At 48.6% G+C, this 57280-nt stretch carries 59 protein-coding genes (1 of these 59 cut by a window edge); 36 read left to right on the top strand and 23 right to left on the bottom strand.

Translation table 11 applies throughout. The features are described 5' to 3' along the window. Both H8792_RS12735 and H8792_RS03960 read right to left on the bottom strand, forming a co-directional pair. Positions 1–693 carry the 5' portion of a TlpA family protein disulfide reductase gene (locus tag H8792_RS12735; RefSeq protein ID WP_185977639.1) on the bottom strand. Its footprint begins 585 nt before the window's first position, so 693 of the gene's 1278 nt are visible here — the first part of the coding sequence; the start codon lies at positions 691–693; its stop codon lies beyond the left edge, outside the window. A gap of 69 nt (positions 694–762) precedes the next feature. Further along, positions 763–1965: a malic enzyme-like NAD(P)-binding protein gene (locus H8792_RS03960; protein WP_185977638.1), complete on the bottom strand. Its 1203-nt coding sequence runs from the start codon at positions 1963–1965 to the stop codon at positions 763–765. Positions 1966–2222: 257 nt separating this feature from the next. On the opposite strand from H8792_RS03960, the gene H8792_RS03955 reads away from it, so the two are divergent. Continuing rightward, positions 2223–2978: a lipoprotein intramolecular transacylase Lit gene (locus tag H8792_RS03955; RefSeq protein ID WP_185977637.1), complete on the top strand. Its 756-nt coding sequence runs from the start codon at positions 2223–2225 to the stop codon at positions 2976–2978. A gap of 18 nt (positions 2979–2996) precedes the next feature. Here the strand turns inward: H8792_RS03955 and H8792_RS03950 are convergent, their stop codons facing one another. Both H8792_RS03950 and H8792_RS03945 read right to left on the bottom strand, forming a co-directional pair. After that, positions 2997–3506: an NUDIX hydrolase gene (locus H8792_RS03950; RefSeq protein ID WP_185977636.1), complete on the bottom strand. Its 510-nt coding sequence runs from the start codon at positions 3504–3506 to the stop codon at positions 2997–2999. After that, positions 3497–4777 (bottom strand): protein kinase domain-containing protein, encoded by a 1281-nt coding sequence (locus H8792_RS03945; RefSeq protein WP_185977635.1) that lies wholly within the window; start codon positions 4775–4777, stop codon positions 3497–3499. Before H8792_RS03945 ends, H8792_RS03950 begins: the two co-directional genes overlap by 10 nt. 256 nt (positions 4778–5033) lie before the next feature. Between H8792_RS03945 and hemG the strand changes: the two genes are divergently transcribed. Further along, positions 5034–5561, top strand: coding sequence for a menaquinone-dependent protoporphyrinogen IX dehydrogenase (gene hemG / locus H8792_RS03940; protein ID WP_185977634.1), 528 nt, complete (start codon positions 5034–5036; stop codon positions 5559–5561). A 92-nt stretch (positions 5562–5653) separates the two neighbouring features. Here the strand turns inward: hemG and H8792_RS03935 are convergent, their stop codons facing one another. Together H8792_RS03935 and H8792_RS03930 are read right to left on the bottom strand one after the other, a co-directional pair. Continuing rightward, on the bottom strand, positions 5654–6559 hold the full coding sequence (locus H8792_RS03935) for an AraC family transcriptional regulator (RefSeq protein WP_185977633.1): 906 nt from the start codon (positions 6557–6559) through the stop codon (positions 5654–5656). A gap of 18 nt (positions 6560–6577) precedes the next feature. After that, positions 6578–7330: an SDR family NAD(P)-dependent oxidoreductase gene (locus H8792_RS03930; RefSeq protein ID WP_185977632.1), complete on the bottom strand. Its 753-nt coding sequence runs from the start codon at positions 7328–7330 to the stop codon at positions 6578–6580. Positions 7331–7592: 262 nt separating this feature from the next. Between H8792_RS03930 and H8792_RS03925 the strand changes: the two genes are divergently transcribed. Further along, complete coding sequence (locus H8792_RS03925) at positions 7593–8660, top strand: acyl-CoA dehydrogenase family protein (protein ID WP_185977631.1); 1068 nt, start codon at positions 7593–7595, stop codon at positions 8658–8660. Between the two features lie 37 nt (positions 8661–8697). Here H8792_RS03925 and H8792_RS03920 read toward each other — a convergent pair whose 3' ends face one another. From H8792_RS03920 to H8792_RS03910, 3 genes are all read right to left on the bottom strand, one after another. Next, the gene (locus H8792_RS03920) at positions 8698–9261 is read right to left on the bottom strand and encodes a carboxymuconolactone decarboxylase family protein (RefSeq protein ID WP_228766928.1); all 564 of its coding nucleotides are present in this window, start codon (positions 9259–9261) and stop codon (positions 8698–8700) included. Positions 9262–9364: 103 nt separating this feature from the next. Then, positions 9365–9721, bottom strand: coding sequence for a MerR family transcriptional regulator (locus tag H8792_RS03915; protein WP_185977630.1), 357 nt, complete (start codon positions 9719–9721; stop codon positions 9365–9367). 128 nt (positions 9722–9849) lie between these two features. Continuing rightward, positions 9850–10881 (bottom strand): YeiH family protein, encoded by a 1032-nt coding sequence (locus H8792_RS03910; protein ID WP_185977629.1) that lies wholly within the window; start codon positions 10879–10881, stop codon positions 9850–9852. Positions 10882–10981: 100 nt separating this feature from the next. On the opposite strand from H8792_RS03910, the gene H8792_RS03905 reads away from it, so the two are divergent. Further along, positions 10982–11848, top strand: coding sequence for a LysR substrate-binding domain-containing protein (locus tag H8792_RS03905; RefSeq protein ID WP_185977628.1), 867 nt, complete (start codon positions 10982–10984; stop codon positions 11846–11848). A gap of 7 nt (positions 11849–11855) precedes the next feature. On the opposite strand, the gene H8792_RS03900 is transcribed toward H8792_RS03905, so the two are convergent. After that, positions 11856–12071 carry a YjfB family protein gene (locus H8792_RS03900; RefSeq protein WP_185977627.1) on the bottom strand — a complete coding sequence of 72 codons (216 nt, stop codon included), beginning with the start codon at positions 12069–12071 and terminating at the stop codon, positions 11856–11858. Between the two features lie 179 nt (positions 12072–12250). Here H8792_RS03900 and H8792_RS03895 point away from each other — a divergent pair, with 179 nt between their 5' ends. The 11 genes from H8792_RS03895 (at position 12251) to H8792_RS03845 (ending at position 21643) form a co-directional block, all read left to right on the top strand. Then, positions 12251–12424 carry a hypothetical protein gene (locus H8792_RS03895; RefSeq protein WP_185977626.1) on the top strand — a complete coding sequence of 58 codons (174 nt, stop codon included), beginning with the start codon at positions 12251–12253 and terminating at the stop codon, positions 12422–12424. Between the two features lie 75 nt (positions 12425–12499). Continuing rightward, the gene (locus H8792_RS03890; RefSeq protein ID WP_185977625.1) at positions 12500–13693 is read left to right on the top strand and encodes a hypothetical protein; all 1194 of its coding nucleotides are present in this window, start codon (positions 12500–12502) and stop codon (positions 13691–13693) included. Positions 13694–14053: 360 nt separating this feature from the next. Further along, positions 14054–14455, top strand: coding sequence for an SCP2 sterol-binding domain-containing protein (locus tag H8792_RS03885; RefSeq protein ID WP_185977624.1), 402 nt, complete (start codon positions 14054–14056; stop codon positions 14453–14455). Positions 14456–14681: 226 nt separating this feature from the next. Then, on the top strand, positions 14682–15170 hold the full coding sequence (locus H8792_RS03880; RefSeq protein ID WP_185977623.1) for a YeeE/YedE family protein: 489 nt from the start codon (positions 14682–14684) through the stop codon (positions 15168–15170). 5 nt (positions 15171–15175) lie between these two features. Then, complete coding sequence (locus tag H8792_RS03875) at positions 15176–15709, top strand: YeeE/YedE thiosulfate transporter family protein (RefSeq protein WP_185977622.1); 534 nt, start codon at positions 15176–15178, stop codon at positions 15707–15709. 256 nt (positions 15710–15965) lie between these two features. Next, positions 15966–17783 carry a translational GTPase TypA gene (typA, locus tag H8792_RS03870; RefSeq protein ID WP_185977621.1) on the top strand — a complete coding sequence of 606 codons (1818 nt, stop codon included), beginning with the start codon at positions 15966–15968 and terminating at the stop codon, positions 17781–17783. Between the two features lie 142 nt (positions 17784–17925). Continuing rightward, positions 17926–18891, top strand: a complete 966-nt coding sequence (pip, locus tag H8792_RS03865) for a prolyl aminopeptidase (RefSeq protein WP_185977620.1) — start codon at positions 17926–17928, stop codon at positions 18889–18891. After that, entirely contained in the window at positions 18888–19325 is a 438-nt protein-coding gene (gene dtd, locus H8792_RS03860) for a D-aminoacyl-tRNA deacylase (protein WP_185977619.1), read from the top strand. Before pip ends, dtd begins: the two co-directional genes overlap by 4 nt. Before the next feature lie 145 nt (positions 19326–19470). Then, positions 19471–20064, top strand: coding sequence for a hypothetical protein (locus H8792_RS03855; RefSeq protein ID WP_185977618.1), 594 nt, complete (start codon positions 19471–19473; stop codon positions 20062–20064). Beyond that, positions 20064–20702, top strand: a complete 639-nt coding sequence (locus H8792_RS03850; protein ID WP_185977617.1) for a hypothetical protein — start codon at positions 20064–20066, stop codon at positions 20700–20702. Before H8792_RS03855 ends, H8792_RS03850 begins: the two co-directional genes overlap by 1 nt. A gap of 17 nt (positions 20703–20719) precedes the next feature. Then, on the top strand, positions 20720–21643 hold the full coding sequence (locus tag H8792_RS03845; protein ID WP_319558171.1) for a patatin-like phospholipase family protein: 924 nt from the start codon (positions 20720–20722) through the stop codon (positions 21641–21643). 3 nt (positions 21644–21646) lie between these two features. Here the strand turns inward: H8792_RS03845 and ccoS are convergent, their stop codons facing one another. From ccoS to ccoN, 9 genes are all read right to left on the bottom strand, one after another. Beyond that, the gene (ccoS, locus tag H8792_RS03840) at positions 21647–21883 is read right to left on the bottom strand and encodes a cbb3-type cytochrome oxidase assembly protein CcoS (protein ID WP_185977615.1); all 237 of its coding nucleotides are present in this window, start codon (positions 21881–21883) and stop codon (positions 21647–21649) included. Between the two features lie 33 nt (positions 21884–21916). Further along, positions 21917–24397, bottom strand: coding sequence for a heavy metal translocating P-type ATPase (locus H8792_RS03835; protein ID WP_185977614.1), 2481 nt, complete (start codon positions 24395–24397; stop codon positions 21917–21919). Between the two features lie 2 nt (positions 24398–24399). Further along, positions 24400–24936 (bottom strand): FixH family protein, encoded by a 537-nt coding sequence (locus H8792_RS03830; protein WP_185977613.1) that lies wholly within the window; start codon positions 24934–24936, stop codon positions 24400–24402. A gap of 203 nt (positions 24937–25139) precedes the next feature. Then, complete coding sequence (ccoG, locus tag H8792_RS03825) at positions 25140–26609, bottom strand: cytochrome c oxidase accessory protein CcoG (RefSeq protein WP_185977612.1); 1470 nt, start codon at positions 26607–26609, stop codon at positions 25140–25142. A gap of 193 nt (positions 26610–26802) precedes the next feature. Continuing rightward, on the bottom strand, positions 26803–26940 hold the full coding sequence (locus tag H8792_RS03820) for a hypothetical protein (RefSeq protein ID WP_185977611.1): 138 nt from the start codon (positions 26938–26940) through the stop codon (positions 26803–26805). A 105-nt stretch (positions 26941–27045) separates the two neighbouring features. Then, positions 27046–27954 carry a cytochrome-c oxidase, cbb3-type subunit III gene (ccoP, locus tag H8792_RS03815; RefSeq protein ID WP_185977610.1) on the bottom strand — a complete coding sequence of 303 codons (909 nt, stop codon included), beginning with the start codon at positions 27952–27954 and terminating at the stop codon, positions 27046–27048. 21 nt (positions 27955–27975) lie between these two features. Then, complete coding sequence (locus H8792_RS03810) at positions 27976–28158, bottom strand: cbb3-type cytochrome c oxidase subunit 3 (protein ID WP_228766927.1); 183 nt, start codon at positions 28156–28158, stop codon at positions 27976–27978. 3 nt (positions 28159–28161) lie between these two features. Further along, positions 28162–28995 carry a cytochrome-c oxidase, cbb3-type subunit II gene (gene ccoO / locus H8792_RS03805; protein ID WP_185977609.1) on the bottom strand — a complete coding sequence of 278 codons (834 nt, stop codon included), beginning with the start codon at positions 28993–28995 and terminating at the stop codon, positions 28162–28164. 71 nt (positions 28996–29066) lie between these two features. Next, positions 29067–30497, bottom strand: coding sequence for a cytochrome-c oxidase, cbb3-type subunit I (gene ccoN, locus H8792_RS03800; RefSeq protein ID WP_185977608.1), 1431 nt, complete (start codon positions 30495–30497; stop codon positions 29067–29069). Positions 30498–31033: 536 nt separating this feature from the next. Between ccoN and hisB the strand changes: the two genes are divergently transcribed. From hisB to H8792_RS03745, 11 genes are all read left to right on the top strand, one after another. Beyond that, on the top strand, positions 31034–31621 hold the full coding sequence (hisB, locus tag H8792_RS03795; protein WP_185977607.1) for an imidazoleglycerol-phosphate dehydratase HisB: 588 nt from the start codon (positions 31034–31036) through the stop codon (positions 31619–31621). Beyond that, the gene (hisH, locus tag H8792_RS03790) at positions 31622–32260 is read left to right on the top strand and encodes an imidazole glycerol phosphate synthase subunit HisH (protein WP_185977606.1); all 639 of its coding nucleotides are present in this window, start codon (positions 31622–31624) and stop codon (positions 32258–32260) included. It begins immediately after the preceding gene. Positions 32261–32285: 25 nt separating this feature from the next. Next, positions 32286–33029 (top strand): 1-(5-phosphoribosyl)-5-[(5-phosphoribosylamino)methylideneamino]imidazole-4-carboxamide isomerase, encoded by a 744-nt coding sequence (gene hisA / locus H8792_RS03785; RefSeq protein ID WP_185977605.1) that lies wholly within the window; start codon positions 32286–32288, stop codon positions 33027–33029. Between the two features lie 4 nt (positions 33030–33033). Then, positions 33034–33807, top strand: a complete 774-nt coding sequence (gene hisF / locus H8792_RS03780) for an imidazole glycerol phosphate synthase subunit HisF (RefSeq protein ID WP_185977604.1) — start codon at positions 33034–33036, stop codon at positions 33805–33807. Further along, positions 33804–34151, top strand: coding sequence for a phosphoribosyl-ATP diphosphatase (locus H8792_RS03775; protein ID WP_185977603.1), 348 nt, complete (start codon positions 33804–33806; stop codon positions 34149–34151). The genes hisF and H8792_RS03775 overlap by 4 nt, the downstream gene beginning before the upstream one ends. A gap of 52 nt (positions 34152–34203) precedes the next feature. Continuing rightward, positions 34204–34524, top strand: a complete 321-nt coding sequence (locus H8792_RS03770) for a histidine triad nucleotide-binding protein (RefSeq protein WP_185977602.1) — start codon at positions 34204–34206, stop codon at positions 34522–34524. Between the two features lie 193 nt (positions 34525–34717). Further along, complete coding sequence (gene tatA, locus H8792_RS03765; RefSeq protein WP_185977601.1) at positions 34718–34957, top strand: Sec-independent protein translocase subunit TatA; 240 nt, start codon at positions 34718–34720, stop codon at positions 34955–34957. Between the two features lie 29 nt (positions 34958–34986). After that, a complete protein-coding gene (gene tatB, locus H8792_RS03760) occupies positions 34987–35472 on the top strand; it encodes a Sec-independent protein translocase protein TatB (protein WP_185977600.1) in 486 nt (161 codons plus the stop codon). 6 nt (positions 35473–35478) lie between these two features. Further along, positions 35479–36519, top strand: coding sequence for a twin-arginine translocase subunit TatC (gene tatC, locus H8792_RS03755; protein WP_185977599.1), 1041 nt, complete (start codon positions 35479–35481; stop codon positions 36517–36519). Then, positions 36470–38317 (top strand): thioredoxin domain-containing protein, encoded by a 1848-nt coding sequence (locus tag H8792_RS03750; RefSeq protein WP_324187591.1) that lies wholly within the window; start codon positions 36470–36472, stop codon positions 38315–38317. The genes tatC and H8792_RS03750 overlap by 50 nt, the downstream gene beginning before the upstream one ends. Before the next feature lie 32 nt (positions 38318–38349). Continuing rightward, positions 38350–39036: a zinc metallopeptidase gene (locus H8792_RS03745; protein ID WP_185977597.1), complete on the top strand. Its 687-nt coding sequence runs from the start codon at positions 38350–38352 to the stop codon at positions 39034–39036. A gap of 16 nt (positions 39037–39052) precedes the next feature. Here H8792_RS03745 and H8792_RS03740 read toward each other — a convergent pair whose 3' ends face one another. Beyond that, positions 39053–39949, bottom strand: coding sequence for a cation diffusion facilitator family transporter (locus H8792_RS03740; RefSeq protein WP_185977596.1), 897 nt, complete (start codon positions 39947–39949; stop codon positions 39053–39055). A gap of 61 nt (positions 39950–40010) precedes the next feature. Continuing rightward, entirely contained in the window at positions 40011–40706 is a 696-nt protein-coding gene (locus tag H8792_RS03735; RefSeq protein WP_185977595.1) for a ComF family protein, read from the bottom strand. Positions 40707–40834: 128 nt separating this feature from the next. On the opposite strand from H8792_RS03735, the gene bioB reads away from it, so the two are divergent. The 5 genes from bioB to bioC all read left to right on the top strand — a co-directional run bounded on the left by bioB (position 40835) and on the right by bioC (position 48016). Continuing rightward, entirely contained in the window at positions 40835–41845 is a 1011-nt protein-coding gene (gene bioB / locus H8792_RS03730) for a biotin synthase BioB (protein ID WP_185977720.1), read from the top strand. Between the two features lie 20 nt (positions 41846–41865). Continuing rightward, positions 41866–43062 carry an 8-amino-7-oxononanoate synthase gene (gene bioF / locus H8792_RS03725; RefSeq protein ID WP_185977594.1) on the top strand — a complete coding sequence of 399 codons (1197 nt, stop codon included), beginning with the start codon at positions 41866–41868 and terminating at the stop codon, positions 43060–43062. 15 nt (positions 43063–43077) lie between these two features. Beyond that, on the top strand, positions 43078–46095 hold the full coding sequence (locus H8792_RS03720; RefSeq protein ID WP_185977593.1) for a DUF748 domain-containing protein: 3018 nt from the start codon (positions 43078–43080) through the stop codon (positions 46093–46095). Between the two features lie 76 nt (positions 46096–46171). Then, positions 46172–46969 carry a pimeloyl-ACP methyl ester esterase BioH gene (bioH, locus tag H8792_RS03715; protein WP_185977592.1) on the top strand — a complete coding sequence of 266 codons (798 nt, stop codon included), beginning with the start codon at positions 46172–46174 and terminating at the stop codon, positions 46967–46969. A 69-nt stretch (positions 46970–47038) separates the two neighbouring features. Then, the gene (bioC, locus tag H8792_RS03710) at positions 47039–48016 is read left to right on the top strand and encodes a malonyl-ACP O-methyltransferase BioC (RefSeq protein ID WP_185977591.1); all 978 of its coding nucleotides are present in this window, start codon (positions 47039–47041) and stop codon (positions 48014–48016) included. Positions 48017–48083: 67 nt separating this feature from the next. Here bioC and H8792_RS03705 read toward each other — a convergent pair whose 3' ends face one another. Then, on the bottom strand, positions 48084–50327 hold the full coding sequence (locus tag H8792_RS03705; protein ID WP_185977590.1) for a primosomal protein N': 2244 nt from the start codon (positions 50325–50327) through the stop codon (positions 48084–48086). Between the two features lie 217 nt (positions 50328–50544). Between H8792_RS03705 and H8792_RS03700 the strand changes: the two genes are divergently transcribed. The 5 genes from H8792_RS03700 to H8792_RS03680 all read left to right on the top strand — a co-directional run bounded on the left by H8792_RS03700 (position 50545) and on the right by H8792_RS03680 (position 56472). Then, positions 50545–51102 carry a hypothetical protein gene (locus H8792_RS03700; protein ID WP_185977589.1) on the top strand — a complete coding sequence of 186 codons (558 nt, stop codon included), beginning with the start codon at positions 50545–50547 and terminating at the stop codon, positions 51100–51102. A 128-nt stretch (positions 51103–51230) separates the two neighbouring features. Then, complete coding sequence (locus H8792_RS03695) at positions 51231–51782, top strand: TRAP transporter small permease subunit (RefSeq protein ID WP_185977588.1); 552 nt, start codon at positions 51231–51233, stop codon at positions 51780–51782. After that, the gene (locus H8792_RS03690; RefSeq protein ID WP_185977587.1) at positions 51782–53155 is read left to right on the top strand and encodes a TRAP transporter large permease; all 1374 of its coding nucleotides are present in this window, start codon (positions 51782–51784) and stop codon (positions 53153–53155) included. Before H8792_RS03695 ends, H8792_RS03690 begins: the two co-directional genes overlap by 1 nt. 385 nt (positions 53156–53540) lie before the next feature. Continuing rightward, positions 53541–55289 (top strand): DEAD/DEAH box helicase, encoded by a 1749-nt coding sequence (locus H8792_RS03685; RefSeq protein ID WP_185977586.1) that lies wholly within the window; start codon positions 53541–53543, stop codon positions 55287–55289. 331 nt (positions 55290–55620) lie between these two features. Then, positions 55621–56472: a sulfurtransferase gene (locus tag H8792_RS03680; protein ID WP_185977585.1), complete on the top strand. Its 852-nt coding sequence runs from the start codon at positions 55621–55623 to the stop codon at positions 56470–56472. Positions 56473–56558: 86 nt separating this feature from the next. Here H8792_RS03680 and H8792_RS03675 read toward each other — a convergent pair whose 3' ends face one another. Beyond that, positions 56559–57158: a rhodanese-like domain-containing protein gene (locus H8792_RS03675; RefSeq protein WP_185977584.1), complete on the bottom strand. Its 600-nt coding sequence runs from the start codon at positions 57156–57158 to the stop codon at positions 56559–56561. Positions 57159–57280: the final 122 nt, after the last annotated feature.

The raw sequence follows: 57280 nt of genomic DNA, 5'->3' as shown, positions 1-57280 counted from the left end.
AGCCTGACGACGTAAAAAATACCAATCGCGCACTTTCGGTACTCCGGCGATCGTGACTTGGCTATGATGAGTTTCTAGCGCTTGTTGCAAGTCGGCGGTTTTCCATTTATAGGTTCCCTCCCCCGGCTGAACCAGAGTCACTGGCAAGCTGCTGGCAGAAACAATCGGGAACAGTTGCGGCGCATCCCCGGCTTTTTCGGCCGCATCGTACAGATTCGGGAAGAAGAGCACAACTTGCTGCAAGCCACCATAGCCTTTCTCCGGCCGATCCGCCAACTGCCATAAACGCGCGCCGCGCAGAAGTATCAGACTCATGCGCCCGGTACTGATCGGCACAAAAGGCTGTCCGTTTTCTTGCGCGTGCTGTAACACCGCCGCAATGCCTTCACCGGAAAGCCGTCTAACATTCGAAGGTGTACGTTCCAGGAAATAGGACTCCAGCAAATCCACTTGCCACAGCGAATAGCCCTCGTCGTTTAATTGAGTGATGAGATGCTTGAAAGAACTTCTATCGGCATAGCCTTCGGTAAACCAGACCAGCAGAGGCTTGTTCGCATCGGGAAAAGTCGCCGGAAAAACATGAACGGTCAGCTCTTCATTCGATTCGGTACTGAGATTGAAGTCTTCGGCAGCTTCGGCAAAAGCGCCGGAAAACCACGACAATAAAATCAGCGAGAAAATCCAGATTCGCACAAGCCCCTCCAATACAAAGTCTGTACTTGATTTTGCATAGAATACTCTAAAGGCCGCGATTCAGAAAACTTAAGCTGCACCGCTGTCTTTCGCCGCTTGAATAATCGCCGGAGGCAGTTTTTCGAGCAAGCGAGGGTCGGTTGGTTTCGGAAGGATATAGTCTTTGCCAAAACTCAACTCTGCCAGCCCGTAGGCTTTCAGAACCGTTTCGGTGACCGGCTCTTTCGCCAAGGCTCTTAAGGCCTCGACACAGGCTAGTTTCATTTCGGTATTAATGACCTTGGCGCGGCAATCCAGCGCGGCTCGGAAGATATATGGAAACCCAAGAACATTGTTGACCTGGTTTGGGTAGTCACTGCGGCCGGTTCCCATCACGATGTCACCACGCAGCGCGTGCGCTTGTTCCGGAAGAATCTCCGGATAAGGATTTGCCATCGCTAGAATGACCGGTTTTTCGGCCATCGAAAGCACCATCTCGTCGGATAGCAGATCGCCTACCGATAAACCGAGAAAGACATCCGCACCTTGCATTGCATCCGCCAGCGTTCGCTTGTCGGTTTCAACCGCAAAAGGTCGCTTGTATTGATTAAGATCTTCACGCTGGCTATGGATGACGCCCTTTGAATCCAGCAGCAGAATATTCTCTTTTTGGGCACCGCTTTCCAGCAACAGATTCAGAATGGCAATCCCGGCAGCACCGGCACCAACACAGACGATTTTAGCGTCGGCAAGCGATTTTTCCTGAATTTCCAAAGCGTTCAATAAACCGGCGACACTGATAATTGCCGTACCATGCTGATCATCGTGAAACACCGGAATATCCAGAGCTTCAATCAATCGACGCTCGATCTCGAAACAGGCCGGCGCGGCGATATCCTCCAAATTAATACCGCCGAAGGTCGGTGAAATCTTGCGGATGATTTCCACAAAACGGTCGACGTCGGTTTCATCCACTTCAATATCGAAACTGTCGATATTGGAAAAGCGCTTGAACAGCAGTGCCTTGCCTTCCATCACCGGTTTGGACGCCAGAGCACCGGTTTTTCCCAACCCCAAAGTCGCAGTACCGTTAGTGACGACCGCCACCAGATTTCCTTTGATGGTGTACTCGTAGGCTCGCTCAGGATCGGCCATAATTTCTTGCACGGGAAAGGCAACCCCCGGACTGTAGGCCAGACTTAAATCTTTCTGGGTATCCGCCGGTTTGCAGATTTCAACCGATAACTTACCGGGCTTTCCGCTCCGGTGATACTCAAGCGCTTCTTCTTTCATATTGATTTCCGTTTGCTTCCGTTACAGTTTCGTATTTTTTACAAACAGTGTATAAGAATTACACCAGCTAATGGAAAAGGTTAAACCTGCCAAGACGGAATAAATTTAAACTTCCTTTAAAGTTTTGAGTATGGCGAAAGCAGGAGCAAAGCAGCGGATTTGTTTTTCTTTTGACTACGGCTAAATGCAGGGATAGACTCTAAACAACAATCCACAGCCTCCAGTCGGCTAATGCGAACTCTGAGATTAAGTTTCCCATGCGTCCATTCTCTCCAAACATGATCGGTTTGTACCGTTTTTTATGGGTCTGGCTGACTCTGCTGCTGGCATTGTGGTTTGGCTGGCACCTGCTCGCACAGTTTGATTTTCTCTATCCCGTTTGGCATGACTATGCCGGCATTAGCCAGAATATCGATAAATACGCCCCCTTGAACCATTATCGACACGATTTCGAACTGACCGACAGGGAAACTCGTTTCGCTCTTTTTCACGGCATCGTAGAAGCGATACACAATCATGGACAAGGTCTAAAAGAACTGGTCTACCAAACCAGAAACGGCACCGTCAGTTTGCTGAGGCATTCTGAAATCGTTCATCTGCAGGACGTCGCCAACTTAATCGATTTTGTTAATCACCTGGCGCTTGTCCTCGGCACGGTGTGGCTGGTCATCACCCTGTTAATCTGGTCAAAATTAAGTGCCATGAAGCGTGAAAAGAGGATAAAGCAATCTTTCACCCGTCGCAAAGACAGCCTGCTTAATCTAACGATTGGGCTGGCGTTATCAATCGGTGGGATTCTTTTGATCGGTGCGCAGAAAGTATTTTACCAACTGCATATATGGGTTTTCCCGGCCAATCATCAGTGGTTTTTCTATTACGAACACTCATTGATGTCGACGATGATGAAAGCGCCAGATCTCTTTGCAATGATCGCGATCACTTTGCTCATTCTCGGACTGGCATTTTTCGTGATTATTCAGCTGGCGATCAATGCACTTCTCTCAACCAGATAAGCCGCACCACGACTAATTCTATCCTTGAGATTCCAGCCATGCTTTCAGTCCGCGTTTTACGGATTCAAAAGCGATCCGTGAAAAATCGAGTTGCTGTTTTTTAACCCACAAAGCCTCAGCCACATCATCACGCGCTAAAACCAGCGGTTTGTTCGCGACTTCTGCCAGGAAAAATGCATCCTGAGTGTGATAAAGCACTTCGGCATACAGATACTGATTGGGAAAAGAGAAGAGATACTGCCAGTCCAGTTGCGCCACACCGAGCTCTTCTTCGCATTCGCGAGCCATCGCCTGCTCCAAAGATTCACCGTAATCGACAAACCCGCCCGGCAGATCGAGCATTCCTTTGCCCGGCTCGAATTTACGTTTAGTCAGCAGAATTTCGTCACCGAAAACAATGATCCCCGCCACCGCCGACGCCATATTGTGAAAATACTGAAACCCGCAATTCTGGCAGCGCCAGTGCTTTTCATTCTTTACCGAAAAAGCTTTATCACCACACGATGGACAGAACTGAATCAGTCCCATAGTGTATTTTCCATTTGATCGAGCAACTCTTCCAGGGAAATAGCATCCTGCAACAAAGCATCGTGCCAAGCCCTTAACGGCTCTTCCACCTCCTGCGGAATTTCCGACTGCTGCCAGAGATCTTCAATAAAGTGAGCAAGAGCACGTTTTTCCATACGAACCAGAGCTGCACACGACTCTTGATCCAAACCATCGAAATGGGAAGCTGCGCCAAAGTCTCCCAACAGGATATGCGCCTGATCGTTAATCAAAACATTGTGCGCATAAAAGTCGCCATGCATCAGACCCTGTTCATGCAGATGCATTAACGCCGAAGTCGCTTGACGCAATATTTTCAATAACTGGTGAGCATCCAAAGAGAACCCGTCTTCAAAGCAATCCCGCGTACAGGATTCAAAACTCGGAGGCAAACCAAGATTCACATAATCCTCAGGGATCAGCTTCATGACCAGCCCGGGAGATTCAACGCCGATTTTCGCCTCGACCACTACCAGATTCGGATGTTCTCCGGCGGTAATGCAAGCCCGCATCTCATCCTGTGGATAACCGTCGCTGGTGACGCCGCCTTTAAACAGTTTGACCGCTTTCGACTGGCCGGAAGACTTTTCCTGCGCCAAATGAATTCTGCCGGAAGCCCCTTGCCCTAACAACTCCTGCAACTCATAAGCTGAAAGATCCGCATGAGCTAATGATTCGGAATGTTCGATTGCTTCGCAAAAAGGATTGCCGGAAAAAGCGCACCAGGCAAGGTTCGGGATGCGAGTAATCACCTGTGGAAACTCGGTCAATTCGTTGGCGGAGATACGAAGCAACTGAAGATTTTTGCAGATTTCCAGAGAATCCGGCAGTTCCTTCAGGCGATTGCCGGCCAACATCAATTTTTGCATACGCGGAAGACGCTCAAAGCAATCGGGAAGTTGCTCGATTTGATTATCGGTCAAGATCAACCAACGCAGTTTCGGAGGTAGCGCTTCGGATGAAATCTGCTTGATACGATTGGCTTTAAAACCGATCATCTCCAAGTTAGCACATTGTCCTAACACGCTTGGCAATTGCTCAAATTCATTATCGGAAAGAAACACGATTCTTAACTTTTGCAGTTTGGCGAAATCTTCCGGCAAGTCGTTGAAACGGTTACCCGATAAATCGAGAATTTCAAGCGTGTCAGCCAACTCATACAGTGTGGTGGGAAACTCGGTTAAATCCTCGGCGATTTTGACTCTTTTAGCCCCTTTCAATTCGCCGGAATTTAGTGTTTGCAAGGTTTGCACTCTTACCTCCTTATGATTTAAAACCATCATAACTTATCCGTTTTATCTCGGTTTGCTAATTTCAGCACCCAGTTTCTTGGCTGTAAAACGCCATTCACAATGGTTTGTTATTTCCAGTAACCGATCAAACAAAAGTAAAAAATTGATAAGGCTTAGCTTTACCGCTTAAAGACCTCGAAACCACTTGCCATAAGCGTCAATAAGTCCCAAAGTAAGCATAAGAATTTTCTTATTTAGAATTCTGGAGGAAAACGATATGGCAAACATCCTCATAACCTACTCGACCGTCGACGGTCATACCCAAAAAATCTGCGAACGTTTACAAGAGATCGCCGAAGGCGAAAAACAGCAAGTTACTCTTGTACCGCTGGCTGACGCCATCAATCTGGACGTAGCATCTTTTGATAAGATCGTGATTGGCTCAAGTATTCGTTATGGTAATTACCGGCCTGAGTTATTTGCGTTTATATCTAAAAATCTGGACTTGCTGAACAGCAAACCGAGCGCTTTTTTCTCGGTCAATATGGTGGCCAGAAAACCACAGAAAAACCGCCCTGAAACCAATCCCTATCTGCAAAAATTTCTAAGAAAGAGTCCTTGGAAACCCAAAGTACTGGAAGTCTTTGCAGGGCAAATCGATTATCCGAGATACGGTTTCTTCGACCGGGTGATGATCCAGTTTATTATGAAAATCACCAACGGCCCGACCGACCGTTATGGCTCATTTGAATTTACCGATTGGGATCGTGTTGAAGCGTTTTCCGCAACTATTTCGCGAATGTAGCCACACTCGAAGAGAACCCGATTTTTGCCGGTTGCAGAGCGGTCTGAACTTCCCTTGTCGGCACGGTTTCGGTGTCGGTGAAAACCTGAAGATTACAGGAACGTCGCAACAGAATGCGCCGAATAATGTTTCGCATCGTCTCTCGGATTAACGCCAAAATAATCGGAATAATCCCGGCTGAACTGCGAAGCGCTCTGGTAACCCACTTTGAACGAAGCCGATGAAACATTCATTTTATTCAACAACATGAATTTCCGGGCGCTTTGCAGGCGTTGTATTTTGATGTATTTCAACGGACTGACCCGAGTCATGTTTTTAAAATGCTTGTGAAACGTCGATGTCCCCATATTGGCGCGCCGGGCAAGTTCTTCAACATTCAAATCTTCAAACAGATGATCGTTGATATAAGCGATGGTTTTGGAAATTCGATAGGCGTTACCTTCGCTGTAAGCATACTGAAGCAAGGCATCATTGCGGTTGGAGGCCAGCAGACGATAAAGAATTTCATTCAAATAGAGGTTTTCCAAAACCGGGATATCATCCGGTTTCTGCCGAAGCCGTGTCAAACGAACCACCGCTTCCAAAAGCTCTTCGGTAATGTGATTTGAATCCATCGCCAGATCGGTACGGCTGTTCTGCCCGATCTGCAAAGCGTATTCCTGCACCGCTTCCAAAATTTTAGACACCGGAAACACAATTTGCAGTGATAAGAACGGTGCCTCAGGCGAGGCTTGGAGAATTTGCCCGGTTACCGGTAGAAAAGAGGTCGATAACAGATATTTTTGCGGACTGTATTCAAAGTCGCGTTGCTCAAGACGAACCGCTTTCACGCCCTGAATAATGACAAACAACGCCGGTTCATATACGCTGTGAAGCGGCCTGGTCACGCTGGAAGATTTAAACACCCTGACGGAAGGCACTGCCGTCTGATTCAGACCTTCGCTTAAGGCATCATCCGAAACCAGCCCCTTCAATTGTGCTAACAAGTCTGCAGTCATAACCAAATCATAAACGCTTTACAGAAACATACCGCCGGACAGTTCGATTCTCTGCCCGTTCAGCCATTTGCATTCATCGGAAACCAGATTCGCCAATGCCGCACCAATATCATCTGCCTTTCCGGCTCTGCCCAATGCGGTTTTCGAGGCAATCAACGCATTTGCATCCCGGTTATCTCTGACCAGACCGCCGCCGAAATCCGTCTCGATTGCACCGGGAGCAATCGTATTTACCGTAATTTGACGACTGCCCAACTCTGCCGCCAGATAACGTGTCATCACTTCCACCGCTCCCTTCATCATGGCATAAGCGCCAAAACCCGGCAAAGAAAAACGAGCCAACCCGGAAGAAATATTAATAATGCTTCCGCCGTCCTTCAGGCTTGCCAGCAACTTCTGAGTCAGAAAAAAAGGCGTTTTAACGTGGATGTTCATCAACTCATCAAACTGAGCCTCCGTCGTGTCCGCCATGGAAACATGGATTCCAATACCTGCATTGTTGACCAATAAATCCAATTGCTCCGTTTGCCAGCATGACCGCAGACTGGAGGAAACTTTTTCTGCGAAGGCATCCAGAGAGGCCGGGTCTGAAGCATCCAGTTGCAAAGCAGTCGCCTGCCGACCAAGCACTTCGATTTCTTTAACCGTCTCGAGAGCCTGGGCTTCGGACTGTTTATAAGTCACAATCAGATGATACCCCTTCTGCGCAAGATGCACAGCCATATTCTTGCCAAGACCTCTACTTCCGCCGGTCACCAGTGCCACTTTCATATCTTAAACTCCTTTGAAAATTTCGAAAGACTTGATGAAACCGCATTCCATCCGCCTGAAGAAAATGCTAAAAGAAGCTGAAAAAGAATCCTATAGCAATCATCCGCAATACTTGCCGGATTCTCTACCAATGAGAGATTCGGTAATAAATCTTGAGTTCAAGACTTCACGATACAACGGATAATCCGGTCTCAAGAGGAAAACGTGACGGCGCTGTGGTAAAGTGCCTGCATCTTAAGCCAGTCCGCAAACAGAGCATGCCATGACCATTCCACCCACCCAACACCCCCTGATCGAGAAAGTCAGAAACCTTCTTCCACTGATCGAACAGACCTCTTCCGAAGCCGAACGTTTGGGTCACTTACCTGACCGGGTGTTGAATGCCTTGTTTGAGTTGCGTTTGTTTCGCCTGTTTATTCCAGAGGAATACAATGGTGAACCGACGGATTTGCCGACTGCTCTGAGAATATTCGAATTAATTGCCTCAGCAGACGGGGCAACCGGTTGGCTGGTGATGATCGGCGCCGGCGGCGGATTGTTTTCCGGGTTTATCGAAGAGTGGGCAGCGCGCGAGATATTTGCGCCGGAAAGAGCGGTGATTGCCGGTTCCGGTTCGCCGTCCGGATTGGCAATAACGAAAGAGAATGGTTTTGAAGCATCCGGGCGTTGGGCCTATGCAAGTGGTGCCTATCACGCGACCTGGTTTACCGCCAACTGCAAAATCGACGGCAACGATGAGCAAATTATTTCGATTGCGGTGCCTGCCGAACAAGTCGAAATTCACGACACCTGGCATGTATTCGGTATGCAGGCCACCGGCAGCCATGATTTCAGTGTCGAACCGGTTCTCGTTCCTGAAAACTTTACCTTCTCTCTTGCCGATAAGCCGCTTTTGAAAGATCCGATTTTCCACTGTCCGCTGGAAACGCTCGCCAGCTTAACCTTTGCCAGTGTCGCCGTCGGCATAGCTCAACATGCGCTTGATGAATTCCAGCGTTTTATTGAAAGTAAACCCCTTGCCGGTGATATTGATATTCAGCAAAGAATCGAGCAGGCAAATGCATTGATCAGCCACGGAAGATGGCAACTGTACCAGTTGGCTGAAGCCGTTTGGAGCGAAGCTGAAAGATCTAAAGCTCCACGTGAAACGCTTCGGAGGCAGGTTGATAATGACTGTAGAGAGATCGTTCACAACAGTGTTACCGCCGCCGATCTTTTGAAAGCCCGTGCAGGCATGCTGGCTGCATTTACCGACTCGGCCTTCGGCAGAGCCTGGCGAGATCTACATACTTTAAGCCAGCATATCATTGTGTCGCCCGCCTCAGCTTAAAACTCCCAGTGCGCTTTATTCCAATCGAGCCGGGTGCCTAGCTTTTGGATGTCGGCTTTTCAATCAGCCCTCGTTCTAAAAATACCTCTTCCGCAGTAAAAGCTCCGTTCAATGCTGCCGGAAACCCGGCATACACGGACATTTGAATAATGACCTCCATGATCTCGGTAACACTGCATCCCACATTCAACGCTGCATTAATATGTACTTTGAGTTGAGGTGCCGCATGTCCCATTGCCGTTAATGCCGCGACCGTGGCGATTTCCCGGAATTTCAAGTCCAACCCCGGACGACTATAAACATCCCCAAACGGGTACTCAATCGTATAGCGCGCCAAACCCGGTGCAAAATGCTTCAGCGATTGAATCACGTTCTCCCCTGCCTGGCCGTCGATTTCTTTCAGTTTCTTGAGCCCTCGCTGAAAGCGCTCGGTATCGTTTGATGTCATGGCTTTACCCTCTTGATATGTTGAAACAATGGATGAAACATGCCCGGAAGAATCAGATACAGAGCAGGACAAACCGCAGCCCAATAGAGGCAACTGAATAAAATTGCGGCGACTGAATATATAAGCTCGAGTGAAATGACTGGCTGGCATCATGAAACTCCTTGCGTAAGATTCGCCTGCAGTCTACAACTTAGAGCAAACTCTAAGTCAAGGAAAAAAACAGCATCATTAAAATTCAACGAAGAAATCGGGGCATTTAATCCACAAGGTTTTGCCTGTATAAATCAATTTTGTCATTGAGTTTTTGCAAATGAGAATGGAGCTGCACAATGCTTTGTTCGAGGGTTTGAGCATGCTCTTCGAGCAAAGTCTGACGCTGCAATAAAGTCTCTTTACCCTGTGATCTCAATTTTGCGTAGAGACGGATTTTATCCAAGGGCATTCCTGTGTGCTTGAGGCGCAGCACAAACTCCATCCAGCTCACATCCTTATCAGTGAACCATCGATGGCCGTTTGCCAACCTCTGTACAGACCCGAGTACACCGTTTTTTTCGTAAAACCTTATGGTATGAGGGCTGATCCCCGTACGCTGGGAAAATTCTTTGATGTTCATGGACTTATGCCCCCAGTAAAAAGTCGGCTATTGCGACCTTTCGGTGTTCTATATTCAGGATCGCTGCTATTTAAATAGCTTAGTCTATTCATTTCACCTGAATCCCCCTTTTTTCACGAATTCATCTATTAAATTCCCAATAATTTCACCAGAAAATAACCACCAACCATCAAAATCAGGAACAAGATTCCAGCAAGAATAAACGCGCTGGAACCGACCTGTTTCATTTTATTGACCTGAGTTTCCATTCCCAAAGCAACCATTGCCATGGTTAAGAGGAAAGTATCAATCTGATGAATCGAGGCAACCATTTCCTGAGGCAAAAGATCGAAAGAATTAAATGCCGCTACCGCCAGAAAACCGACCGCAAACCAAGGAATTGAAGCCGTTAAACTCCCTTTACCGGCTTCGGAAGATGAAACCCGACGCGCCATAAACCAACCGACAACCAGAATGGCCGGCACAATCATCAATACGCGGGTCATTTTCTCAATAACCGCATATTCCTGGGCTTGTGCCGAGAGTGCGCTGGACGCGCCTACAACCTGTGCGACTTCGTGAATAGTGCTACCGAAATACAGCCCTTTGGCTTCGGCGCTCAATTGGAAGAAGTGCATGCCATCCAAAAGCGGATAAAGAAACATCGCCAAGGTTCCAAATACGACCACCGTGGCTACCGCCACCGCCGTTTGATGGCTTTGTGCTTTGGTAACCGGCTCCATCGCCAGAACGGCTGCGGCACCGCAAATACCGCTGCCGGCGGAGGTCAGCAAAGCGGTTTCCGGTTCCATTTTCAACCATTTGGTACCGATATAGAAACCAACCGTTAAAATTGCTGCCACTACCGCTGCTGCCAGAACAATTCCCTGCCAGCCGATCGAAGCAATCTCCTGAACGGTAATCGAAAAACCGTACAGCACGATGGCCACGCGTAAAATTCTGCGTGCCGAAAAGTGAATCCCGGCATGCCATTCAATCGGAATATGCTGATGTAAGGTATTACCGTAAATCGCCCCCATAAGAATCCCGATAATCAACGGGCTCAAGCCTAAACCGGAGATCAATCCGGTTTGTGAAATCGTGTGGGCGGCAATGGCAAACAGTGCCACCAGTAAAATGCCGTTTAGAGTATGTCCTCTTTGAGCTGTTGCAGCAAACATAGTAATTCTCCTTAATTAAAATAGAACGTCTGAGAATCATTTTAGCTTCTGCTATTTATAGTAAAATCTTATTTACTTATCCTAAATATCGGTTTTTCTGATGATTAAAGCCAGCTATCTGCTCACCTTCGCCAAGGTAGCGGAATTGAAAAACATCACCCTTGCCGCCGAAGCTTTGCACCGTTCGCAACCGGCCATTTCTGGCCAGCTGAAAGCTCTACAGGAAGCCTTTTCGCAATCTTTGTATGTGCGCAAAGGCATGGGAATCGAACTGACGGAGCTGGGACAATCATTACTACCCTATGCGCAGCGTCAGGCGAAACTTTTAATCGATGCAGAAACCTTCCGCATGCAGATGGAATATGATCAGGAAGTCTCCCTGAAAATCGGTGCTTCGACGACGATTGCTAATTACGCCTTGCCGACCCTGATCGCCCGTTTTCATCAGAACTACCCGCTGATTAAGGTGGATGTGCAGATTGGAAATACCCAGAAAATTCTAAACAGCCTGACAACGTTGGACGCCGCATTTGTGGAAGGCCGGGTACAGGGTATCCGCAATACCGGCTACTATCCGACAACCTGGCAACAAGACGAGCTGATTGCGATTATGCCGGAACATCATCCGCTTGTAGCACAAGACAAGATTACTCTGCAATCGGTCAGCGAATATCCGCTGATTTTGCGTGAACAGGGTTCAGGAACCAGAGAGATGATTGAACTGGCGTTTAAACGCCTGGATCTGGAAATTGAACCGGTCATTGAACTGTACAGCACCGAGTCGATCAAGGAAGCGGTCCGTGTCGGACTGGGAATCGCTCTGGTTTCAAAGATGGCGGTGGAAACCCTACCTCCGAGCATTCGTTGGAAAAGCTTGATGGAAGAGCAGCAAATCATCCGTCCACTATCGCTACTGTTACCCGAATTAGGCCATAACACACACTGGATTCGGGCTTTTATACGCTAGATTGTGATTAGGCAGTGGTGTTGATGTTATTGCCTAGATTTGGCGGCAGACCCTGGGTTGATGAAGCCTGCGGAATCGACTGAATCAGAGTTAACGCATTTTGCGATTGCATATCGAGCGACTTTTTAAGCATGGAGACACCTGCCTGCTCCTGCGTATACACCTGCTGTTGGGCTAATACCGCACTGACCGCTCCTGCTGCCGAAACACCTGAAATATCCATAAAACCTTCTCAACACTGTTTTGCTTAACATCTAAGATAATTAATCGGCCGCCCAACCGATTTCTTGAGAAGTAAATCAGTTATTACCTCCCGATTTACTCCTTTCAGGCGCTTTCTCCATTGAAAGAATAAGACTTAAAATAGTCGAAAGTTTCAAAACATTGTGAGGAATAAATCAGGTGATCACTTATTTATTGCTAATCATCAGCATCTCCAGTATTTTCATCTGCTACCAGATTGCCAAAGTGCGAGGCGGAAACCGCAAGTTGTGGATTATTATGGCAGCGATTTTAGGCCCTTTGGCGATTCCTCTAGCTTATTATGCAACCCGAAAACCTTCCCGAAACGACTAAAGAGCATTCACTCTCGCAGAGACAAGATAGTACAATCATAAACTCTCAATTCTCGTTTTAGATTTGCGGCGGCCTATGCAAACCGATTTGAACCCTCAGTCTCTCGCCCTCAAATTCCGCGGGTATTTACAGGAGATTCCATTATCAGTCGTCGCCCTGTTTGCTTTGCTTATCGTAGTTTCACTGGCGCCTTGGCTGGATAGCAAAGCCGAGGAATATATCGACACCGCACTCTTTAACAGCGGAGCCATTTACGCAACCGCCCGCGGAATCAATGCTCTGGTCTCAGTTCTGCAGACCACGCAGGTTTCGGTTTTCTTTGTTTCTCTGGACATCGGCGAGGTGCTCGACCCGGTCAACGATCTGATCGAACGTTTTTCCGACGTGATCAGTATCGCCCTGGCTTCTCTGGCATTACAGAAGATTCTACTTTTAATCTCTTCACACGGAATTTTTAAGGTTTTGCTACTACTGTCGGCAATACTTTTCATGGCTGCAAGCGCATTTAAAAAGATCCTGCTGAGAGACTTGAGTTTTAAAGTTTTAATCAGCCTCATCTTTATCCGCTTGGCTTTTGCCTTGGTCATTATCGCCAATACCGGTGTCGACCAGCTGTTTCTCCATCAGCAGAGCGAACACAGCTATCAAGGCATGCAAACCTATCAAAAGCAACTTAACAACGTAGCAAACCTGGTTAAAGACGGCAATGAAGCGAATCAGCAACAGCAGCAGGACTTGCAGCAGCAGATTGAAACCATTTCCCAACAACGGGCCAGACTCAACAGCCGACAAGCCAGCCTGCAAACCCGGATCGAACTGCAGAATCAGAAAATCCGTGACCGACGAAATCAACTTGGTACCATTTCACGCTTCTATAGCGAGGATGCCGAACTTAACGCCCTATATCAGGACATGAACGCTTTGCAAATCCAGGAGGCAGAACTCAAAAGTCAGACAAATCGCCTGGATTCCCATCTGGGCGAAACCGAAGAACAGTTGCAGTGTCTACAGAAAAAAGCCCGTGGCGAATCTTGTGGTGTCGGCGACTGGTTCGGTAGCGCCACTAGCGGTCTCGATCTAAAACAGAAAGTAATCGCACTAAGCGAAAACATCGAACAATTTGTCGACAGCACGTTGCAATTATTGACTTTACTGCTACTCAAATCGATTCTTTTACCGCTACTCTTTTGGTGGATGCTCTACCGGATCTTCAAATCGATCTGGGGTCTGGAGCTTCCAACTTTTAAAGAAACCGCAAAAAAACCGTAAATTCACACCAAATAAGTTTAAAACGCTATACAGTTATAAAAATATTCAATAACTACTCATCATATTTTCATGGGGGAATCACCCCCTTTCCGATAAAACAAAAAATACCAATTAATCAATACAATTCAATAATTTAAATAGTTGCAAACCCCAAGCAACCCGCTAAAAAAATGAACTATAGATAAACAAATCCTATTATTCAGCGGCCTGCCAACCCATTACCATCGTCGGCGTTCGACTCAAAAGAGAGGATGCTCTGAGCTATCGGCAAAAAATCATTAATAGCCGACAGCCTTTAAATATCGACTCGATCAAAAAGCTAAGTCAAAAATCAATAATAAAACTTGGGAGACAGACAAAATGACTGAACTTTTTTCCGATAACTGGATGAATGGATTAAAAGATCAATGGAATGCTGAACCGGAAGTAAAAAACAAACTTGCGGAAATCAACTTCAGCTCTACCATTACCTGTGGATTCAAAAACGAAGTGAACCCAACCGGTGTTTTCGTAGTTGAAAACGGTGAATGCGTGCGCGCCGGCAGCTGGAACGGTGAGGAAGCCGATTGGGACATGCGTGCCGATGCCGACAACTGGGGAAAATGGGTAAAAAAACCGTTGGGTATGACTTCCATGGGTATGGCGGTTGCCACCGGTAAACTAAAATTCAATAAAGGCGACTTCGGTGCCATGATTAAAAACCCGAGCATGGCTGGTCCATTTATCAAAAGCTTCGCCTTAATGACTAAAATCGACGTTTAAACGATTTTCCGCATCGAAAACCGCTGAAACCGGTTTTCGTAAACGGGCCTTTCCCTCCAAAATCCGCTCTGAAACGCGTAAACGCGCCCTGATAGTTAATAACTATCAATATAGATAAGCATTTCTTATCAGCCCAGTAAAATACCTGTTTTGACTCACCTGAGAAAAGCTTTGAAAATAGCCAATCTGACGTAATTCTACGCATTGGTTTTCAAGGGAAATAATTATGGAAATACAGGTCTGGTCAGGCTGGCTGGCAGGACTGGCGATCGGCTTATTTGTGGTCTTACACTTCTGGCTGATTGGTAAGCCGGCAGGCTGTTCTACGGGATACGGCAACGTTTGTGGTCTATTGTGCCGCCGAGTGCGCTATTACCACGAAGGCGAATACAGCAATAAAAACAATATCAAACTATGGTTTTTGATCGGCATTCCAATCGGCGGTTTCCTGAGCGCAATGCACTCGCCTGACGCCTGGCACATCAGTTTCGACATGGGAATGTACGATGAGATTCTGCCGCAGTCAGCGGCAGCCAAAGCGATCTGGCTGATCTTCGGCGGCATGCTACTCGGTTTCGGCGCTCGACTTGCCGGAGCCTGCACAACCGGACACGCCCTCGTCGGCGGCGCCATGCTTAATCCACCAAGCCTGTTGGCCGGTTTGGTCTTTTTTGCCAGCGCCTTTTTTGCGACACGACTACTATTTGGAACCTGACAAGCATGAGCAAGCAAGAAGAGAAAAACCCGCAACATCGCTATTCTTGGTTGACCAGCATCCGCCTGACGATCATTTCCTTTGGTTATGCCTATAGAGCGAATATTCTCAGCCTGTTTATGGGCATCCTGTTCGGTTATTTAATGAGTCATGCTGGCGCAACTACCTTCGATTATCACGCCGAAATGTTTCTGCTAACTGACCTGCAGTTGATGAAAGTCATTGGAACAGCGGTTGTCGTCGCCATGATCGGCGTCTCTTTATTGAAAAAGTTCCATATCAATTCAATTACCACTGGTACCGAGGTGGATTTCGTTAAGAAGCCATACCAGCAGGGTCTGATTGCCGGCGCATTCCTGTTCGGAATCGGCTGGGCGATGACTGCATCCTGCCCGGGAACCGTGCCTGCCATGCTCGGCGAAGGGAAAATTAGTGCGCTGTTCACCTTGATCGGGCTGCTTCTCGGCACCATGGCTTACGGCGTGTTGCAGACCTTTATCGCCAGCCAGGGGCGTTACGGCGATGTCTTGAAAGATTAACAAAAATTCGTTTCGCCTGAATTTTGCGGCCGATTCTCCCCGGTCGCAGCCTTTCGCTTAGTTTTTGATTTATTTCCTATTTAATTTTCTTTCGGGCTTTCTTTACCCAAAATCCGTCGATAAATCTATAAATCTGCAAAGATTTCATTATAATACCCTTCTTTTTCAATTTCTTAGCGCGGAAACCGATTCTTCGACAAGCTCTTTTTGCCGGTGGATGCCCTAAATCGTATTTCATAGAGAGCAAAATCATCCCATGACAACGCAAAACATTCGCAATATCGCCATTATTGCCCACGTTGACCACGGTAAAACCACCTTAGTTGACCAACTTCTAAAACAGTCAGGCACTCTGGACGAACGTAAGGATCTAGGCGAACGCGTCATGGACTCTAACGACTTGGAGAAAGAGCGTGGTATTACCATCCTGTCGAAAAACACCGCGATCAAATGGAACGACTACCGCATCAATATCGTGGACACTCCGGGCCACGCCGACTTCGGTGGAGAAGTAGAACGTATCCTGTCGATGGTTGATTCGGTACTGCTACTGGTCGACTCGGTTGAAGGGCCTATGCCACAGACCCGCTTCGTAACCGAAAAAGCGTTGCAACAAGGTTTGAAACCAATCGTCGTTATCAACAAAATCGACCGCCCTGGTGCACGTCCTGACTGGGTACTGGACCAGACTTTCGACCTGTTCGACCGTTTGGGCGCAACCGATGAGCAAATGGATTTCGACGTACTTTACGCTTCAGGCTTGAACGGTTTTGCCGGTTTTGACGAAGACGTGCGCGAAGGCGACATGACTGCTGTATTCGAAACCATTATCGAAAAAGTTCCTGCTCCTGAAGTTGATCTGGAAGGACCTTTCCAATTGCAATGTATCTCTTTGGATTACGACACCTATAAAGGGGTTATCGGAACCGGTCGTATCAAACGCGGTACCGCTAAAGTGGGCATGCAGGTCACCATCATCGATGCACAAGGCAAAACCCGTAAAGGTAAGTTCGGTGAAATTTTCGGTTACCACGGTCTGGACCGAGTCAATGTCGACGCGGCTCACGCAGGTGACATCATCGCTTTCTCCGGCTTTGATCCTCTGAACATCTCCGACACTCTGTGCGATCCGGAAAATGTAGAAGCGCTTGATCCTTTGAAAGTTGACGAGCCGACCGTTAGCATGACTTTCCAGGTTAACGATTCTCCGTTCGTCGGACAGGAAGGTAAACTGTTGACCTCTCGTCAAATCCGTGAGCGTCTGGATAAAGAATTGCTAACCAACGTTGCTTTGCGTGTAGAAGACACTGAAGACGCTAACAAATTCCGTGTTTCCGGCCGTGGTGAACTTCACCTGTCGGTATTGATTGAAACCATGCGTCGTGAAGGCTTTGAAATGGGAATCTCCCGTCCGGAAGTTATCTTCCGTGAAATCGACGGTGAAATCCAGGAACCTTACGAAACCCTGACCGTTGATGTACCGGAAGAAACTCAAGGTACCATCATGGAAAAACTGGGGATGCGTAAAGCGGAAATGCAAGACATGGTTCCGGACGGACACGGTCGTGTACGTGTCGACTTCATTATCCCTTCACGCGGTTTGATCGGTTTCCGTACCGAATTCATGACTGCAACCCAGGGTAACGGTTTGATCTTCTCGAGCTTCTCGCACTACGGCCCTAAATTCTCCGGTTCGGTCGGTGAGCGTAACAACGGTGTTCTGATCTCGATCGATAAGGGTAAAGCTTTGGCTTACGCGCTATTCAACCTACAGGATCGTGGACGTCTATACATCGGTCACGGTGAAGAAGTCTACGAAGGGATGGTCATCGGTCTGCACAGCCGTGCGAACGACCTGACGGTCAACCCTTTAAAAGGGAAGCAATTGACTAACATCCGTGCCGCCGGTACCGATGAAGCTCTGAACCTGGTTCCACCAATCCGCTTCTCACTTGAACAAGCGTTGGAATTCATCGATGACGATGAACTGGTCGAAGTAACTCCTGTAAGCATCCGTTTGCGTAAGAAACTTCTGACCGAGAACGAACGTAAGCGTGCGTCTCGCAGCAAGTAATAAATTATTGCGAATCGATCACAAAAAAGCCGGTGCCAATCACCGGCTTTTTTGTGTCCGGAACCCGCTGTTTTCGGGTAAACTGGTGAAAAAAGACGCCGTTTATTCGGCCAATTAAGACATCTTTTTAACGGAGACATGCATGAACGTTCAATCCAGCCTTTATCCGCCGATCGAACCCTATGTTCAGCACAGTTTGCAAGTCGATAGCACCCATCAGTTACATGTTGAAGAGTGCGGCAACCCTTTAGGCATTCCGGTGGTATTTATTCACGGCGGGCCCGGCGCCGGTTACAACTCGTCTCATCGGCGCTTTTTCGATCCTGACGCCTATCGAATCATTCTTTTCGACCAACGCGGTTGCGGCCGTTCCCGTCCGCATGCTTCATTGCGCAAGAATACAACGGCGCATCTGATCGAAGATATGGAGAAGATTCGCCGTCACCTGAACATTGATAAATGGCTGCTGTTCGGTGGCTCTTGGGGTTCGACTTTATCTCTACTGTATGCGGAAAGCTATCCGGAAAGAGTTTACGGTTTGATTTTACGCGGAATCTTTTTGTGCCGCGACGAAGACATCGCCTGGTTCTATCAAGCCGGTGCCGACCGTTTTTATCCGGATTTCTGGCAAGACTTTATTGCCCCTATCGCCCCTAAAAAACGCCACAATATGGTTTCAGCCTACTACGAAACCCTGACAGGAGAAGACGAAGTCGCCCGAATGCGTGCCGCCGAAGCCTGGTCGGTGTGGGAAGGACGCACCTGCAATCTGGAAACCGACGAAGACACCGTCAACTATTTCGGCGACCCGTTTAATGCCTTGGCGATCGCGCGTATCGAATGCCACTATTTCCATCACCAGGCCTTTATCGAAAAAAACCAGATTCTCGACGACATCGACGCCATCAAACACCTGCCGATCCATATTATCCACGGCCGCTACGACATGGTGTGCCCGATCAATCAGGCATTCGATCTGCACGAGAAACTCCCGAACGCCAGATTGCAAATCTGCAACCATTCCGGACATTCGGCGATGGAACCGGAAATCACTCAGGCTCTGGTCGATGCAACCGACCAGTTCAAGGAATTGATCGAAGCGCTATGATCTGTTTAATTCAACGCTCGCTCAACGGAAAAGTAGACATTGCCGGAAAAACCGTCGGAGCAATCGAAAAAGGCATGGTCGTTCTGGTCGGCTTCCAGCCGCAAGATAACCCGGCCGTTCTGGAGAAGATGGCGCATAAGCTCCTGCACTATCGTCTGTTTGCCGATGAAAACCAAAAAATGAATCTGAATGTGCAGCAGGTGAACGGCGGTATTCTGCTGGTGCCGCAATTTACCCTTGCCGCAGATACTCAATCCGGCTTACGCCCAAGCTTCTCCAGCTGCGCCCCTCCGGCGGAAGCCGAACAACTCTTCCGACAATTCATGGAATTGATAACCAGCCGATACGACTTGGTTGCCAGCGGCATCTTCGGTGCCGATATGCAAGTCAGCCTGACCAATGACGGCCCGGTGACTTTCTGGTTACAAACCTAGAACAATCTGGCGGCTTGATTTCTCTCAAGCTCTTAAAAGCACTGGCTGGTATAATGCACCGATCCGTAATTGTCCGCTATGCTGTTTTAGCAAATGTTTCATCAAAATGCGGACCGGCAATGGTATTCGACAATGGAGACGCCCTATGCACTATCAGGTCACTGAAGAGGAAACTCGCGCCGCAAAAAACCCGCACCATATTTTTAATATCAATATCATCATCACTCATCTGTTTCTATCGATGATCGTATTGGAAATCGGCGACACCATCGCATTGCTGCTGGTACCGCTTATTTCAAGTCTGGTGATCTATTACCTCTACTGGCGCAAGCAAAAGGCCCTGAAACAAGACTCCTGGTTTGTCGCTGCCCACTGGACCATGGCTTGGCGCCGCGGGCGCATTCTCTTGATCAGTTATGGCGTCGCTCTGGCCATGGTATTGATCTATCTGCTTATCGATGCCATTTTTCCCGGCGGTTTCAGCATGAACGACTTCTCGACCGAAGGAAATCAAACCCAGTTGGGCGAGATTATCACCATCCGCTTTGCGGCAGTGGTTATTTTCGTTGCGGTACTAATCACCTTTATGCAAACCGGGATTTCGGTGTATGACGCCGGTAAAGGGATACTGGACCCGAAAATCGAGCGCCTTGTACCTCGTGGCCCCGACGCCAATGCCGAACTGGGCGAAGGCAGCGATGAAGTACAGCATGCAAACAGCAAGAAAATGGACTCCTGATGAGCAAACAACCCAAAAAGCTGCCGGTATTCTGGATTGTTATTCTTGGCTCGGTGATTATTTTTCCACTGATGCTGCTTATTCAACCTCAGCGTGATGCGGTCGATGAACAACAACTGCCATGGAATGCCGCTTTCGACAACAACGGAAATCTGCACGCTCTCGGATTGGTAATCGGCAAATCCTCTTTGAAAGAAGCCATGCTGCTGTACGGCAAGGATGTCGAAGTCAAACTCTTCACCGACAAGCATGAAGGCAATAAAAGCCTGGAAGCTTTCTTTCCGGTAGCCTATATCGGTTCGATTAAGGCCGGTCTGGCACTAAAACTGCAGGTAACACCTGAAGAGTTAAACGCACTTTATCTAAAGGGCAAAAAAATCTCTCCAACCACTTCCGGCGGACGCGAGATCGAGTTATATAACTCCGATATCGTCGACTATATGGATCGCCCGATTCAAAGCCTGACTCTGGTACCGCGTAAACAGTTGACCGAACGAGCCATCAGCATGCGCTTCGGCGAACCGGAACACAAAGAGACCCAGTCGGACGGCTTGGAACACTGGTTCTTCCCTCGTAAAGGCCTGGAGATGATTATCGATCCGGAAGGGCCGGAGGCTCTGCAATATACCGTTAAATAACAGGATGTGGGATGGGCGTGAAAAACAAAAACATTCATCTGATACTCGGCTCCGGAGGAGCTAGAGGCCTAAGTCATATCGGCGTCATCCGCTACCTTCAGGAGCAGGGGATGAACATCACGCGAATCACCGGTTGTTCGATGGGCGCACTTGTAGGCGGTCTGTATGCGGCCGGTAAATTGGATGAGTATCAGTCTTGGGTAACACAAATCAATCGTTTGGATGTCCTGCGCTTTCTGGATCTGTCTCTAAACTCCAGCAACGGCTTTGTGAAAGGCGACAAGATCATGGACAAGTTACGCGATTGGGTCGGCGACATCGATATCGAGTCTCTGGAAATTCCTTTCAGCGCAGTCTCTTCAGACATACTTAGCCAAAAAGAAGTTTGGATCAATCAAGGCGATCTGATTGATGCCATCCGTGCATCGATTTCCGTGCCTGGAATTTTCACCCCACTGGTCAAAAACGGCATGGTTCTGGTCGATGGCGGCATTCTAAACCCGTTGCCTATTCCGCCAAAGTCGATGCAAGGCAATGAAATCACCGTGGCAGTGAGTTTATCCGGTAGAGCAATCAAGCAGCCTTTTGGAGAAGAACGTCCTCATATCGTCGCAGAATCAACCCTAAACGTGCAGCAAAACTCAACGGTCAACCGTTTCTTGCAGAACCTTCAGGATATTTTCAGCTCGGAACATAAAGAAGTCGAAAAAAGGAATCCGACCGATATGTCCTTGTCGGACATTATGATTGGGATGTTCAATGCTATGCAGGATACTTTGGCACGCTATCAACTGGCGGGATCGCCGCCGGATATTCTGATCGAGATTCCGGCTAATATCTGCAGTTCTCACGACTTCCATAAAGCCAAACAGCTGATTCCGGCAGGTTACTATTGGGCAGAGAAATCGATTCGTCAGCAACTCGATTTCTTATCTGATTGACGATTATTTAGCTGCATCCGCTTTTTCGACCGAATCGCTTTTATCTACCAATTCATCACCACTATCGTGCTTGCTTCTCTGTGATGTCGTCGGTTCAAAATCGTCGTCGTCCATTAAGATTCGACTCGCCTGGCCATCCATATCATCAAAATAGCCTTTTTTCGCCATCCAGATAAAAACCACCACCACCAGGAAACCGAAAAACAGCATCATTGGGATCAAGCCATAGATTACATCCATTATCGTCTCCTTAATTGCCGGAAAATTAACTGCTTACGAGTTTACTCGTCTTTGACGAACCGAACGATCGCTGAAAAAACTGCGAATGCGCGCCGCATTACCGATTACCACCAAACTGCTTAAAGGCATGGTGATCGCCGCAATTAACGGAGTCAGTACTCCGGTCATCGCCAGAGGTACCATAATCAAATTATAGGTAATCGAACTGGCAATATTCTGTTTAATGGTGCGCAGGGTCCGTTCGGATAAAGCCACTGCGGTATCGACCGCCAGCAGCTCGTTATTCATCAGAACAATGTCCGCGCTATCCATAGAAACATCGGTTCCGGAACCAAGTGCAATCCCGACATTGGCTCGCACCAGTGCCGGAGCATCATTGACACCGTCTCCGACCATCGCCACCTGGCTGCGGGAAGCTTGCAGATCACGGATCACCGTATTCTTGTCTTGCGGCAGAACTTCGGCAATCACTTCCATACCGCCGAGCTTTTCCGCCACTCGGTCGGCAACCACCTGCAAGTCTCCGCTCAGCAGAGTGACGCGCTTTCCGCGCGCTTTTAAACGTTCAATCAACTCTTTGGCATCCGCTCGAATCTGATCTTCAAGGAACAAGACGCCTACCACTTCGTCATTACAGGCAATCCATACCGCAGTCTGACCTTTCTCGGCATGCTGCTGCGCTTTTTCAAACAGCTTAACCGGTAATTCGATCCCCTCTTCCCGCAACCAGCGCGCCGTACCCAACGCATATTTGCGTCCGGAAATATCGGCTTCCACCCCTTTTCCGGAAACCGCTTTGAAATTTTCCACTTTCAGCCAGTCGGCATTTTTGTATTCGTATCTGGCTGCAATCGATTCACTGACCGCTTGACCGATACTATGCTCGGAAAGATGCTCGATCGAACCGACTTCAAGCAATAATTGCTTCTCGTCGATACCTTCCTTCCATTCCGAAGCGATCCACTGCATGCGCCCTTCGGTCAAAGTGCCGGTCTTGTCGAATACGAAATGATCGATCTGATGCAAGGTTTCCAGCACCGCACCGTTCTTAACCAGAATACCGTTTCGCGCCGACACCCCGGAAGCAACCGCAATCGCCATCGGCGTTGCCAAACCGAAGGCGCACGGACAGGTGATAATCAAAACCGCGGTCGCGGTCATAATCGCGTATTCGATGCCGGTATTGAAAAACCAGAACACAAAACTGGCGACCGCCAGACTGATGGTCGTCGAAACAAACCACGGCATAATTTTGTCTGCGGTACATTGAATCGGCGCTTTTGATCCCTGTGCCTCTTCAACCATAGAGACAATCTTACCAAGTTGCGTGTCCTGAAGAATGGAGTCAACCTGAACCTGTAGCGTACCGTCGATATTTACCGTTCCGGCAGCCACTTTAGAACCGACCGATTTATGAATTTCACGCGATTCGCCGCTTAGCATCGATTCATTGACCATCGCCTGGCCATCAATCACTCTTCCATCTACCGGAAACTTTTCTCCCGGCTTGACCTGAATCTGCATGCCGCGTGTCAAGGTGCGTACCGGAACGATTTGACTGCCCTCTTCGGTCACCTTCCGTGCCACCTTAGGTTGCAAATCCATCAGGCGTCTGGAAGCATCGACCGCTTTGTTTTTTGAAATCGCCTCCAAATAGCGTCCGATCAGCAACAGGAACATAAAATCGATCAAGGTATCGAAATAGACTTCACCGACATTTTCCGGATGCAGTGTCACCCAGCAGGAATATAGATAGGTCGTCAGCATGCCCAGACTGATCGAGACATCCATTCCGACACTGCGGCCTTTCAACGAAGTCCAAGCCCCTTTAAAGAACGGTTGTCCGGAGTAACCAAGGGTAACGGTGGCAATAATCAGTTCCAACCAATGGAAGTAGTTACGATATTCAGGATCGGTACTGGCTCCGGTATAGAGTGCGACCGAGAACCACATGACATTCATCATCGCGAAACCGGCAAAGCCCAGACGATATAAAAGATCGCGATTGGCTTTACGGAATGCTTCCTCACTGGCTGAGGCATCGTACGGAGTGGCATCGTAACCGATGCTGTTGAGTTTCTTGATAATCTCGGACAACTTCAAGCGACTGTTGTCCCAACGGATTTTGATCTGCTTATTGGTGAAATTGACGCGGGCCATTAAGACCGCATCCATTTTCGCCAGTGTGTGTTCAATCAACCAGACGCAGGCAGCGCAGTGGATCGCCTCCGACATCAGGGTGATTTCACGCTGATCACCCAAATTACTGACGTATTGCGATTGAACTTCGTCGTAATCGAAGAATTCGATATCTTTATTCGGCGCAGGAGGCGGGGAAAGCAACTCGCCATCCGGCGTTCTTTGATAGAAGCTCTCCATACCGGCTTCGTAAATCACCTCACAAACGGAGGCGCAGCCGTGGCAGCAGAAAGTACGTTCCTGACCTTTAATCGGTTTTAAAACCAGATCACCTTCAGGAATCGCCTGACCGCAGTGAAAGCAAGTTTCAGCCATGATTATTCAGGATCTTGAACCATAATGGAACGGCCGACATTGAAACGAGTTTCACCGCGGTTTACTTCCATAATCAAGTCCCATTTTCCTTTCTTAGGCAGACTGAATTCGGTTTCGAAAATGCCTGTTTCACCGGCCGATGTCAGTTCGGTTTTGCCGTCCAGATGGCGGTCCGACGGACGGTAGTAGAAAAGCGTCGCCTTATCGACAGCCAGTGGCTGGCCATCCTTATCGAGAACTTTCAGAGTGACATGCTCGGATTTCCCTTCACTCAAGATAGGCAAATCGATCTGTAATTGCCAGCCCAGTTGATCCATGCGCTTCTGCTCGGCAAGAATTTTATCCATGTTCTTACCTTGCTCATAAAAGTCTTCGACCACCAGCCCCGGGTTGGTAACGATTGCCATACTGACCATAAAGAAATTAACCGTCAATACGATCGATAAGATCACTACCCAGGCAATCACGAAAGGGTTTTTCCAGGCAACGCTCCAATCGCGCTGATCTTGCTTCTGGTCTTGTTTTAGCGGTTGAGCCACATCAGTCTCCCAACTTGAGAGATCACTGTAAACAGAGGTATAAAACCAGCTCCGTTCAGCAATCCTTAAAAATAAAAAAAGCCCTGATCTAAGAAGCAAATACTGAAATAAAACACAGTACGCTACTTATAAAAGGGCTCTATTATAACTGTAACTATCTGGATCGACTCAAAAAACGAATAATCTATCCATTAACGCAATTTTTAACGCGGCTTAGGTCCGATAAAGACGCTTTGATAATCTTCCCTGATCGCCGGGTTATTCAAATCCACCACTTTGATGGTAACAGGCACATTCGTATCGGTCAGCTGCTTGCGGGGAATTTTCACCAGAAGCGTGGTAGAACCAACGTTACCCGGCTGGATATGCACGATTTTATCTGCTTGATAAGTCAAACCTTCCGGACCGACCACGGAAATTTGCGCTTCCATCGGTTCTGCACCTTTGTTGACGATCTTAACCGTCCACTTATTCTGGATATTGCCATCACTCATCTGCACAAACAAAGGAGAACGTTCATGCAACGCCTTCACATCGATCGGTGACATGGTGGCCAAACCGTAAATCATTGCCGCAGCAGCAAACGCCATAATGCCACCATAGACGATCACGCGTGGACGCTTCCATACCGGCGGTAGTTTTTTACCGGCAAACTCTGCCAGCGAAGCGTAGCGAACCAAACCTTTCGGCTTTTTGATTTTCTCCATTACCGAGTCGCAAGCATCGATACACAGACCACAGGTAATACAACCGAATTGTTGGCCAAGGCGAATATCCACCCCGGTAGGACATACTGCCACACAAAGGTTGCAGTCGATACAATCACCCAGCTGCGGCGCTTCTTCCCCCGGTTTGACACGCTTCATTCGCCCGCGAGGTTCTCCGCGCTCCTGATCGTAGGTTGGAACAACCGTCTGAGTGTCGATCATCGCACCCTGAATACGTGCATAAGGGCAGAAACCGATACAGGTCTGCTCGCGTAACCAACCGGCAAAGAAATAGGTCGCAACACCAAGAGCAAGAATAATCGTCGTCTCGACACCACCCCACTCCAATTTGAACAGGCGACCCCACAAATCATAGGCATCGGTGAAATAAGCAACGAAGCTGAAGGACGTCAACAAGCCGATTGCCAGCCAGATTAAATGCTTCGGAATCTTAATTTTCAGCTTCTCAAGGCTAACCGGAGCTTCATCCAGTTTAATACGCTTGTTCGGTTGCCCTTCGAGTTTTTCTTCAATCCAGGTAAATACATCCGTCCACACGGTATGAAAGCAGAAATAACCACACCACAGGCGACCGGCTACCGCTGTCGATGCCGCCAGTAACAGGGCAAAGAAAAGCAGAATCATTGCCAGAATCCAGATATCCTGCGGCAAAATCGTCAAGCCAAAAATATGGAACTGGCGGTTAGCCAAATCCCAAAGAATTGCCTGATGGCCGTCCCAGCGCAGATAAGGCCCTAGAAAAAGCGACAACCAGAAAGCGGCAATAATCCACTTGACCGTTCGGAATTTACCGTCGATTCTTTTGGCATGCACTGTTCCACTGGTATGCACCGGCAGAATCTCCACACCGATGTTTTCCAAATTCTTATTGGAGGAATCAAACTCGTGCAGCACCGAACCGGTTTGACCGTTGTCCCGGTAAAGTTCCTTTTTATTTTCAGACATAAGACAATCCTTGCTTATTTAAGCGCATGGTTTTTCCGCCGAAAAACCTTATTAATATTGTGAATTCTATATAAAGCCAGTTAATAAATGAAAACGGTTTTTTCTATTCCAATTCATAAACAAAAATAGGCCTCGGGCTCGCAGGTAGTTCACCCCTAACCCCAGACCTACTTCAATTTAGGAACTGTACAACTTATTTGTCCGCGTCGTCTTTTTCCAAACCTTCGATTCCGCGAGCAGCTTTCCAGGCAAATCCGATCAAAGCTACTAAGGTTAAAACCACAGCGCCGATAGATCCCCAAAGTACCCAGTCATTATTTAAATCACCCATTCCAAACTCCTTTACTTGATCTAAATCAAGTTTTTCTCAGGCTAAAAACGAAAAAGGAGAACAATTTGTTCTCCTTTTTATCACTCAAACTTCAGGCTAACCACCTTACTGTCCACCACCCAATTCGTGAACATAAACCGCTAGACGTTTAATATTCACTTCTGGGTTAGGAAGTCTTTCTTTAAAGGCCGGCATAATCGCTTGACGAGTACCTTTAATGTATTCGCCGTTTTTCTTAACGTTAACACCGTAAGTAATTACGTTCTTAATCTCTTCGCGATCAGAACTGAAACGCCATACCTGGTCAGTCAAGTTTGCTGCACCGGCAGGAGCCAGAGGCTTACCTGTAGGTCCGTGGCAAGCCAGACACATACCTTTAGCAAATACCGCCTTACCGGCTGCGTATTGAGCGTCATTACCTTTTCCTTCAGAAAGCGCAACAACGTAATCGGTAACATGATCGATATCTTCGTCAGTCAGGTTACCCATCATGCCGCGAGCAGGCATATTACCTACGCGACCGTTAGTGATCGAAGCTTGGATTTGGTTCGCTTTACCGCCCCACAGCCAATCGTCGTCAGCCAAAACAGGGAAGTTAGGGTTACCAGCACCACCGGCACCGTGACAAGCCGCACAGTAATCACCGAATAGCATCTTAGAGGTTGCAACAGCGTAAGACTTCAATTCGTCGTCCTTAAGAATGTCAGCAACAGACATGGAAGCCAACTTTTCTTCTTTATCGGCGAACTTAGCTACACGCCAATCCTTTAACACCTTATAGTCGTCGTTGTACTCATTGATCTGAGTCCAATCGGTCAAACCTTTGGTGAAACCGCCCATCTTGTCGGTCAACGGAATAACCGGATAGTACAAAGTGTAGAAAATAATCATGATGAAACCGGCATAGAAGGATAGCATCCACCAAAGCGGTGGCGGGTTATCCAACTCACGGATATCCTCATCCCAAATATGCCCAGTGTTCCCTTCATCTGGCCATGGATTATGATGTGCCATATTCAATTCTCCTCAGAATGTTTAATCATCTTTCAGTATTTTATATTTTTCTTCTTCCAGCTCTTTACGCTTGCTAGGACGCAGTGCCATGGCAAAGGTAATCAGCATCCCGAAGAAAACGACTACTGTGATGATTAGACCAGCCCAGTCCTGGGACGTCATCGACGCCCAGTCCGTGCTGAAATAGTGTTCAAGTCTGCTCATTGCTTACTGACGATAGACTTTGCTGTCATCCAGCTTAACCATCGTTCCCAATACCTGCAGGTAAGCGACGATTGCATCCATTTCGGTGTAACCTTCAATCGCTTTATCCGCATTTGCGATTTCTTCATCCGTGTAAGGTACGCCAAGAGTACGCATTACCGACAAACGCTTTTGCATATCGCGTTTAGTACCGAAGAAATCTTCAGAAACCATGTTTTCAGCCAACCAAGGGTAAGCAGGCATAACCGACTCAGGCACTACGTCCTGTGGACGAAGCAAGTGCATAACATGCCATTCATCGGAATATTTACCGCCAAGGCGAGCCAGGTCAGGACCTGTACGCTTTGAACCCCATTGCATCGGGTGGTCATACATCGATTCCGTTGCCAATGAGTAGTGACCATAACGTTCACGCTCATCACGGAAAGGACGAATCATTTGAGAGTGGCAAATATAGCAACCTTCACGAAGGTAGATATCACGCCCGGCTAGCTCAAGTGGAGTATAAGGTCGAACACCGTCGCCTTTTTTCCAATCAGCTAGAGTCCACTTACCGTTTTTGTCTTGCTTGTACAAGGCTTTGTCGGCAACCAGTTTCCCGTTCGCATCTTCAGTGAAAGTTCTTTCCCATACCAACTCAGGGAATTTTTCGTTTTTAACGTTACCGTATTTATCGGTTGTCTCGGTGTAATCAACCGCTGATTTTAAATAGAACAGAGGTACGATTTCAACGATACCGGCGATAGATACCGCTAAAGCTGTCGCGACGAATAGGGCGAAAATATTACGCTCTAAACCGTCTTGAATATTTTTTGGTTTGTCGTGTTGATCTGACATGAGTTTGTGCTCCTCAACTCAATAGCTTCAATCCTAGCGACGAAGAACGTCGCTAAAAATGATTTCTCAAATTAGGCGTGAGCCTCTACCTTTTGCGACGCTTTAGCGTTCGCCATACGGATTGTCATCACTACGTTATATAGCATTACAACCGCACCGGAGAAGAACAGTAGTCCACCGAAAGCACGCATCGCGTAGTATGGGTGCATCGCAGATACTGACTCAGCGAAGGTATAAGCCAATGTGCCGTATTCGTCATACGCACGCCACATCAGACCTTGCATGATACCGGATACCCACATCGCAACGATGTAGAACACAGTACCAATTGTCGCCAACCAGAAGTGGAAGTTAATCAACTGCATAGAGTACATTTCTGTTTTCCACAGCTTCATAACCATGTGATACAAGGCACCGATCGAAACCATTGCAACCCAACCCAAAGCACCAGAGTGAACGTGACCAACCGTCCAGTCAGTGTAGTGAGAAAGCGCGTTTACGGTTTTCGCAGCCATTACCGGACCTTCGAAAGTCGACATAGCATAGAAAGCAAGAGAGATGATTAGGAAACGAAGGATATAGTCTGTACGTAGACGGTCCCAAGCACCAGATAGTGTCAACATACCGTTAAGAGCACCACCCCATGAAGGAATGATCATCGCCAGAGAGATTACCGCACCTAGAGAACCCGTCCAGTCTGGAAGAGCTGTATATTGCAAGTGGTGAGCACCCAACCAAACATAACCAAACATCAATGCCCAGAAGTGGATGACTGATAGACGGTATGAGTAGATTGGACGTTGTGCTTGCTTAGGTACGAAGTAGTACATGATTGCAAGGAAACCAGCAGTCAGGAAGAAACCTACCGCATTGTGTCCCCACCACCATTGAATCATGGCGTCTTGAACACCGGCGAACATTGAATAAGAACGGAATAGAGAAACCGGAATCGCCAAGCCGTTAACAACATACAGGTAAGTGATCGCGATCATCATCCCCATGAAGAACCAGTTCGACACGTAAACGTTCGGATGCGTTTCTTTGTTACGAGAAGCGATTGTCATCACGAAGTTAAAGGTATACAAGGTCCATACCAAAGCAACCGCAATCGCCAGAGGCCATTCCTGCTCGTGATATTCCTTACCGGTCGTCATACCCAGAGAGATTGTAACTACTACAGCCAAAAGACCGATCGTGAACAAAATCGCTGTCCACCATGCCATAGTATTACTCCACAACTTCACACCGTTCGTACGTTGAACCGTATAGAAAGCCGTCGCCATTAGCGTCATACCACCGAATGCAAAAATTACGGTGTTTGTATGCATAACACGTAATCTGGCAAAAGTGATTTCCGCAATATCAAAGTTTAACTGTGGCCATGCAAGCTGTGACGCGGCAAAGGTACCCATAAAAGTACCCAATACCAAAAACACAATTGCACCCACTGTTAAATACTTCACCACGCCATTGTCATATTGTGGCTTTGCTGTCGTATCCATCAGTCGGATTCCCCTTTATAGTCTTACAAGTTTTGTCCTTATCCATTCGCGACCAAGCTCGGATGCAGACTCCTCAGCGGTGATTATACATAGCTGAAAATTCCGGACCTTAAGAAACGTCTCAAAAACTTAATTTATATCAAGTTTTCTAATGAAACGCCCCCGAGCAAACATCCCTAAATGCACAGACACCCAGAAAATAACCTTGAAATTATCCCAGAAGCCCCCTCTTATTGCACGCCAAAAATAATTTATAAGGACATATAATAAAATCCTTATAAACCTCGACATTCATGCGGCTCTACAGCTTTAAACAAAGCTGATCAACCTCATTAAAGCCCAAGAAAAGCATAGGTTTTTCATACCCGCATTCGGGAACAATCCAAGTTATTTCATCCTTTTGCAGAATTTTCGCATAGATAGCACAAAACTGCTTTCAAGCTTTTTTATCTCCCCTTAAGCCAGGGTTATAATGTTCAACCCCGCGCTTTTCAGTTATCATATTCCGTCTAATATATTTGTTTAGGAACATCCGGATGCGTACCGCGACTATTGAACGAAACACACTAGAAACGCAAATTACTCTGTCGGTCAACCTGGACGGCCAAGGTGAAGCCCGTCTGGATACCGGCGTACCCTTTTTCGAGCATATGCTCGATCAGATCGCCCGTCACGGCATGATCGATCTGGATATCAAAGCCAACGGCGACACACATATTGACGATCACCACACGGTAGAAGATGTCGGTATCAGTCTAGGCCAAGCGATTGCCAGAGCCGTCGGCGACAAAAAAGGGATTACTCGTTACGGTCATGCGTATGTTCCTTTGGACGAGGCGTTGTCTCGCGTAGTCATCGATCTGTCGGGGCGCCCCGGCTTGGAGTTCCATTGCGACTTTACCCGCGAACAGATCGGCACTTTCGAAACCCAGCTGGTGATGGAGTTTTTTCAAGGCTTCGTCAACCATGCCCAGGCGACACTGCATATCGACAATATCCGCGGCATCAATGCACACCATCAGGCAGAGACGATTTTCAAAGCCTTTGGACGCGCTCTACGCATGGCATTGAGTGCCGATGAACGCATGGCCGGAAAAATGCCTTCGACCAAAGGAAGTCTGTAAATGAATCAAAAACTGGTTGCCGTAATCGACTACGGCATGGGCAACCTGCGCTCGGTCTCCAAAGCGGCCGAGCATATGACAAATGATGAAACGCAGATAGTGGTAACTCACGACCCGCAAGTCATTGCCGACGCCGATGCGATCATTTTTCCCGGCCAGGGCGCGGCCAAGGCCTGCATGCAGGCCTTACAGGATACCGGTATGATTCACCCGGTGCAGCAGGCCGCCAAAGAGAAACCGTTCCTCGGTATCTGCATGGGGCTGCAGGTTCTGATGTCGCACAGTGATGAAAACCAGGGGATTGACTGCCTGGATATCATTCCCGGTAAAGTAGTGCAATTCGACCTGAGCGGCCATCCCGAGCTGAAAATGCCGCATATGGGCTGGAACCAGATTCACCAAACTCAGGATCATCCTCTGTGGCACGGCATTCCGCAAGACAGCCGTTTCTACTTTGTGCACAGTTACTATGTTGCACCGCAAGACAAAAGTACGGTGATCGGCGAAACTACCCACGGTCAGACGTTTCCGTCGGTGTTGAGCGCCCACAATATCTTTGCTATTCAGGCTCACCCCGAGAAGAGTGCCGAACACGGACTGCAACTGTTCAAAAACTTCTTAGAGTGGAACGGCCACTGATTTTCAAACAAGGTTCAAAATTAAGATGTTACTTATTCCCGCAATTGACTTAAAAGACGGCCAATGCGTGCGTTTGCGCCAAGGCATAATGGAAGACGCAACTGTATTTTCCGGCGATATCGTAGCGATGGCAGAACGCTGGGTTTCCCAAGGTGCCCGCCGTTTACACATGGTCGATCTTAACGGTGCCTTTGACGGCAAACCAGTCAACGACTCCGCCGTCTATCAAGTACGCGAAGCCTACCCTGATCTGCCGATCCAGATCGGCGGCGGCATCCGCGACCTGCAAACCATCGAAGCTTACCTGAATGCCGGCGTCAGCTACTGCATCATCGGTACCAAAGCGGTTCACAATCCGGAATTTGTCGCCGAAGCCTGTAAAGCTTTCCCGGGCCACATTATGGTCGGCCTGGATGCTAAAGACGGCATGGTCGCGATTAACGGCTGGGCCGAAGTCACCGACTATGAAGTCAAAATTCTGGCCAAGCAGTTCGAGAACGACGGTGTCGAAGCGATTATCTACACCGATATCGGCCGAGACGGCATGATGCAGGGCGTTAATATTGAAGCCACCCAAGCACTGGCGAAAGCAGTAAATATTCCGATTATCGCTTCCGGCGGCATTACCAATCTGGACGATATTCGCAATCTGGCTGCGATCGAAGCCGATGGCGTGAGCGGAGCTATTACCGGCCGTGCCATCTATGAAGGCACTTTGAATTTCCAAGAAGGTCAGGCACTTTCCGACGAACTTGCTCCGAAGGGGTGAAACCATGAGCCTAGCAAAACGCATTATTCCTTGTCTGGATGTCGATGATGGTCGCGTAGTAAAAGGCGTACAGTTCGTCGATATCCGCGATGCCGGCGATCCGGTTGAAGTCGCTAAACGCTACGACCAGCAAGGGGCCGATGAAATCACCTTTTTGGATATTACCGCCACCGCTCACGAGCGTAATACCACCGTTCACATGGTCGAGCAGGTCGCCAGTCAGGTCTTTATCCCGCTGACCGTCGGCGGCGGCATCCGCACCGTTGAAGACATCCGCACCATGTTGAATGCCGGTGCCGACAAGGTCGCCATCAACTCGGCAGCCATCTTCAATCCGGGCTTCGTTCAAGAAGCCTGTGACGCTTTCGGTTCCCAGTGCATCGTGGTCGCGATCGACGCTAAGCGCGTCACCACCGACGACGGCAGTGATCGCTGGGAAATCTTTACCCACGGCGGTCGCCGTGAAACCGGTATCGATGCCGTAGAATGGGCCGTCAAAATGCAAAAACTGGGAGCAGGCGAGTTGCTGGTTACCAGTATGGATAAAGATGGAACCAAAAGCGGCTTCGACCTGCTGTTGATGAAAGAGATTACCAGCCGAGTAACCATCCCGGTCATCGCTTCGGGCGGCGTCGGTAACTTGCAGCACTTGGTTGACGGCGTTAAAAAAGGTGGCGCCGAAGCGGTACTGGCCGCCAGTATTTTTCACTTCGGAGAACATACGGTTCAAGAAGCCAAAGAAGCCATGCAGGCACAGGGAATTGAGGTACGACTATGAACGACAAGAGCATCCTCGAACAGCTTGATGCCGTATTGGAAGCACGCAAATCCGAATCTGCAGACAGTTCTTATGTCGCCAGTCTATATGCCAAAGGCACTGAAAAGATTCTCAAAAAAATCAGCGAAGAGAGCCTTGAAGTTGCCATGGCAGCCAAGGACCATGATCATTCACAAAGCGATAAAGATAAGGAACACCTTATTTACGAAGTAACCGATTTATGGTTTCATAGCTTGGTATTACTCGCCTCGAAAAATATTAGCAGCGAGGCAATCATGACAGAATTACAACGTCGTTTCGGCCTATCCGGTCATGACGAAAAAGCCAGTCGCAAGGATGCTTAAACACCCTTTCCAGCATCCTCAATTCCAAAAGATTTATAGGAAGGAACCCTCAATGAATCCAGAAAAGAGCATTTTCAGTAAAATCATCGATCGTGAAATCCCTTCGGATATCGTCTACGAAGATGATAAATGTATCGTCATCAACGATATTAACCCGAAAGCTCGCGTACACCTTTTAGTCATTCCGAAAAAACCACTCGAAACCTTGTTTGAGTTGTCTCCGGAGGATAAGGACTTGATGGGCCACATGATGCTGCTATTGCCGCAACTTGCTCGGGCGCAAGGGCTCGATGGCTTTAAAACTCAGATCAATACGGGCGAAAGCGGCGGACAAGAAGTTTTCCATATTCACATCCACCTTCTAGGCAAGTGATCGTTCGCAAAGTAGAGAAGGTATGAAATTCCGCCATCGCTACAATAAATTATTTTTGTGCAATCGACCGCAACAATTTGATATTATTAGCGGCCGTTTATAAACTTAGACACGCTATTATCGGTCGAAAAGTTTTGCCAGAGCAGAACTTTTGACAAACTTTGAGGCGCCATTCGAAATCGGAGACATTATTATGGGCATCAGTATTTGGCAACTATTAATCATCCTTGCAATCGTTTTAGTTCTATTTGGTGCTAAACGTCTACGCAACGTCGGCAGTGATCTTGGCGGTGCGATCAAAGGCTTCAAAAGCGCTATGAAAGACGAAGAAAACAAAGACGATAATACTGAAAAGAAACTTGAGAAAAAAGACGGCGACGTTTTCGAAGCGACTGCTGAAACCAAAACGGAAGAAAAGAAAGACAAGGCTTAATTCCGTTTTAGAACAGGACGTCCTACTCAATGTTTGATATTGGCTTTCTAGAAATCCTGGTCATCATGATCATCGCTCTGATCGTGATCGGTCCTGAACGCATGCCCGAAGTTGCCCGAAAAATAGGCAGCTTTATGGGTAAAACGCGTCGCTTTATCAATTCGGTAAAGGAAGAAGGCCAAATTCAGGAGACTATTCGTGACTTTAAAGATTCCATGAATCTTGAAGAGGAGCAGCGTCAGATCAGTAATATCACTCAAGAACTGGAACAAGGGTTAAACTTTTCCGACATGTCGGATTTGAATGTTGACGAACTAAAACGTCCTTTCGGCAGTGCCGACACCGACGCTCAAGCTAGCAGCGGCGGTAATCAATTCAATCGCGCTCCGGCGCAACCGGTCATGCCAAAACCGGAAGCGCCAAAAGACACGACTCCACCAAAAACCGCCTCGACAGCAGAGACCTCTACTCAAGGCACGCCTGCAGGCAAGGCGCCTGAAACCGATAAAAGCTAGATCAAGATGAGCGACTCCGCGCTACCGCCAAACGATAAAGAGATGAGCTTGGTTCAACACCTGTTGGACCTTAAAAGCAGCTTAACGCGCGGAATTACCGCTATTATTCTGTTTTTCTTGGTGCTCTTTCCGTTCGCCAATGAAATCTATACTTATATTGCCGAACCGCTGACTCGCTATCTGCCGGAAGGCACCAGCATGATTGCAACGGCGGTCGCCTCGCCTTTCTTGACACCTTTCAAGTTAAGCTTCGTTCTGGCCATCTATCTGGCGATGCCTTACCTGCTGTACCAATTGTGGCGCTTCATCGCTCCGGCACTGTACTCACATGAAAAGCAACTGGTCGGACCGATCTTGTTCTTCAGTTCTTTCCTGTTTTATGCTGGCGGCGCTTTCGCTTATTATGTGGTTTTTCCCCTGGTGTTCGGCTTCTTGTCGCAAACCGCACCGGAAGGCGTTACCGTCGCGACTGATATCAGCCTGTACCTCGACTTCGTTATCAAGATGTTCTTCGCTTTCGGTATGGCATTCGAAGTTCCGATTGTCACGGTTCTGTTGATTTTGACAGGGATCACCAAACCGGAAAAACTCAGCCACGCCCGTCCATACATCGTGGTTGGTGCCTTCGTTATCGGCATGTTGCTGACACCTCCGGATATTATTTCGCAAACATTGCTTGCGGTCCCTATGTGGCTATTATTTGAGCTTGGCCTGGTCGTCGGAACCTATGTCAGCAAACGTCGCAAACAAGACGATGAAGACACAGAAGAAAACACCAGAGCATCGTCCACGCAAAACAGCCAGACTGACGATCAGCCCGAGTATGAGTTCGACGACCGTTATGCCGACCAAGTCGACGATGACTTAGACTGGGATGATGAATTCGAGCGAATCGATTCGGAAATGCAAAAACTCGAACGCGAGTATCAAGCTCAGCAGGAAGCCGAGAAAAAAGCGGCGAAAGAGGCTAATAAAACCGCTGCCGATAAATCACCAAATGATGATTCGCCGGAATCCGATAAAGACAAGCCGACAGATAAAGCCTAAAGGCGCGCTGTCGAATTACTCTGCCTCTGTATTCTTCAGAGGCAGACTTGCCCTTCTTCTCAGCCTGTTATTCAGTTTCACCGCAAATGCTTCCAGCGAGAATCCGTTAAAGAACCATCCCAGTGCTTATTTGGCAATGCACACGGACGACCCGGTCGACTGGCACCTGTGGAATGAGTCGAGCCGAAAGCAGGCAAAGCAGGAAGACAAACTCATCCTTCTCTCCAGCGGTTACTTCGCCTGTCACTGGTGCCATGTGATGCAGGCCGAAAACTATCGAAATTCACTAATCGCCGCGCAGATCAATCGCGACTTTATCGCCGTTAAAATCGATCGTGAACTCTCTCCCGAACTTGATGCTTCTATGATCGAATTTGCCCGTCGCTATGCCGGGCGTGCCGGCTGGCCACAGCATATTATTCTCACTCCGCAAGGAATGCCTTTTCTCGCATTCGGCTATCTTCCGCCGCAACAACTACAAGCGTTATTGCAAAGAACACTTGCTTACTGGCATTCCAATCGGCAGCAGATCGAACAACTGGCACAAAGCGCTCTACATCCACACAAATCAACCGCAAGCACTTGGGATCAGAGAGCCTTTAAAGAACAATTTTTTAAAACTTTGCGACAGAACATTGACGACCTGAGCGGTGGATTAAAAGGAACACATAAATTTCCTCGCTCGCCATTATTACTTGCTCTGCTACAGCAAACACAGCTCGACATGGATATTGAAGACTGGCTATTACTAACGCTGGAGCAAATGCAGAATCAACACTTGTTCGATCATGTCGATGGCGGCTTTTACCGTTATTGCGTCGATCCGGAATGGCAAACCCCACATTTCGAAAAAATGGCTTACGACAATACCTTGCTTGCTCAGGTTTATCTGCTGGCAGCGCAGCGTTGGCGGAGGCAAGACTTTCTAAATACGGCAGAGCAGACTTTGGCTTATCTGCACAATCGCCTGCATCAGCCACAATTAAAACTGTATCTCGGCAGTCAATCGGCACTGGATAATGCTGGAAACGAGGGTGGAAATTACCTCTGGTCGAAAGAAAAACTTAAGGAGGCTTTGCCGCAAACGTTATATAAAATTGTCGCTTCGGAGTGGCGACTCAATCTCTCTCCACCATACGAACTTGGCTGGCATCCTCGCCCGACCAGTCGGAACTGGCCGCAGATTCGTCAACATCTGCAAACACACTCAACTCAAGCGGCAACCGACGATAAAGCTTTAATCAGCTGGAATGCTCTGGCGTTAATCGCTTGGCGGCAGGCAGAACAACTCTTCCGTAGCGACTGGATCAAAGATTTAAAAGATTTTAAACATCACTACCCGTACATTGCGCAGGCGCAAGAGTATGCTTCAACCTTAAAGCAAGCACTGCGTCGGCTCGTTGATCGGAACAACTTACCAAGGGCGATAACTTTGCAGGACGATGCGGAACTTGCCGTAGGACAAGCCGGTTTGCAGGAATACGCCTATCTATATCAGGCTTTTGCCGGCACGGATTCGCAAAGACAAAATCGGCTTGGCACACAAATTAATGCCGATTTCGTTTCTCGAAATCAGCAAGGAATCGCATGGAACCTGGGGGATAGTGAAAGTCGCTTGGTTAGCAAAATGATCTATGCCTGGGCCGACGAAACCCTTCCGAATCCAACTGCCTGGCTGCATTGCCTGCAGCCGGACATCATCGATGCCGCCAGTCAAGAAATCATGCAAAACCCGTTACAATACACCAGCTATCTCAGCCTGAACAGCTGCCCTACAGGGCAAAAAAACATACAATAGCGACTAACTGAATTGAAATTAACGAGAGATCAATGGGATTATTAATCGTCGGGTTCGTACTGCTATTTATTATCACGACCTTGCCACAGCTATGGAGCCGACACATTCTGAATAAGTACCGTGTTCCCCACTCTGATATCCCTGGAACCGGGCTGCAATTCGGCGCACACCTGATTAAAAAATTCGGATTGCACGGCGTACGCCTGGAAGAAACCAATCAGGGCGATCACTATGATCCGATCGAGAAAGTCGTGCGAATCTCGCAAGCCAACGCCCATTCGAACTCCCTGACGGCCATCACCACCGTTGCCCATGAAATCGGTCATGCTTTGCAAGATCAGCAGCACTACCCTCCCTTAAAGCAGCGAACACTGCTGGTCGAACGCGCTGCCATCATGCAGAAATTTGCCGGTGTCGCCCTGATGGTCACGCCGATATTGATTCCGTTACTGCATACTCCGATGATCGGTTTAGTTACCTTTGCTGCGGGATTTATCGCCATGGGCGTGCCGGTAATTATCCATCTGAATACTTTGCCGGTAGAATTCGATGCCAGCTTCAACCGAGCTCTGCCTCTTCTCAAGGAAGGCAACTATCTGGATGCAAAGGATCAGAAAACCGCCAAGCGCATTCTTCTCGCCTGTGCCTTAACCTATGTTGCTGCCTCTTTGTCGAGTCTGTTCAACCTGTGGAAATGGTTAAAGGCGCTGAAACGCTAATCAAAGACGACAACCACTATAACTCGGTTTCCAACTGCAAGGTGACATGATGAACCTTGTGTTCGGAAAGCAGGTACTCTTTAATCTCGGAAAGGGTGGCATCGTTAATATGCCGTAGATCGGTCTTGGCATGTAGTGTCATCATGACTTGATCTTCGGCAATCGCCCACAGGTGAATGTGGTGAACCTTGGTCAGATAAGAGAAGCGCGCCTCGAGATCTGCCTTAATCACCGAAATCTCGTAACCGGCCGGAACCCCTTCCAATAAAATATGCGCCGACTCTTTCGTCAGGCGAAAGGCACCAATACCGATAATCGTAGCCATAATAATCGACAAGATCGGATCGATTGGCATCCAACCGGTGTAATAGATAATAATAGCGCCGACAATAACCGCCACCGATCCTAGCGTATCACCAAGAAAGTGTAAGGTCGCGCCGCGCATGTTCATATTATGCTGGTCACCGGAGTGCAGTATTCCGAACACCACCAGATTATTTATCAGACCGATAATCGCAATAATGAACATCTCCTTACCCATCACCTCTTGCGGTTCGATAAAACGCTGGATTGCCATGACATAGATACCGATAACGATCAAAAGCAGCGTAAAACCGTTGACGAAAGCCGTCAGAATCTGAAAGCGCTGAAAACCGAATGTCATGTTTGCATTCGCTGGACGACGACTGATCTTAAATCCCCACCATGCAATCATCAACGCCATCGCATCGGTCAGCATATGAACGCCGTCTGCCACCAGGGCGATCGAGTTGACCCACAAGCCACCGATAATTTCCACCAGCATATAGGTAGCGGTGATAATGGCGGCGATCATAACCTTGCGCTGCGATTGTTTTTGGCAACAACCTAAATGGTTATGGTGATGCGACACGACTTGGACATCATGACTCATAAAGACTCCTCACTGAGATGGATGGTGGACCTAAAGGTAACAGAAAATTGTGTCATTCTTATTATTCGGTTTTTGCCGTTGCCCAAGCCTGAATGGTTTCAATCCTTTCCGACTTGCGCAAAGCTAAGGCCAGATTCCGCATGGTCGCGCCGGTGGTAATTACATCATCGACCAAGGCGATATGCCGAACTCCCTGTAAGCGTTCGGCGTTAACGTCGAACGCTGTCTTTAAATTCTCTTGTCGCTGCTTTGCACTGAGACTGGTCTGACTCGGCGTATTGCGGATGCGAAACAGTGCATCACTGCAAACCGGGATATTCAACATCGATCCCAAATTACGCGCTAACACTTCCGCCTGGTTATAACCTCTATCGCGGCGACGCAACGGATGAATCGGAACCGGTAACAACAGCTCAACCCCATCGGCCTGCAGCTTCGGCGCCCATAACTCCGCCAATAAGCGGCCGTAAGCATAGCGATTGCCGTACTTCAAACCGTGAATCAATTCTATTAAAGGTCCGGAAAAGAACCAAGCCACCTGAGAGCGATCGACAGCATTCCCTTCGGCAAGACAGGAACCGCATAAACGACTCTCATGGCTGAAACCGGCGCATTGCGGACACATATTCTGCGTACAACGCAATTGCTGCAACTGTTCCAGACTAAGATCAAATTCCTCTCCGGGCGCACCACTCAAAACACATCGCGGCGGTAGCCACCAGTTTTCCATGCGCCTGCGCAAGCTTTTCCAATCCATGCCACAACCTCTTCAGAAGTTAGCAAAATCAAATACCAGAGTGCTATTTTTCAAAATTGTCTCAAGCCTTCTTAAGCTATAATATAGGTTTTATTTGAACAGTAAACACGGAAATCATCCCTATGAACATGGAAACTTTAGGTCAAATTCGACACGATTGGACGCTTGAAGAGATTCGCGCCATTATGGACCAGCCATTCAATGACCTAATGTTCCAAGCCCAGACTGTCCACCGTCAAAACTTCAACCCCAACGAAGTTCAGACCAGCACTCTGGTGAATATCAAAACCGGTGGCTGTGCCGAAGACTGTTCTTACTGTTCGCAAAGCTCGCGCTATGATACCGGCCTGGAAAAAGAAAAAATGATGGCGGTTCAAGAGGTGATCGATACCGCGCTGGCAGCGAAGGAAAAGGGCGCAACCCGTCTGTGCATGGGCGCCGCCTGGCGCAACCCGAACAAAAAAGATTTCCCGATCGTTCTCGATATGGTAAAAATGGTCAAAGGCCTTGGAATGGAAACCTGCGTAACCTTGGGCATGCTCGACGACGAGCAGGTTGCGATGTTGAAGGAAGCCGGACTGGATTACTACAACCATAACCTGGACACTTCGGAAGCCTATTACCCGAAAGTGATTACCACCCGTAGTTTCCAAGACCGACTGGACACCATCGACAAGGTGCAAAAAGCCGGTATCAATGTCTGCTCCGGAGGCATTATCGGTATGGGCGAAGCCCATCAGGATCGTGCCGAACTGCTGCGCACCTTCGCCAATATGCACCACCATCCAAGCAGCGTACCGATCAATCTACTAGTGCCGATTGAAGGAACCCCTCTGGCGCATATGCGCGGTAAAACCGACTCCTTCGAATTTATTCGCGTGATCGCAACCGCCCGCATCCTGATGCCGCAATCCTATGTCCGTCTGTCGGCAGGTCGCATGGAATTGACCGATGAAGCTCAGGCACTGTGCTTTATGGCCGGCGCCAATTCGATCTTTTACGGTGACAGACTGCTCACCACCGAAAACCCGGAATCGGATCACGACAGTCAATTGTTTGCCAAGCTCGGAATCAATATGGAAAAACGTGAAGCGGTTGCCGAAACCAAAGAACAAAAAACCGACGACTCCGCCGCCTGATCGTTTCAGACTGAATGTAAGTGGCTCAACAAACCCTGAAACAGCGCTTCGCAGACCGTCTTCAAGAACGTCAGGAAGCTCATCTCTATCGCCGCCGCCCGTTAAGTTTCGGACCGCAACAACCGCAAATGAACCTGAACGGACGGCAGACAATCAATTTCTGCTCCAACGACTATCTGGGCCTCGCCGACAACCCGCATATTAAGCAGGCGGTGATTCATGCTTTGCAATCCGGCCAGGTCGGTTACGGTTCGGGCGCCGCCCATCTGGTAACCGGTCATCACCTTGAACACCATCTATTGGAAGACGAGCTCGCCGACTGGCTCGGCTGTCAACGCAGTCTGCTGTTTTCCACCGGCTATATGGCAAACCTGGCCGTACCGCAGGCCTTGATGCAGAAAGATGATTTAATTCTCGCTGACAAACTGTGTCATGCCTCCCTGATTGACGGAGCCCTGCAATCCGCTGCCGAACTCAAACGCTATCCGCACAATGATATGCGTGCTCTGGAAAAACGTCTGCTTCAGGCGGAGAAAGAACAACGCCAAGTGCTGATTATCAGCGACGGTGTTTTCAGCATGGACGGCGACATGGCGCCGATTGATCGTTTGCAGGATCTTGCGCAGCGCTATCATGCCTGGCTGATGATCGATGACGCCCACGGCTTCGGCCCGATCGGCGAAAACGGCTTGGGGTGTTTTAACTATTTTAGCCGCACGATAGACGACAACACTATTCTGGTCGGGACTCTGGGTAAAGCATTCGGAACCTCCGGTGCTTTTGTTGCTGGCAGTAACATTCTGATCGAATCCCTCATTCAGTTCGCCCGACCTTACATCTACACGACTGCGTCACCGCAAATCAATGCCGTGGCTACCCGCGAGGCGCTAAATCAGCTAAAAAATGCCGATCGCCAAAGACGACATTTACAACAATTGATCGAACATTTCCGTTCGGGTGCCGAACAACTTGGTTTGGACCTGATGCCTTCGATCAGCCCGATTCAACCGATTGTCATCGGTGACAGTGAAAGCGCACTACAATGGAGCCATGCATTGCAGGAGCTCGGCTTCTGGGTCGCGGCGATTCGACCGCCGACGGTTCCGCAAGGCAGCGCCCGTCTTCGCATCACTTTCAGCGCTAAACACAGCATACAAGAAGTAGATGATCTGCTTCAGGCTTTGCAAAAAGTGCAGACGCAACTCCGCAAAAACTGATATAGGAAAGCCTTAATGAAAGGGTTCTTGGCAAATTCATCACTATTCTCTTTGCGAACTTTTGCGGCCGCTCTGGTTGTTGTGCTGCTCGCAATCCTGGCTTTTTTCGCCTGGGGACTCAAGCCACTTGTCAAATATCAGCTCGAACAGCAAGGGTTTCACGATGTCGCCATCGATGACCTGTCGTTCAACCCTTTTAAAGGCCGAATCCAACTGAGCGAGTTACGTTTTATCGACTCTCAGCAGGAAACCGGCCGTTTAGGAAGCTTACAAGCCAGCATCGATTACTCTTCGCTCTTCAGCAAACGCGTGATCCTCGAAAATGTCTCGCTTGAAGACAGTAAGATCCATCTTGCCTGGAAGCAGGGCGAAGCACCCAGTGTTGCCGGAATCAAACTCGCCGGTAAAAGCGAAGAACAAACCTCGGAACCTTCAAGCTGGCAATTCGGAATCCAACAGCTGAAACTGGATCACATCGAACTTAAGATGCAACTTCAGGAGCAGACTCAGCTGTGGCAGCTGCGCCGTTTACAATTGAAAGACCTCTATAGTGACGGCGATCACCTTGCCCGTCTCTCTCTTCTAAGCCAGTTAAACAGCCAGCCGCTCAATGTCGACCTGAATCTGTTGCCGCAGAAAGAACATCTTAAACTCAGCGGCACTTTCAGAATCAAACATTTGGATCTCACCACCCTGCTGCCGATTCTGCAATCGGTCTCGCCGGATCTGCAGACAATAAAACTACCTCAGGGAATTTTAGATCTCGACTCTACCTTTACCGTCGAGCAAAAGCAGAAAACCGTCGCATTCCATCAGCAAGGGAATTTACAGATTTCGCAACTCAAGCTGCAACATGGAGAACAGCGACTTGAAGTGCCGAAACTTACCTGGCAAGGCAGCCTGCAGTCAGACGATCTGGCAAAATCACGTTTTATCGTACAGGGTTCTTTGGACAGCGAACCCTTCGCTTTGCAGCAAACGGATCTGCAACTTAAAGCACGCCTGCAAAGCACTCTAAAACTTCAAGCCGACCTTGGAGAGAAGCTCGAAGCCCAACTTAAAGGCCCGATTAAACTCAGCGACATTGAGCTGAAACAAAATACTCTGCAAACCGCATTAAAGTCATTCTCATGGGACGGCCAACTCGCTTACCAAAGCACTGCCGACTACCCTTTGCAGCTTGGCGGTTCGCTCAAACTGGTTCAACTTAACTTGCAGGACACCGCCTGGAGCAGTGCAATTCAACAAATTGCCTGGCAGGGTGATCTGAAAACTCATTTCAACGAACAAAAACCGACTCCTCAGCTGTTAACCCAGGCGACTTTGGATATCCAGAAATGGCACCTGAACTCTGCCGACGGCAGCGTCGATAACGATAGCCTGCACAGCGATTTCCAAATCACCATCAACAAATTTGGAGAAAATCTCGATTATCAGGGTACGGTTCAACTCGCCAAAATCGCAATGCAGCAAACGCCGCTTAAAAATCGCATCGATTCGATCGTGTGGCAAGGCTCCGTTCAGCAAAACGCTGCCAATCTGAACGTAAGCGGCGACATTCAGGCGCAGGGAATTAAAGCCGAAACCGCACAAAATATCCCGCTGGCAGAACTGTCTTCGCTCGAATTGAAAAAACTCTTGTTTAGCAAACAGTCGGAAAGTTCCATTAGCGTCAACGGCATTAACCTTAAACATGTCGCACTGCAAGATCCGCAAAACGGCAACAACTTCATTCTTCTCGAGCAGCTCAATTTAAATAAAGCTGATTGGCATTCGAGTAATCGTGTCAAATTGGGGAATATTCTGTTAGACGGCAGTACCCTGCAGCTGGATCTGGATAAAAATAACCACCTGGCGGCGCTGGATCGATGGCTGGCGGCCAGCGGTTTTAAAACCGACGCCGCCCCAACGGATGCGGGTAATGCAAAAGACAACGCTCAAGAAAGCAAAGACGACGCTTTGTTATGGCAACTTGCCGGCGTTGAGGTTTCCGGAAAAAATTCAATCCATATTCAAAGCGAGCAAACCTCTCCCGCTCTATCGCAAACGCTTGAGCTGGAAACCTTCACTTTAGGAAAACTCGACTCCGCTCAAGCGCAAGCTTTCAGCGATTTCGCCGTGAAACTCAAACTGCTGCCGTTTTCCGAACTTTCTACCTCGGGGAAAATCGCCCCATTGGCACAGCCGGTTCAACTGCAAGCCGATACCAACCTGAGCGATTTATCCCTTCTGGAATATTCGCCACTCCTGGAAAAAGCACTCGGCTACCAAATCGAAAGCGGTCAGCTTTCGGCAAAACTGAATACGCAAATTATTCAGGGCAAAATCGATAGTAGCAACCGTATTCAGCTACGCCAATTTATTTTGAAATCGATCGACAAAACCAGAACCGATCAGTTTGAAAGCGGCTTTAGCCTTCCGCTGCAAACCGGACTTTCCCTGCTGGAAGACAAAAACAAGCAGATCGATCTGAACCTGCCGGTTAAAGGCGATTTAAGCAATCCGGACTTCCAGATCGGCGATGTTATCAGTAAAGCCATTAACAACACTTTGCTGAAAGCGACCAAAACCTATCTGTTACTCGCCTTGCAACCTTTCGGTGCCATCGCACTGGTCGGAGGAATGGCTCTGGATCAACTCAGTGCCATTGAACTGCAATCTGTCGACTTTGCCCCCGGCAGTAGCGAGCTCAGTCCAGACATGCAGCAGTATCTGCAAAAAATTCACCAGTTGTTGCAACAGCGATCAAAAGTGCAAATTAAACTATGCGGCGGCGCCAATGCCCGTGATCGCGATGCCTTGGAAGAGCTGAAAAAACAGGCACTGAAGCAACAAAACGATGCAAAATCCAAGGAACAAATTCTCGAAGCGCTCAAGGTAGCCAATCGCGAACTCACAAACTTGGCGGTGCAGCGGCAAACATCAATCAAACGCTACCTGATTGGCCTAGGCACAACCGGAACTCAACTCATTTTGTGCCAACCTGAATTCGACAAAGGCTCCAAAACCCCGAGAATTCGTCTGGAAATCTAGGTAAGCGACATTCTTTCACCTGATGCTTTTACGCTAAAATAGCGCTTTACGAACTCAATTTTCGGGCAATAAACCTATGTTACATGTCGATCAATTCGGAACAGGGCCAGACCTGACCCTTATCCACGGCTGGGGAGCGCAGAATGCGGTCTGGCTACCGTGGGCACGCGACTATCTCGGACAATCTTTTCGCGTTACATTGATCGAGCTGCCCGGTTTCGGACAAAGCCCGGTTCTCGAAGATTCGGAACAGACCGAACAGGATTGGCTAAACGCGATTTTACAAGTCATGCCGGCTCGAACGCATTTACTCGGCTGGTCACTCGGCGGACTGCTGGCACAGAGAATCGCCCTGCAAACACCTGATAGAGTCGAGAGTTTAATCTGCCTGGCATCGACTCCTCGCTTCACCCAAACCGATCAGTGGCGGTGGGCGGTCTCACCCAGCCTGCTCGGCGATTTCATGCATGCTATTCAAGCCGATACGCTTGCGACCCTGAAACATTTTTGGAAATTACAGATACAAGGCTCGGACGGGGCCCGGCAACTGATCAGGCAGTTCACCCAGCGCATGCAGGATAACAAAATGCCTGCAATGAAGGGACTGATCCAGGGATTAAAACTATTAAAAGAGATCGACTGCCGCCCCCAGGCTCAGGATATTCAATGTCCGGTTTTATGGCTTCTCGGCGAAAAGGATCCGTTGATTCCGCAGGAATTTATTGCAGAATTCAGTAAAATACAGCCTTTCGCCAAAACCAATATTATCCATGGTGCGGCACATATGCCGTTTCTGTCGCATCCGCAACAGACTGCCGATGCCATAACCGCATTCATTTTTAAAGATGGCGAAACGACCTATTCGAGTGAATAACTGCTGGCGACTCGATAAAAGTACAGCTCACTCATATACTTTAAACCCAGATACGCAACGGACAACACCATGCCGAATAGCAGCGATCACGCTCTGCAGCCGATGAATCGGCAACACATCAAACAGCACTTCAGTCATGCAGCACCGAGTTATGACGACGCGGCTATTTTGCAGAAAACCGTTGCCGAACGGGTAGACGAACGCCTGGAGCTGACGACAATCGAAGTCAAAGTCGTTATCGATATCGGTGCCGGAACCGGCCTTTTGACCGAGAAAATCCAACAACGTTATCCTCAGGCACAATGCTTTGCCGTCGACCTTTCCGAAGGGATGTTAAAGCAGGCTCAAAAACGCCTGACTCTACCGCGTTTCCCGTCACTGAAATCTTTACAAAACCTGTTTAACGCCTGTCGCCTGACACGGAAGTGGGCGAATATCAACCGCAGCAAACTCGTTAACGCCGATGCCTACCAACTGCCGTTTGCCGACGGCAGCGTCGATCTGATCGTCAGTAACCTGATGCTGCAATGGTGCGACGACCCGGATGCCGTCTTTAGAGAATTTCGCCGCGTATTACGTCCGGAAGGTATGTTGATGTTTACCACTTTCGGCCCGGACACCCTTTCCGAACTGCGTCAATCCTGGCGACAAGCCGATCCGCAGGACGAACACGTCAACCAGTTTATTGATATGCACGATCTCGGAGATGCTCTGATCCGCTCAGGATTCGGTCAGCCGGTCATGGATGTCGAACACTTCACTCTGACCTATGACAAACCGATCGGGGTCCTGAAAGACCTCAAAGCGATCGGTGCCACTCAGGCGAATCAGGATCGTTCAAAAGGATTAATGGGCAAACAGCGTTTTATGAAAATGCTGCAGGCTTACGAACAGTTCCGCAAGGAAGGTAAGGTTCCTGCAACCTACGAAGTCATTCACGGCCACGCCTGGGCCGCCAAAGAAATTATCAAGGGTCCGGGTCGAGACCGGACCGGTCTGGTCGAAATTTCGCTCGACGAATTCTCCAGACAAACCCGTCATAAGTAAAAACGCCTTAAAGAGTTTTAAAAGCATTCAAGACAAAATCGACAGGGAACTCACCACTGTTGCTCTCTTAGTACATTTCCGCAGGATCAACATCCAGACTCCAACGCACTTTTCTAGCCAGGGGACTGCGATAGACATGCGGCAGCAATTCCGTCACCAATGTATGTAATTGCGCTCTTTGCGGAGCCTGTAACAATAGCTGATAACGAAAACGTCCCTGACGACGCAGCATAGGGGCGGCCACCGGTCCCCAAAACACCACCGCCCCTTTCCATTGCGAATCATCTTTCGACCAAGTCGTTTGCGTCGCTTCAAGCCCGGCCTTTAAAGAGTGTAGAAAATTCAACACATCGATCTCGTCATGCGCTTCGGCACGCACCATAATCTGATATTGAAACGGCGGCAGTTTAGCAAGCTTGCGTTCTTCAAGCGCCTGTTCGGCAAAGGCACTGTAGCCCTCACGGATCAATGTCACCAATAGAGGATGGGTCGGGTGATGGGTTTGGATCCACACCTGACCGGGTGATTGTGCGCGCCCGGCCCTGCCTGATACTTGCAATAACAGTTGCGCCATGCGTTCCGACGCGCGGAAATCGCAGCTAAACAGTCCTTGATCGATATCCAGCACGCCGACCAGCGTCACTTTTGGAAAATGATGTCCCTTGGCCAGCATTTGCGTACCGATCAGAATATCCGCTTCACCACTTTCAGCCTGGCGGGTAAACTCCTGCAAACTGCCTTTTAATCGGGTGGTATCGCGATCGATGCGCAACACCTTCTTGTCGGGAAACCATTCCTCCATCGCCTGCTGCAGGCGTTCGGTACCCTGGCCGACTTTCAGCAACTCCGACGACTGGCACTGCGGACAGACACTCGGTTCCGGCAACTGTTCACCGCAATGATGGCATTGCAAAAAGCCGCCGCGTTCGACACTGATATAATGGTAGGTCATATGTGCATCGCAACTCGGGCAGTTTGCCTGCCAACCGCAGTCGTGGCACATCAATACCGGGGCAAAACCGCGGCGATTCAAAAACAGCAAAACCTGATTGCCGGCTTGCAGGTGCTTGAACATCTCGGCTTTCAAAGCTGCCGATACGCCTTCCTGAACTTTCTCTCCGCGTACGTCCAATAATCGAATCGCCGGTGCAACCGCCTTCCCGGCTCGCGCACTCAGTTGCAAATACTGGTAGCGTCCTAAATGGACGTTTTGCAGGCTCTCCAGAGCAGGCGTCGCCGAACCGAGTACGACCGGAATGCCTAGCTGATGTGCACGGCGTACCAGCAAATCGCGGGCCGAATAGCGCACTCCCTCTTGCTGTTTGAAAGAGAGATCGTGCTCTTCATCGATAATACACAGACCAAGATTCTTAAAAGGCGTAAACATTGCCGAGCGCGTTCCGATCAGCACCGAGACGGTGCCGCAACGAATCGCATCCCAGGCACAATGGCGTTCACTGTCGTTCAAGGCGGAATGCATGACCGCAACACTCTGCCCCAGATAGGCTTCGAAGCGGGAAATCATCTGCGGTGTCAAACCGATTTCCGGTAACAGTACCAATACCTGTTTACCCTGCTGCAGGGCCGCTTCAATCGCTCCCAAATACACTTCGGTCTTGCCGCTGCCGGTGACTCCTTGCAGCAACAAAGCTCGAAACTGTCCGAATGCATCGATAATGCTTCGCACCGCTTTCTGCTGCTGCGAATTCAATTCATGCCGTGGAGACTGCTCGGTCGGTGTATTCTGCATGCACGGAGCCTGATAGGCTTCCACCCAGTCGTTATCCAGAAACTTTTTAATCACCGAACGCCAACTGGAAGAGACATCGGACAACTGGTGCGCATTACACCCCTTCGCACTGCACTTAAGGAGGTTGAAAACCCTCTTCTGAGCCTTGGCGTTTTTCGGCAGTTCATCTTCAGTCAGCTCTCTTCCCAAAGCGCTCAAGCGCCAGACCGTCTGACCTTGCATTTGTGCCGCTTCGCCACTGCGCAAGCGTTTCGGCAAAGCGGTAAATATCACTTCGCCAATCGGTTCATGGTAATAATCCGCTGCCCATTGCAGCCATTGCAGTTCTTGCGACGACAAGATTGCCGTCTCATCCAACTGACGTTCGATCTGCTTTAGTTTCTCAGGATCGCATTCCGCCTGCCGATCGATATCCATAACCAAGCCGACAATATTCCGATTGCGAAGATTGACCTCAACCCGGCAGCCTCGAGTCAGATTCCACCCGGCAGGAAACAGATAATCCAAAGGAGTCAGAAATGGACCCGGGACCGCAACCTTGGCAATAAATTTGGCTGGCAAACGTAACTCTCTATATATCTTTCTGGCAATGCAGTTTCAAAATGAATAACACAAACGGACTTGATGAACTTTGCCGTCTTCACGGGCAAATAGGTTCATTAAATCAAAAATCGGACTTGCACTATTGTTCCATATTTAAGGCACGGTGTTTCCACATTCTCAACAAGGTGGATTGATAAACTATAAACGTCGAATGGCAATACAAGGAGCCCGAACGATGAACCTATTAAACAACCGAGTATCTACCTTGCTATTGAGCGGATTAATTGCCGGTATCGGCTTCAGCCTTCCGGCAGAAGCGCGCGAAGATACCCGCGAATATAAAATTTATATTAACGGACCGGTCGATCATAACGAGCAGTATCGTCACGAGAAAAATAAACAGCAGCGCTACGAGAAGCAGTATGACAAACGCGATTATGGACGTAGCGACCATCGACAATCGGCTCCGTACGGCCGACCGGTAAGTCCGCCGCCTAAGGCTTATAAATTCGCCACGGGCGACCGCAGAGCGATTGAAAGTTATTACTACCCTAAAAAAGGGCATGGTTACGCCTACGGTCATCATAAACCGAACAACCCGCATTATTACCGTTACCGACTCTACGAACCGCTTCCAGCCTATATTCATTACCGCCCGCTACCGGTACGCTTGGAATACGGTTTGCCTAAACCTCCAAGAGGTTACGTGCGCGTTGAGGTCGGCGGCGACATTCTGCTTATGCACTTGGCGACGCGAATCATCTTTGACGTGATCCGTCTATCCAATTACTGACCCTCTTCTCCCTGGCTTCTTCGCCGAGGCTCATTACATTTCAAAATGGCGAAGAAGCTTTTTTAACCACTCATTGCATCAAAAGCCGTTAAAATAGCCTATATTTCCTGTCATTTCAGTAAAAAATCATGGCTAACAACTCCTTCTTACTGCACTTCGTTTTAAAACAAAACAGTTTCCAAAATCGATTCGGCAATCTTGTTGCCTGGGGGACACTCTCTCTGGTTTTAATCACCGCTCTGGTGGTTATTTTGCGGTACGGTTTCGACTCCGGCTCCATCGCTCTGCAAGAAAGTATCATGTATAACCATGCATTGATCTTTATGCTAGGTATCGCCTATACCTACCAGCAAGATCAGCATGTACGCGTCGATATTTTCTACGGCCGGTTTTCCGAACGCAAAAAAGCCCTCGTCAACCTGGTCGGCACTCTGGTTCTCACCTTGCCGGTCATGATCTATCTGGCATACGCCAGCTGGGATTACATCGTGGCCAGCTGGCAGATTCATGAAGGTTCCGCCGATGCCGGCGGTTTGGGTTATGTCTTTCTGCTTAAAACCTTGATTCTGGTTCTGGTCGGCCTGCTTGGTCTGCAAGCCTTATCGATTGCCGCCGAATCCTGGTTAAAACTACAGGGTGTGCAAATCGCACACCAAGAACATGCGGAGGGCAAACTGTAATGGAATGGCTCTCTTTAGTTCTGTTTGCGGTGATTTTTATCGCGCTGTTAATCGGCTTTCCGGTCGCCTTTACTCTGGCAGGAGTGTCTTTGATCTTTGCCTTGATCGCCAATGCGATCGGTGCATTCGATATGGCTTTTCTGCAAAGCATTCCCAACCGCGTTTTCAGCATTATGGGCAATGAAACCCTGATTGCCGTACCGTTATTTGTCTTTATGGGCATTATGCTCGAACAATCAAAAATTGCCGAAAACCTGTTGCAAACTATGGATGAGGTAATGCGTGGCGTCAAAGGCGGACTCGGTATTGCCGTCATTCTGGTTGGAATGCTGTTGGCCGCCAGTACCGGTATCGTCGGTGCAACCGTCGTTACGATGGGATTGCTGGCATTACCGACCATGCTCAAACAAGGCTATTGCCCGAAACTGGCCAGCGGAACCATCTGTGCGTCCGGCACCCTCGGACAAATCATTCCACCGTCCATCGTCTTGATTCTGCTCGGCGACGTGCTTTCATCCTCTTACCAACAAGCCCAGCTAAATCAGGGAATCTTCTCGCCTGAGCCGCTTTCGGTCGGCGACCTGTTTATTGGTGCCCTGCTGCCGGGAATGTTGCTGGTTGTGCTTTATATGCTGTACGTTTTCAGCAAAGCGTTCCTGCAGCCGAATTCCGTACCGAACCATATCGGCAACCCGGTCGCCCCGGGCTTGGGCATGCGGGTTTTAAAGGGGCTTTTGCCACCGCTATTACTAATTCTGCTGGTACTAGGCTCAATTCTAATGGGGTATGCGACTCCGACTGAAGCCGCTTCGCTGGGCGCATTGGGTGCACTGCTGCTGGCAGCCTTAAACCGTCGTTTATCGCTCGAGATTCTACAGAATGTCATGCGCAACAGCCTGCAAGTCACCGGCATGATCTTTATGATCTTTATCGGGGCCGCTTTCTTCTCGCTGGTTTTCCGTGGTCTGGGTGGTGACGATCTGATGCAGTCGCTGCTGACCGATCTTCCCGGCGGAGTCTTTACCGCCATGCTGATCGTCATGCTCCTGATGTTTATTCTCGGCTTTTTCCTCGACTTCATCGAAATCACCTACGTGGTGGTTCCGGTCGTAGCACCGATTCTGCTGATGATGGGACTGGACCCGATCTGGCTCGGCATTATGATCGCCATTAATCTGCAAACCGCCTTCCTGACACCTCCGTTCGGCTTCGCACTTTTCTACCTTCGCGGCGTCGCACCTCCGGAATTGAAAACAATCGATCTGTACAAAGGCGTCATTCCCTTTATCGCTATTCAGATCGGCGTTCTGATCATCCTGGCAATCTGGCCGGAGATCGTTACTTGGCTGCCGGGCGTGGTTTATAGCGATTGACGGTGTTGGGGAGCCTTAGACATATTTTTCTTGTCGCCGGCTCCTTAAATTTGCAATTTTCTCAAGGATTTAGTAAAATCCGCGCTTCGCACTGATAGGGATATAAAAATCAAGCCGTTCCCGAATGTAACGGACTCCCTCTTTGCCTTAACCGAGCCATTTGCCACGCGATTTTTCCCTTCTCAAAGGCGGTTGCCGACTTGCAACCAGTATTTCTGACGCAAAAAAGGCTCTAAACGAATCTATTTTGCCCCAGAATACCGTCTCATAATTACCGTTTAGTCAGGTAGACATTGAGCTTGTTTCCTGTTGCGTTTCACGTGAAACGCACATTTGCACTCTATTCACGGGCAAATCCATTCTCTGACGAGAAAAAGGACCCTTGATGACCAACATTACTTTTAAAGACCTTGGCCTACGCCCGGAAGTACTGACCGCAATCAGCGAAATCGGCTACGAAACTCCTTCGCCGATCCAAGCGCAAGCCATTCCTGCCCTTTTGCAAGGCGACGATATCCTCGGGATGGCACAAACCGGTACCGGTAAAACCGCTGCCTTCGCCCTGCCGGCACTAAGCAATGCCGATATCCGCCAAAAGGACCCGCAAATTCTAGTTTTGGCACCGACTCGCGAATTAGCGATCCAGGTTTCGGAAGCTTTCCAAAGCTTCGCTCACCATATGAAAGGCTTCCATGTACTACCTATCTACGGCGGTTCAGATTACGGCACTCAGATCCGCGCCCTGAAACGCGGCGTGCACGTCGTAGTCGGTACCCCTGGCCGTGTGATGGATCACATGCGCAAAGGAACCCTGAAACTGGATAACCTGAAATTGCTGGTATTGGACGAAGCCGACGAAATGCTGCGTATGGGCTTTATCGATGACGTTGAATGGGTCTTGAAGCATACTCCGGAAAGCCGCCAGATTGCGCTTTTCTCTGCGACTATGCCGAAAGAAGTACACCGCATCGCTACCAGTTACCTGAACGATCCGACCGAAGTCATTATCAAACAGAAAACCACGACTGCGACCACCATCGAACAGAAATACCTGATGGTCAGCGGCAACCATAAACTGGATGCTCTGACGCGTATTCTGGAAGCGGAAGCCGGTGTCGATGGTATGATTATTTTCGTACGCACCAAAAACGCCACCGTCGATCTGGCCGAAAAATTGGAAGCACGCGGTCATGCAGCAGCAGCTTTGAACGGCGACATTGCGCAAAATCAGCGTGAACGTATCGTCGATCAGATAAAAGAAGGCAAACTGGATATTCTGGTGGCAACCGATGTGGTCGCCCGTGGTCTGGACGTACCGCGTATCAGCCACGTAGTAAACTACGATATCCCGCAGGACAACGAATCCTACGTACACCGTATCGGTCGTACCGGCCGTGCCGGCCGTTCAGGAACGGCGATTTTGTTCGTAACTCCTCGCGAACGCCGTCTATTGTCTTCAATCGAACGTACGACTAAGCAGAAAGTTGCCGAAATGCATCTTCCAACAGCTGAAAGCATTAACAGCAGCCGCGTAGAGCGCTTCAAAATACGTATTACCGAAGCCTTGAAAATGGATGAGTTGGACTTCTATCAAGACTTGATTGAGCAGGTTGAGAACGAGCAGAATGTACCAGCAGTTGAAGTTGCTGCCGCACTGGCGCGTTTGCTGCAAGGTGATGTACCTTTCTTCATTGAAGAAAAGCCGATTGCGGAAAAACCTCGCCAGAATCGCGATAGCACCGCTAGACGCAGCGGTGATAGAAATGAACCGCGTGGCGGCGGGCGCCGCACACGTAGCGAAACACCGGATGAAGGCATGAATCGTTACCGCCTGGAAGTCGGGCGCACTCACGGTGTAAAACCGGGCAATATCGTCGGCTGTATCGCCAACGAAGCCGGTTTGGACAGCGAGTTCATCCGCCAACTAAACATCGAAGACACCTATAGCACGGTCGACTTGCCGGAAGGTATGCCAAAAGATGTCCTTAACGATCTGAAAAAAGCCTGGGTATGCGGTCAACAGCTACAGTTAACCAAAGTCATTACCAGCGACGCACCGCGTAAGCGTCTAAGTCGCAGCAAACCTGGAAATAAAGTAAGCAAAGCCAAACCGCGTCGTGTAACCACCAAATAAGACGCGCATCTTGTATTTCCAAGCAGAAAGCCCGGGTTCCCGGGCTTTTTTGTATCCAGCTAGACCAGCTTCCTGGCTACTTTCTAGAGCTTGCTCCCATTTGGAACAAAACGATTCTCTTTGTGCGCATTTTCGCAACAAAAACATACACTTAAAAAATATCCAAAAATACGTAGTTTCTTTTTAAGAAATTGAATTTCCTGGCATTTATCATTCCGGCTCGTTTTATGCGACTGTCGTTGGGTAACGATTTTGCCACCCGACCATTTTCTACCGATGGTTAATTACCCTACTTGTCACTAAAGAACACTACGTTCAAGGAGATTGAAGAATGCCAACCCCTTTATTGATTAATGCTGCAAAGCTTAACGAAATGATGGAAAGCGGCACCCCGACCGTAATTATCGATACTCGCTCGCCTGAAGCCTTTGAACAAGGGCATATTCCCGGAGCAGTAAACATTCACTCTATCTTCACCTATCTGGCAACCTCGACTCCGGAAGGTCTCGAGGAGCTAAAAGAAAGTTTTGCGACCGCATTCGGGGAAGTGGGACTTTCCGGCGAAGAGACCGCCGTTCTTTATGAAGACGCCATGAACACCGGTTTTGGTCAATCGTGTCGCGGCTACTTTCTTCTAAGCTATCTGGGCTATGATAAAGTTTCTATTCTTCACGGTGGCTATCAGGCCTGGCATGCTGAAGGCTTCCCTATCAGCATGGAAGCCCCGGCACCGGAAAGCAAAACCTTCCCGCTGGTCGATACCGGCAGCAGTCTGATGATTGACAAGGAAGAGATCTTGGCTGCGCTCGGCACAGACACCATTCTGCTTGATGTGCGCGATGTCGACGAGTGGATCGCTGACAGCTCTTCTCCATACGGTAAAGATTTCTGCCCGCGTAAGGGGCGCCTTCCAGGTGCAGTATGGATCGAATGGTATCGAATGATGAAGCCGGGCTTGGTTCCGTTGTTTAAAACCGAAGACGAAATCTTGGCGGAATGCAAAACCGCCGGCATTACCAAAGACAGTAAGGTCTACCTGTATTGCTTTAAGGGTGCGCGTGCCTCGAATACTTTGGTTGCCCTGAAATCGGCCGGCATCGAAGACGTCAAACTTTATTTCGGTTCATGGAATGAATGGTCGCGAATTCCGGAATTACCGATCGAAGAAGGTAAACCGTTCTAAACCTGAAACACGGATTTCCCTGGCAATAAAAAACCCCGCATGAGCGGGGTTTGTTTTTTCTTTCACTCACTCGGCTCTTAGCGAGATTAGAAAATAAAGGCTGCTTTGTTTTTATCCAGCTTGTAAGTCCAAGGCAAACCGGCATTTTTCCAACCGTTAACGGTACGCTGGCCTTTTGTCGCACCAGATTTCGCTTTATCCCCTTCAAACCCCTGATAAGCGCTCCAAACATTGGAATAGCCGTTTTTACTCATAATATCGGTTGCTCTAGCAGAGCGGTCACCGGAACGGCACATAAAAATAATTTTGGTGTTTTTGCCGTGATCGATACCGGTCTTTTTCATTAGATCTTCAACCTGACCGACGAAGCCGGAATTGAACATACGCTTGTATTCTTTCTTTTTATCATCCCAGTCACTGTAGTCATAGGTGATATAAGGTACATTGCCGTCAATCAGTGGTGCATAGCCGACAAACTGGAGTTCGTACGGAGTGCGGATATCGACCAACAAAACATTTTTTGGATCTTTCATTTTGGCATCATAAGTCTGCTGTGGAGAAAGATAGTGATGAACTTCGGTAAATTTCTTTTCCGGTAGTTTTAGCTTGTCTTCAATTGGACCGGCAAATGCGGTTGTGACAAAAGCCCCAGCGATAGCCGCAACGATAAATTGGCGTCTCAACATGTATATGCTCCTATTTAATTTTTTTAGAGTTGCAAAAAATGCCCCTCCATTCTATTAGCAAACGCTGATTCTTTTTTTCAAAAAAATTTATCCGAACATAAAAAACCAGCCGCTTAATAAGG

This window comes from Thiomicrorhabdus heinhorstiae (assembly GCF_013391765.2).
In the GTDB taxonomy this organism is placed as follows: domain Bacteria; phylum Pseudomonadota; class Gammaproteobacteria; order Thiomicrospirales; family Thiomicrospiraceae; genus Thiomicrorhabdus; species Thiomicrorhabdus heinhorstiae.
The sequence above is the reverse complement of the archived record's forward strand: the minus strand, read 5'-3'. Positions and strand labels throughout refer to the sequence as shown.

What these genes read in the sequence shown, in the direction of transcription:
- H8792_RS03960 (WP_185977638.1), bottom strand. Translation starts at nt 1,965, where the DNA reads ATGAAAGAAGAAGCGCTTGAGTATCACCGGAGCGGAAAGCCCGGTAAG.
- H8792_RS03955 (WP_185977637.1), top strand. Translation starts at nt 2,223, where the DNA reads ATGCGTCCATTCTCTCCAAACATGATCGGTTTGTACCGTTTTTTATGG.
- H8792_RS03950 (WP_185977636.1), bottom strand. Translation starts at nt 3,506, where the DNA reads ATGGGACTGATTCAGTTCTGTCCATCGTGTGGTGATAAAGCTTTTTCG.
- hemG (WP_185977634.1), top strand. Translation starts at nt 5,034, where the DNA reads ATGGCAAACATCCTCATAACCTACTCGACCGTCGACGGTCATACCCAA.
- H8792_RS03935 (WP_185977633.1), bottom strand. Translation starts at nt 6,559, where the DNA reads ATGACTGCAGACTTGTTAGCACAATTGAAGGGGCTGGTTTCGGATGAT.
- H8792_RS03930 (WP_185977632.1), bottom strand. Translation starts at nt 7,330, where the DNA reads ATGAAAGTGGCACTGGTGACCGGCGGAAGTAGAGGTCTTGGCAAGAAT.
- H8792_RS03925 (WP_185977631.1), top strand. Translation starts at nt 7,593, where the DNA reads ATGACCATTCCACCCACCCAACACCCCCTGATCGAGAAAGTCAGAAAC.
- H8792_RS03920 (WP_228766928.1), bottom strand. Translation starts at nt 9,261, where the DNA reads ATGATGCCAGCCAGTCATTTCACTCGAGCTTATATATTCAGTCGCCGC.
- H8792_RS03915 (WP_185977630.1), bottom strand. Translation starts at nt 9,721, where the DNA reads ATGAACATCAAAGAATTTTCCCAGCGTACGGGGATCAGCCCTCATACC.
- H8792_RS03910 (WP_185977629.1), bottom strand. Translation starts at nt 10,881, where the DNA reads ATGTTTGCTGCAACAGCTCAAAGAGGACATACTCTAAACGGCATTTTA.
- H8792_RS03905 (WP_185977628.1), top strand. Translation starts at nt 10,982, where the DNA reads ATGATTAAAGCCAGCTATCTGCTCACCTTCGCCAAGGTAGCGGAATTG.
- H8792_RS03900 (WP_185977627.1), bottom strand. Translation starts at nt 12,071, where the DNA reads ATGGATATTTCAGGTGTTTCGGCAGCAGGAGCGGTCAGTGCGGTATTA.
- H8792_RS03890 (WP_185977625.1), top strand. Translation starts at nt 12,500, where the DNA reads ATGCAAACCGATTTGAACCCTCAGTCTCTCGCCCTCAAATTCCGCGGG.
- H8792_RS03885 (WP_185977624.1), top strand. Translation starts at nt 14,054, where the DNA reads ATGACTGAACTTTTTTCCGATAACTGGATGAATGGATTAAAAGATCAA.
- H8792_RS03880 (WP_185977623.1), top strand. Translation starts at nt 14,682, where the DNA reads ATGGAAATACAGGTCTGGTCAGGCTGGCTGGCAGGACTGGCGATCGGC.
- H8792_RS03875 (WP_185977622.1), top strand. Translation starts at nt 15,176, where the DNA reads ATGAGCAAGCAAGAAGAGAAAAACCCGCAACATCGCTATTCTTGGTTG.
- typA (WP_185977621.1), top strand. Translation starts at nt 15,966, where the DNA reads ATGACAACGCAAAACATTCGCAATATCGCCATTATTGCCCACGTTGAC.
- pip (WP_185977620.1), top strand. Translation starts at nt 17,926, where the DNA reads ATGAACGTTCAATCCAGCCTTTATCCGCCGATCGAACCCTATGTTCAG.
- dtd (WP_185977619.1), top strand. Translation starts at nt 18,888, where the DNA reads ATGATCTGTTTAATTCAACGCTCGCTCAACGGAAAAGTAGACATTGCC.
- H8792_RS03855 (WP_185977618.1), top strand. Translation starts at nt 19,471, where the DNA reads ATGCACTATCAGGTCACTGAAGAGGAAACTCGCGCCGCAAAAAACCCG.
- H8792_RS03850 (WP_185977617.1), top strand. Translation starts at nt 20,064, where the DNA reads ATGAGCAAACAACCCAAAAAGCTGCCGGTATTCTGGATTGTTATTCTT.
- ccoS (WP_185977615.1), bottom strand. Translation starts at nt 21,883, where the DNA reads ATGGATGTAATCTATGGCTTGATCCCAATGATGCTGTTTTTCGGTTTC.
- H8792_RS03835 (WP_185977614.1), bottom strand. Translation starts at nt 24,397, where the DNA reads ATGGCTGAAACTTGCTTTCACTGCGGTCAGGCGATTCCTGAAGGTGAT.
- ccoG (WP_185977612.1), bottom strand. Translation starts at nt 26,609, where the DNA reads ATGTCTGAAAATAAAAAGGAACTTTACCGGGACAACGGTCAAACCGGT.
- H8792_RS03820 (WP_185977611.1), bottom strand. Translation starts at nt 26,940, where the DNA reads ATGGGTGATTTAAATAATGACTGGGTACTTTGGGGATCTATCGGCGCT.
- ccoP (WP_185977610.1), bottom strand. Translation starts at nt 27,954, where the DNA reads ATGGCACATCATAATCCATGGCCAGATGAAGGGAACACTGGGCATATT.
- H8792_RS03810 (WP_228766927.1), bottom strand. Translation starts at nt 28,158, where the DNA reads ATGAGCAGACTTGAACACTATTTCAGCACGGACTGGGCGTCGATGACG.
- ccoO (WP_185977609.1), bottom strand. Translation starts at nt 28,995, where the DNA reads ATGTCAGATCAACACGACAAACCAAAAAATATTCAAGACGGTTTAGAG.
- ccoN (WP_185977608.1), bottom strand. Translation starts at nt 30,497, where the DNA reads ATGGATACGACAGCAAAGCCACAATATGACAATGGCGTGGTGAAGTAT.
- hisB (WP_185977607.1), top strand. Translation starts at nt 31,034, where the DNA reads ATGCGTACCGCGACTATTGAACGAAACACACTAGAAACGCAAATTACT.
- hisH (WP_185977606.1), top strand. Translation starts at nt 31,622, where the DNA reads ATGAATCAAAAACTGGTTGCCGTAATCGACTACGGCATGGGCAACCTG.
- hisA (WP_185977605.1), top strand. Translation starts at nt 32,286, where the DNA reads ATGTTACTTATTCCCGCAATTGACTTAAAAGACGGCCAATGCGTGCGT.
- hisF (WP_185977604.1), top strand. Translation starts at nt 33,034, where the DNA reads ATGAGCCTAGCAAAACGCATTATTCCTTGTCTGGATGTCGATGATGGT.
- H8792_RS03775 (WP_185977603.1), top strand. Translation starts at nt 33,804, where the DNA reads ATGAACGACAAGAGCATCCTCGAACAGCTTGATGCCGTATTGGAAGCA.
- H8792_RS03770 (WP_185977602.1), top strand. Translation starts at nt 34,204, where the DNA reads ATGAATCCAGAAAAGAGCATTTTCAGTAAAATCATCGATCGTGAAATC.
- tatA (WP_185977601.1), top strand. Translation starts at nt 34,718, where the DNA reads ATGGGCATCAGTATTTGGCAACTATTAATCATCCTTGCAATCGTTTTA.
- tatB (WP_185977600.1), top strand. Translation starts at nt 34,987, where the DNA reads ATGTTTGATATTGGCTTTCTAGAAATCCTGGTCATCATGATCATCGCT.
- tatC (WP_185977599.1), top strand. Translation starts at nt 35,479, where the DNA reads ATGAGCGACTCCGCGCTACCGCCAAACGATAAAGAGATGAGCTTGGTT.
- H8792_RS03750 (WP_324187591.1), top strand. Translation starts at nt 36,470, where the DNA reads ATGATGATTCGCCGGAATCCGATAAAGACAAGCCGACAGATAAAGCCT.
- H8792_RS03745 (WP_185977597.1), top strand. Translation starts at nt 38,350, where the DNA reads ATGGGATTATTAATCGTCGGGTTCGTACTGCTATTTATTATCACGACC.
- H8792_RS03740 (WP_185977596.1), bottom strand. Translation starts at nt 39,949, where the DNA reads ATGAGTCATGATGTCCAAGTCGTGTCGCATCACCATAACCATTTAGGT.
- H8792_RS03735 (WP_185977595.1), bottom strand. Translation starts at nt 40,706, where the DNA reads ATGGATTGGAAAAGCTTGCGCAGGCGCATGGAAAACTGGTGGCTACCG.
- bioB (WP_185977720.1), top strand. Translation starts at nt 40,835, where the DNA reads ATGGAAACTTTAGGTCAAATTCGACACGATTGGACGCTTGAAGAGATT.
- H8792_RS03720 (WP_185977593.1), top strand. Translation starts at nt 43,078, where the DNA reads ATGAAAGGGTTCTTGGCAAATTCATCACTATTCTCTTTGCGAACTTTT.
- bioH (WP_185977592.1), top strand. Translation starts at nt 46,172, where the DNA reads ATGTTACATGTCGATCAATTCGGAACAGGGCCAGACCTGACCCTTATC.
- bioC (WP_185977591.1), top strand. Translation starts at nt 47,039, where the DNA reads ATGCCGAATAGCAGCGATCACGCTCTGCAGCCGATGAATCGGCAACAC.
- H8792_RS03700 (WP_185977589.1), top strand. Translation starts at nt 50,545, where the DNA reads ATGAACCTATTAAACAACCGAGTATCTACCTTGCTATTGAGCGGATTA.
- H8792_RS03695 (WP_185977588.1), top strand. Translation starts at nt 51,231, where the DNA reads ATGGCTAACAACTCCTTCTTACTGCACTTCGTTTTAAAACAAAACAGT.
- H8792_RS03690 (WP_185977587.1), top strand. Translation starts at nt 51,782, where the DNA reads ATGGAATGGCTCTCTTTAGTTCTGTTTGCGGTGATTTTTATCGCGCTG.
- H8792_RS03685 (WP_185977586.1), top strand. Translation starts at nt 53,541, where the DNA reads ATGACCAACATTACTTTTAAAGACCTTGGCCTACGCCCGGAAGTACTG.
- H8792_RS03680 (WP_185977585.1), top strand. Translation starts at nt 55,621, where the DNA reads ATGCCAACCCCTTTATTGATTAATGCTGCAAAGCTTAACGAAATGATG.
- H8792_RS03675 (WP_185977584.1), bottom strand. Translation starts at nt 57,158, where the DNA reads ATGTTGAGACGCCAATTTATCGTTGCGGCTATCGCTGGGGCTTTTGTC.